Below are 57,671 nucleotides of genomic sequence, written 5' to 3'. Positions count from 1 at the left end.
TAGCCATGAGCTGGTGGTTAATGCAGTTGATACTGGCCCATATTCCCATTTTTGGGGTACGTCTGTTTCGCTTGTTGCTGGGCTTGGCGATGGCCTCCGTGCCGCTGTTCCTGCTGGGATTAGTGGCCATGGGTTACGAGTACACGGCGCTACGTTTGGTCGCTAGGTTCGCGATTACCCTTTATATATTAGGACTATGGATAGTGGTCGAAGCGACCCTGGTCAGGAGCTTGGCCGTCGCTGCCCGGCGGCTTGCTTACCGTCGTGCGCTGGCGCGCCGGCGTGCTCAGGTTCAAGAAGGGGCAGAAGGCGGGCTGGAGGTCGTGGAGGAACCCCCGCTTGATATGGAGCAGATCAACAGCCAGTCGTTGCGTCTTTCCAAGTTGATCGTATTAATCGGCTTTAGCGCGCTGCTTTACCTGGTGTGGGCGGACCTGCTGTCGGTACTCGGCTATCTGGATAACGTCTCGATTTGGGAAGTTCAAGACGGCGACCTGGTTAACAATGTCCTGTCGATCTCTGATGTCTTTACCGCTCTGTTGATCGTGGCGATCACCTTTATCATGGCGCGCAACCTGCCAGGGCTGTTGGAGGTGATGGTGCTGTCGCGGCTATCGTTAAAACAGGGTAGTGCCTATGCGATTAGCTCACTACTCTCCTACACGATTGTAGGTACAGGCGTGGTGATGGGGCTGGCCACGCTTGGCGTTTCCTGGGATAAGTTACAGTGGTTGGTGGCCGCATTGAGCGTAGGCTTGGGCTTTGGTCTACAGGAGATTTTTGCCAATTTTATATCGGGGTTAATCATTCTGTTTGAACGCCCGATTCGTATTGGTGACACCATCACCTTGGGCAATCTGCATGGTACCGTGAGCCGTATCCGTATACGGGCGACCACCGTCACTGACTTTGACCGCAAAGAGATTATTATCCCCAACAAGACCTTTGTGACCGATCAGCTGATCAACTGGTCATTGTCAGACAATATCACCCGGGTGGTCCTGACCTACGGGGTGGCGCACGGATCCGATATGGCCAAGGTTCATCAACTGTTGCGTCAGGTGGCGGATGAAAACCCTCGCGTACTGACAGATCCAGAGCCCCAGGTGTTTTGTTTGAGCTACGGACAACATAGCCTCAACTTTGAGCTGCGTATTTTCGTAAACGATCTGCTGGACCGATTGTTTGCCTCTGACGAAATAAACTGTCGGGTCGACAAGCTATTCCGCGAAGCCGGTGTGCGGGTGGCTTTCGAGCAGATGGATGTATGGCTTCACCCGGAGCAGGGCGACGCCATCAAAGTACACTCTGCCTCTCAGCTTCCCCATCCTCCACTACCGCCAGATACGCCCTAGAGGATTGAAGGTGAGCGGATGTTCGTCAAACGAGGATTCGCTTACCACTTATCAGCCCTGTCCTTACGCTCGGTCTATAAGCCCTATTTATAAGCCCTGTTCATAAGCTCTGTTCATAAGCCCAGGCGTTATGCATTTGTGTCAGTGCGATACACGCGCATGGAGTAAAAACTCCCGATTACCGTCGCCGCCGGTAATCGGGCTTTCTTGCCAGTGTTGAATAGTAAGGCCGCTGATTTCACAGGCCTGCCTAATGGCTTTTTCCACGTCGTTAAATCGCTTGGCGTCACGCACCACGCCGCGTTTATCCAATGCCTCTGGGGTCAGTTCAAACTGTGGTTTTACCAGCGAGATGAGTTCACCGCCGGGGGGTAATAGAGCCGCAATCTCGGGCAATATCAGCGTTTGAGATATAAACGAAACATCCATGATGGCGACGTCGATGGGATGCATTGTCAGTGCCTCGTTGAGCGCTTCGTTGCTGCGCATATATCGTGCATTTAGGCCTTCCAAGCAGGTGACGCGCGGGTCGCTGCGAAGTTCAGCCGCCAACTGCCCATGCCCCACTTCCACACCAACGACATGGCGGGCGCCAAAACGCAGCGCGCAATCGGTGAAACCGCCGGTCGACTGACCAATATCGAGAATAGTGCGATTTTCAAAACGCAGGTCAAGCGTCGAAAGCACCGACTCTAATTTTAATCCTGCTCGGGAGGCATAGCGTTCTTCCGGGTCGTCTTCTACCTCGAAACAAGTGTCGTCGGGCCATTTCTCGGACGCTTTTGTTAACGCTTTGCCGTTCTCGGCGAGGCGTATCCGGCCATGGCGTATCAGTCGTTGAGCGCGGGTTCGCGAGTTGGCCAGCCCTTGGCTGACCAACAGTTGGTCTAGTCGTATCATCGCGTCGTATCAAGAAGTGTTAAGGATGTCGTTAAACAGGAGGGTTATTGCTCGTCAAGCGGCGAGTTAGGCCCTTGATCAGCCTGCAATTCGGTAGCTGGTAAGCGAGAAGCTCCCCAACTGCGGTGCAGGTAATGTTTGACACTTTCGAGCTCTTCACTGGTGACTGATGCCAGTTCACCGTGCTCAAGAGGGTCGTAGTGGTAGATGTAGAGCCGCGATGCAAAGCTTTCAAAAGGTAGTGAGCCCTCGCCAAAGCGTTCACCGTTGCCCGACGTGCTGACGATTACGCCATCCCCCCAGTCCTGACCGCTGTCATTATTGGGATTATAGAAATAGATCCGCATCACTTCGGAAGGATCGAGCGATGCACGTAAAATCGTAATTGCGTGCCAACCGATAAAGCGTGCGGCGCTATCGGTGACCGCTATACCTGCTGGTTGCGGGTGTATTAACGGCTGGTTACCGTTGTAGTAAGGATGGTAGCAGGCGTAGAAGTGACGTAGAAAATCGTCAACATCGCTTAGCTGGCCGGTGGCAACATCGACATTGATGCGAAAGCCGCGGCCCGACCACCAGCCATGAAACTCAGGGTTAACCCAGCGATGGGGGTCGCCTTCACGGCTAATGCAGCGACGGCCCATTTCTGCATAAATACGGTCCAGATGAGGCACTACTATCAACGACACGGGATCGAGATCCATCGGCAATTCGGTGGCGACGCCGGACACGCTCTCCATCGATGAGATAGCCTGGCCTTCAAAGTGCATAATGATTTCATCATCACGCGCCGCCCAGGCGACCATTTGCAGCAGATAATCAGGGTCGTTATACGCCCACATAGAGAGCGCACGAGCAGATTGGCAGGTCGGATTATTGCCTTGGCCGACGCCAAGCGGCAGGCCTAGTATGCATAGCACGCCCTCGATAAGGCGGGCGCGTGTAGAGACCGCTTCTCCATACGCCATACTAAGTCTCGATTGTGCCCACTCTGAAAGAGGAAGGTTGAGCTGGCGCCACATCGCCGGGGCAACCGGCGGCTGATACAGGATGCCACGCTCCAGCATAAGCGCTAGGCCGTAGACTGCTTGAGAGGTAGCGGGATAAACACCCCCTCGGATCAGAGCCTGCACCAGTTCGCGGTAGCAGAGCAGGCAATCGCGCCCTGTCGAGGATAATCCCAGCGCCTCGGACAGAAGATGATCTCCTTCCTCCAGTAAATGCCGCAGTAGCACGGCGTGGTAGGGCGATACCAACCCCGTGTCGTGCATGGCGCGCGCGAACCCGGTGGATTCCGCCTGCAGTGCGGCCTGATCCATGTGCTCCAAACGGTGACGGTATATATCCACGCCTGGGTCTTCACGGCACGCCTGGGTGGGGCCAAAGAGCGAACTCACCAGACGATCCGCTCCCTGACCACTGGCTCCAAGGTCTATCGAAGGGTTGACTTGGCATAGTGATATTTGGGTAATCATCTGCTTGATAGCGTCGACCTGGATGGGTCGTTGCTTCAAAATACGCCAAATTTCGTCAATCAGTTTATCTACGATGTGCTCGTAGCCAATTCTATCGGCGAGGAATTGAAAGAGCTGGCGGGGAATAACCGCCAACTGCCCCTGTGTCTCGCGTTCGGCTTCGCTGGGGGGCAAAAACAAGAGCCACAGATTAATCGCCATTACTTGTGTCAAGTAATGGTGGGCGTACTCAGCTGACACCAATGGATGCTCATAATCCCCTTTAGCCACTGCCAACAGTCTAATCTCACTTAATGTTTCAATGACAATGACATTGGCATCAGCACTTTTAAGCGAAAAGGTGGTTAGCGTGGGCACCAGGTATTGCGGCGTTTCCCAGTCAGATCCTTCAAAAACACCTGCATTTTCATAAGCCTGAGCCCTCGACTCCAGCGCTTCACAACCACCGTTTTGCAATAATACCTGCCGTGCGGTATCCATCACGCCCGGTAGCTTGGCGGGCTTTGAAAAGGCAGGTGCCTGCGTAAGTAGGCGCACAGCGTCATCAAAATCGATCAACAACTCGTTGAGCTTATTCTCTTCTTGAGAAGACATACGTTGATCTGTCCCCATGATGACTCCTTACCCTGCATGTGCGGGGATTATACATAGAAGTAGGATTCGTCTTGGCGTTTTAATAGATCGCGTATGGCGTGCGTATCCTCGCCTTTGAAGGTGACCAGTCCCTTATGGGCACCAAACGCGGTGCGTTTAGTGACGGTTTTTCTAAGGGAGAGGTTAACCCACGAAACTCATAATAGAGATGGTCTTCGCTCTCTTCACGTCATTCCAGACGGCTAAGCCGCGATGACGCGGGTACAAAACAGAATATCTCAGCGTCACCTGTTTCAATCTGCTCAAAAAGGCGGTTTACCATCGTAAATCCACGCTTCAACAGCAAACTTCCAACCATCAATGTAGCAGCGATCAACACTTTCACCCGTTTCAATGGCATTGAGGCTCCCGCTTAAAGGGCAATTTAGCCTTTGCTTGGATCCTTTTGCAGATTGAAGACTCCTACCGGGTGAACGAGCCAAATGTCCGATCTGTTGGTATGACCATACACACGGTAGGGCTAAACAGCTACTTCAGGCGTTAGCGGTCGAGCGAACGCTGTGCTAGTTGAGGGCGAACGAGCGGGAATATGGTAAGCTAGCCGGTTCAACTTCATGTACAAGTGGCAAGAGGAATAGGCCAAGATGGCGGCCAAGCCGATCTACCGTGTCGTAGTTCACCAGCAGGGTGAAATTTGGGATTTATATGTCCGAGAGATATTTCAAAGCGAACTCTGGGGCTTTATTGAAGTCGAGGAGTTTGTCTTTGAAGATGCTTCACGGGTAGTGGTTGACCCTGCGACTGAAAAATTGCAGCGAACCTTCGATGGTGTCAAACGTAGCTACCTACCGTTAAACGCGATTGTGCGTATTGATGAAGTAGAGCGTGAAGGGCCACTGAAAGCGGTCAAAACCGATGCTCGTATAGCTGAGTTTCCCCGTTCATTTCCGTTGCCTCCGCGCGGTGAAGGGTAAGCGTATAAGACAAATACACCGCTAATTTAAGCGATCAGGGCTGTTGGCTTCGTCCGCCTTGCAGCGTTTTTAATCAGGACATGATGTCATGCAAGTAAATAAAATTCGTTTTCGATGTTACGCCGCCGCCGCTGGTGTATTGCTGAGTGTGGCGAGTATGAATGTTATCGCCCAGTCTGATAATCAAGCGTGGGTAACGGATGAGCTGAGCACTTACGTACGCAGTGGCCCTACCGATGGTTATCGCATCATTGGCACCTTAAATGCCGGTGAGCAGGTAGAGATATTGGAAAGTAGTGGTGATTACACCCGTGTGCGCAACAGTGATGGCAACGCGGTGTGGGTGTTGAGTGATGAGCTACAACAGACGCCGAGTGCGGTTGAACAGCTACCTGCCTTAGAAGCACAGGTAGAAGAGCTAACCGCCGAGCTTGAAGGTATCAATGATGCCTGGGAGCAGCGTGTTTCCTCAATGACCGAAACGCTGGAAGTACGTGAGCGCCGCATAGCTGAGCTTGAAGCAAGAAACCAACAGCTGGATAGCCAGACAGAGCAGTCACGTTTACAGGTGAGAGGTCTGCAGGCCCGCCTGGAGACCCAGGAAGAAGACCTGTTGATGCGTTATTTCATGTATGGGGGCGGTGTGGCTGGCGCAGGCTTGTTGGTGGGGTTGATTGTGCCGCATTTGCCGCGTCGTCGTAAGAAACGTGACCGCTGGTTTTAACCGTGCGATAAACCTTCGATAGGCATGGCACAAAGAGCATAAAGGTGGGCAAGTAATGAGTGATCAGTGGCGTAAGCGCTGGCAAGAAGGGCGTATTGGCTTTCACTTGCAGCAGACGCACCCAGCATTACAGCGGCACTGGGAAGCGCTTGGCGTTACTGATCGCACCAAGGTGCTGGTGCCTTTATGTGGTAAGAGCCTGGATATGCGCTGGTTAGTGGATGCGGGGCACCCGGTACTGGGTATTGAGTTCGCACCCGAGGCCATTGAGCAATTTTTGGCGCAGCGCAGCACCCCGGTCTCTCGCTATCGCCAAGCCGGATTCACTGTTTCCCGCCAGGGCGGTATTGAGCTCTGGTGCGGTGATTTTTTTCATCTCCACATCCAGCAAGCGGCCGAAGTAGGGGCGTTTTATGACCGTGCATCATTGATTGCGCTGCCGCCCGCCACACGCCAACGCTATGCGTTTCATCTTGCGCAATTGACGCCACCCGGTGCCAAAGGTTTGCTGGTTAGCTTAACGCACCATGACGGTGAGGCAGGGCCGCCTTACAGCGTGCCTGCCGACGAGATCGACCATCTGTTTACGGCTAACTTTTCGTTAACCTTTTTGGAGCAGGGAGAGCCGGATGAGCGTGGCTGCACAGAGAGCGTTTGGGCGCTGGAACGACTCGGGCCGCGCCAGTAAAGGCACGGCCCGCGTCAGCTAACGCTGCTTCGTGAAGAAACGTCGCGTTTAACGTGCCAATAGGCGGCCTAGCTCTGGGTCACTAAAGGCACGGTTCAATCCATCGCTTAGCAGGTCAGTCAGCATGCGTGCATTGCTGTCGGCATCCGGTTTTAATGCATAACCCTGGGTGCGACGCGAAGTATAAGTACCGGTGTAAGTGGTGCCCTTGTTCTGAGCGATTGCCCGGAAAACCCCTTCAAGACGTGCTTCATCAACTAACGGCTGGCCGCTGTCGCCACGCGCGTAGTTTAGGCTGGCAAGTTCCAGCGTTAAGCTCGGGCGTCCTTGAGCTTGCTCTGTGGTGGGCGTGAAGCCCATATCGCTAACGGCCCGTGCAGCCTCTTGCTGTAAACGTGGAATCAGCTCATGGCTGCTCACGGTAATATGCGCCGTGGACATGTCCCCGCCAGCACGGTTACCAATAATGTCGCTTTCGCGACCATCCTGAGCAATCACCGTGACCTGCTGGCCGGAGCCAACCTGCGGTACTTGAGTGTTACGTTCAGGGCTAAGCTGTAAATATTGGGGGCTGGCGCAACCGGCAAGCCAAGCGCTAGCCAGCAAAACACCTGAAACTCTTAAAAAATGACGCCGAAGCATGATCTTCCTCCGCTATGGCTAAAAGGCCAGTATAACGCGGGTAGCGCGCGGGCGGTATGGTCTGTCGATACGAGTTTGCCACCGTTTGAGCCACGTTTAGATAGGGCCAGGACAGTTTCTAATGTCGTTGCGAGGCGCGACGATCTTAGTGCAAAAGTAGAGTGGAGGCCGGGTTGTTATGGCATATACAGATCTGTTTGAAAACGACGATATGAAGTTGATTAATCTGCTTCCACAGGATGGGGCGGCTTATTACTACGGTAAAATCCTTGATACACCCACAGCTGCTATGTACTTAGATAGCTGCATAAGCAAACTAAGCTGGGAGCATGATCGCGCGTTTATTTACGGTAAGGAGATAGTTACAAAGAGGAAAATAGCCTGGTATGCAGATAAGCCGGTTTCCTATACTTACTCTGGCTACACAAAAATGGCGTTAGTGTGGCCGAATTTTTTGCGTGAGCTTAAACAGGTCGTGGAGAGCCACTGCGGAGAGGGGTTTAATTCGTGCCTGGGTAATTTTTATCATTCAGGCGAGGAAGGTATGAGCTGGCATAGTGATGCCGAAAAAGACCTTGTTGAGAATGGGGCTATCGGGGCGTTGACCATAGGCGGCGAAAGGAAATTCTCATTTAAACATAAACAAACAGGGGAGAGTGTGTCGCTAACTCTAGAGCACGGCAGTCTGTTAATTATGAAAGGTACTACTCAGCAAAACTGGCTCCATAGCCTTCCTAAAACCAAGAAAGATATCGAGCCGCGGGTGAGTCTAACCTTTAGGCAAATGCGCTTCTGAACTGCCCCGATTAAAGCCAAACGCTAGCCGCCCTGAAGCGGGCGGCTATTGGTTCGGCTTTATGCGACGCGTGTGTGCTCGGCGTTTGTTGCCGTTGCCTCGGAGAAGCGCCGCCAATGACGGGGATGGGCGTATAAACGCTGCCCACGGCTTAGTGCCAGGTGTTCAAAGTCGGTGTGGCGCACGGTGGCAAGCCACGGCTGGGCGAGCCAGTCGGCCTCCAGCTCCACACGTACTTCAGCGCCAACCGGCGATATCGCGGTAATCGTGACCGGTAGATGGCTCTCTCTGGTAGGCTGCTCGGTCAGGCGCACTTCATGAGGGCGTAGCAACAGCTCTGCATGCCCATCAGGCAGGTCCACGTGCCAGTACGCCTCGCCGCAGGTCAAGACACCATTGGTCACACTGCCTTCCAGGTGATTCACATCACCCAGAAACTCGAACACAAATCGATTGGCCGGCGTACGGTAGAGGTCATCGGGGGTATCAATTTGCTCAATACGACCATTACTCATCACCACGACACGGTCTGAAAGTTCCAGTGCTTCTTCCTGATCATGGGTGACAAACACGCTGGTGAAGTTGAGTTCGTCATGCAGATGCCGCAGCCAGCGGCGCAGCTCCTGGCGTACTTTGGCGTCCAACGCACCAAACGGTTCATCCAGCAGCAGTACTTCAGGCTCCACCGCCAACGCACGGGCCAACGACACGCGCTGCTGTTGGCCGCCGGAAAGTTGAGCAGGGTAGCGGTTAGCCAAGTGTTCCAGCTTGACCATTTCAAGCAGCCTGTAAACCCGTGAGCGTATTTCACCGCTGCTGGGTCGGCGCTTACGTGAGAGCACGGTCAATCCAAAGGCCACGTTGTCATAAACGCTCATATGGCGGAATAACGCATAGTGCTGAAACACGAAGCCGATACGCCGGTCACGCACATGGACATTGGTGACATCACGGTCGCCGAACAGAATTTTACCTGGCTGGGCGCCGCGATCGGCATTTTCCAAGCCCGCGATAATACGCAGTAGGGTGGTTTTACCCGAGCCTGAGGGGCCGAGCAAGCCAACCAACTCACCTTCATGAATATCCAGGTTGATTGGTTCCAATGCCTGCGTGGGGCCGAAGTGTTTGCCGATATTGTGTAAGTGAATGCTCATGCAAATGCCTCCCGGCGTGATGCGCGCCATTCAAGCCCCGCCTTCGCGGCAAGCGTCAGTAGGGCGATCAATGCGAGTAACGCCGCACAGGCAAAAGCGCCGACGGCATTATAGTCCTGGTAAAGCTGCTCAAGGTGCAGCGGAAGTGTATTCGTTTTACCCCGTATGGCCCCTGAGACCACAGATACAGCACCAAACTCGCCTACCGCACGGGCATTGGTGAGGATGATCCCATAAAGCAGTGCCCAGCGGATATTGGGTAGGGTAACTCTGCGAAACGTGGTCCAACCGGAGGCGCCCAGGGTAACGGCGGCTTCTTCCTCGCGAGAACCCTGTGCCTGCATCAAAGGGATTAGTTCACGAGCGACAAAAGGGCAGGTCACAAAAATGGTCACCATCAAAATGCCCGGCCAGGCAAACATCAGCTGGATGTCATGGCCATCAAGCCAGGTGCCAATCCAGCCGTTACGACCATATAGCAGCAGATATATAAGACCTGCCACCACGGGGGATACTGCAAAGGGAATATCAATCAGCGTTTGGAGTATGCGTCGCCCTGGAAAGCTAAAACGAGTGACCAACCAGGCCAATGCCACCCCGAACACCAGACAAATAGGAATGGTCATCAGCGCGATGACCAGCGTAAGACCGATAGCATGCAAGGTGAACGTATTGCTGACGTTAGCCCAGAAGACCATCATCCCTTGGGAAAATGCCTGAGCAAAAATAGCCACCAGCGGCAGAAGCAAAAAGAGTGCTGACAACAGCAGCGACGCCGTTATCAGCAGGCGCCGGATGAGCGGCGCATCACCAATTCGACGCATTACCCTTTACCTCCGTGCAAGCGGCGTACAAAACGGCCCTGCCAAACGTTGATGGCCAGCAATAGCGCAAGCGAGACGAACAGCACCACTGAGGCAATCGCCGAGGCCCCCGCATAGTCATACTCTTGCAGCTTAACGAAAATCATCAATGCGGTAATTTCCGTTTCGTAAGGCATGTTGCCAGCGATAAATATAATCGCCCCGAATTCGCCTAATGAGCGAACAAACGCAAGCCCGGTTCCGGTCACCAGGGCGGGCCAGATGTGGGGCAAAATGACCCGACGAAACGCAACACCATCAGTCGCACCTAGTGACATCGCCGCCTCATCCACTTCCGCGGGCAGGTCTTCCAGTACCGGCTGTACCGTACGCACGACAAAAGGGATGCTGGTAAAGGCCATGGCTAGCGCAATGCCCACCCAGGTATAGGCGACTTGAAAACCTAATGGCTCTAACAGGCGCCCCATCCAGCCGTTGCTGGCATAAAGCGTTGCCAGGGTAATCCCTGCCACTGCCGTGGGTAGCGCAAAAGGAAGATCCATTAGTGCGTCCAGTAGACGCTTGCCAGGAAATTCATAGCGCACCAATACCCAGGCCAACAGCAAACCAAATAATGCGTTGATGAGTGCTGCCACCGCCGCTGCGCCAATGGTGACCATATAGCTTGCCACCACACGACCTTCGGTAATAATCGCCCAGTACTCGGCAAGGCTAAGCTCGGATAACTGGCCGAACAGGCCGGTCATTGGCAGTAGTAACACCAGCGAGATAAATAGCACGCTGATGCCCATAGAAAGGCCAAAACCCGGCAGCACGCGTGTGCTGCCGGATCGCCAGGTAGTGAGTTGGCTCATAGTTCAGGCTGGCTCATAGATAGTAGCGGCTAGAGTATTAGCGGCGCTGTAGCTGGTCGAGAAGGCCGCCACTGCCAAAGTGCGTTTCCATGGCTTCATCCCAGCTACCAAACACGTCGTTTACTTCAAGCAATTCGGTCTTCGGGAACTGGTCGGCAAACTCTTCAACCACAGCTTCGTTATGAACCCGATAATTGAAGCCTGCTAGCAGGCGCTGCATTTCTTCGGTGTAGAGAAACTCTAAGTAGCTCTGGGCTAAATCGCTGTTACCGTTGCGTTCAGCATTTTCTTCAACCACCGCTACCGGGAACTCTGCCAAGATGCTAACGGGCGGTACGATCACTTCATAATCGTCGCTGCCGTACTCGCTGCGAATATTATTGACCTCTGACTCAAAGCTAATCAGTACATCACCAATATTGCGTTCGATGAAGCTGGTCGTCGCGCCACGGCCACCGGTATCAAATACAGCGACATTGGCTAGGAAAGTACGCATGAATTCTTCGATTTTTTCTTCATCGCCATCGAATTCATTCTCGGCAAAGCCCCAGGCGGCTAAATACGTATAGCGTCCGTTACCTGAGGTCTTCGGATTGGGGAAGACAATTTCCACGTCTTCGTTTGCGAGGTCGTCCCAGCTTTCAATCCCCTTGGGATTACCTTTACGAACGAGAAACGCAGTGGTGGAGTAGTAGGGCGAGGCGTTGTTCTCAAACGCGTCCTGCCAATCCTCTGCCACCAGCCCCGCATCGGCGAGTACCTGCACGTCGGTCACTTGGTTAAAGGTGACGACGTCGGCACGCAGGCCTTGGAGGATGGCGCGCGCCTGGGCAGAAGAGCCGCCGTGTGACTGGCTGATCTCAACGTCTTCACCGTGTTCTTCCTGCCAGTAAGCTTGAAATTCCGGGTTGATCGCGGAAAACAGCTCGCGGGCAATATCATAAGATGAGTTGAGCAGTTCACGCTCCTGGGCAGCGGCGGTTCCGCTTACCGTGACACCTAGCGCAAGGGCAATCAGACTGCGGCGGAAAATAGTCGGCAGTGCCATAAAATAACTCCTTCGATCGATTAGCGCGTTTTGTCGCAATGCTAACAAGGTTAAATCTATAAATGTGGAATTACAAATATGTTTTATATTCTTTTTGGGAATATGACTTGGAGGGTTTGGGCCCTCATGGCTCGACTGAGGCGCAGACAGCCCACAGGCTCTGGTAAGATAGGTGGTTTTAAAGGCAGGTGCTGTGTTAAATCGCCGGTACTTGGAGGCGTTTGCTTCAGCTGCCGCCATTGATTGATGACTAAGCAGGAATGAAACGATGACCGCTGCGCAGGATTTTTTAATTGCCCCTTCCATTTTGTCGGCTAACTTTGCCCGATTGGGAGAAGAGGTCGATAACGTATTGGCCGCAGGCGCGGATATAGTGCACTTCGATGTCATGGATAACCACTATGTGCCGAACCTGACCATTGGCCCCATGGTCTGTAAAGCATTGCGTAAGCATGGCGTGACGGCGCCTATTGATGTGCATTTAATGGTGAAGCCGGTTGATCGTATGATCAGCGATTTCATTGACGCCGGAGCCAGCTATATTACCTTTCATCCGGAAGCGTCTGAACACATCGATCGTTCGCTGCAACTGATTCGTGACGGCGGTTGTAAAGCGGGGCTGGTATTTAACCCGGCGACGCCGCTCTCTTATCTTGATTACGTGATGGATAAGATCGACATGGTGCTACTGATGAGCGTAAACCCGGGGTTTGGTGGTCAATCGTTTATTCCCGCTACGCTCAACAAGCTGCGCGAAGCTAGGGCACGCATTGATGCCTCAGGGTTGGATATCCGCTTGGAAGTAGACGGGGGTGTCAACGTGGATAACATCGCCGAGATAGCCACAGCCGGTGCCGACACCTTTGTGGCCGGCTCCGCGATTTTCAGCGCTCACCAGTCAAGCGACCCGCACGGCTATGATTCAGTGATCAAGCAACTGCGGGCGGCACTGGCAAGCGCCTGAGCTGACGCCATGGTCGATAAACGTGTCTAGTGAAGCTTCATATGAGGCTTCAAGTAACGATTGAGTTTATCGACCAGCCAGGCGAGCCCTGTTTTCGGCGCGCCATGGATAGAGAGCTGGTGCATACGGTATAGCGATGCGTAGGCTTTACGTGCAAGCCAGCCCTCAAGAAACAGGCCCCGCGAGGCCGAGCTGCGCATTAAATTCCCGACAGCATCGTAACGCGCCAGCGACACCAGCGATCCATGATCGCGATAACTGAATTCCTTTAAAGGCTTATCGTCTAGCTGGTTAAGCAGGTTTTTTGCCAATCGCTTAGCCTGCTGGTGAGCTGCCTGCGCCCGGGGCGGTACACTACTATCTTCACCCATCGGGCAGCTTGCGCAGTCGCCTAGCGCGAATATCCGCTCGTCATCGACACTTTGCAGGGTACGTTTCACCTCAATCTGGTTCTTCTTGTTGGTTGTCAGGCCCAGCTCGGTCAGAAACGCTGGCGCCTTGATGCCCGCTGCCCACACATTGATATCTGTCTCGATCTCTTCGCCATCGTTAGTCACCAGGCGATATTCCTGGGCCTCCTTGATGGCGGTGCCGGTGTGAACGGTCACGCCCAGGCTTTCAAGTTCTTTCTTTACGGTCTGGCTGACCCGTTCGGAAAGCGCAGGCAATAGGCGAGGAGCGGCTTCAAGCAGATGCACCCGGATATGCTGATGGTCGATGGAGGTGACGCCATAGGCATTGAGCATACGTGATGCATCAAACAGTTCGGCGGCAAGCTCTACCCCGGTAGCCCCGCCGCCCACGATCCCAATCGTCAATTCCGTATGCTGACGTAGCGTGGGGTCTGTGTAGCGTAAGAACGTGTTGATCATGTCACGCTGAAAGGCTTTTGCCTGCTGCGGAGAATCGATAAAGTGACAGTGCTCGGCAACGCCGGGGGTACCGAAGTCGTTTGACACGCTGCCCAGCGCGATTACCAGATAGTCATACGAAAGCTCTCGAGCGGGCAGCACCTCTTGGCCATTCTCGTCATAGATGGGCGCTAACTGCAGCAGACGCTGCTCGCGATCCAAACCGGTGAGTGAGCCTCGCTGATAGCGATAGTAGTGAGCTGACGAATGGCCCCGATAGTCCACTTCATCCATGCTAGAGTTAAGTACCCCAGTGGCTAGTTCGTGGAGCAGCGGTTTCCAAACATGCGTGGTGTTACGGTCAATCAACACCACTTCTGCGCGTTTTTGCTTACCTACTGTATGTCCTAAACGCGTGGCGAGTGCTAAACCGCCTGCACCACCGCCGATAATCACGATTCTGGGTATGGCCATCACAATCTCCTTGCTAAATTAGCTCCAGCATAGAAGTTTCTTCAGCGTCTGACTAATGCGAAAGCGTGCATTAAGCAGGTAAAATGATTGGCTAACGTTGAAACGCTAGTCAATACGCTAACGGCACCGTGGTGCCCAGCATGATTCTCCGCGATCAATCAGGTTAGAGGGCCGTTAAGGTGCATTCAATACTAGAAGGTAAGCGACTGATTGCGTTTGATTTAGATGGCACGTTGATTGATTCAGTGCCGGATCTGGCCGTCGCGGTCGGGCGTACTTTACAAGCGCTTGAGCTTCTCGAGCCAAGCGAGACAGACGTGCGTGATTGGGTGGGCAATGGAGCGAAGGTATTAGTGGAAAGAGCCCTTACCTGGGCGCTTCAGGAAACCCCGCCGCCAGCACTTGTTGAGCGCGGTTTTGAGGCATTTCTGGAATACTACGCCGCGGCTCCTAATGCCCGTACAACGCTGTATCCAGGGGTTGAACAAACACTCCAGGCGCTCCATCAGCAACATTTTATCTTGGTGTTGATCACCAACAAGCCTGAACGCTTTATTGAACCGCTGTTAAGTCATTTCTCACTACTCCATTACTTTACCTTGTGGCTAGGTGGCGATTCGTTGGCTGAAAAGAAGCCCAGCTCCATGCCGTTACTGCATGCCGCCCAGACATTCAATATTTCCCCATCACAGTGTGTCATGGTGGGCGACTCACGCCATGATATAGCCGCCGGTAAAGCGGCTGGCTTTACCACGTTGGCGCTGCCTTATGGCTATAATCATGGTCAGCCCATCGAAGAGAGCCAACCAGATCTGGTGCTCGCTTCGCTAAACGAACTGATGACGACTGAACCCCAGGCGACAAGGACCGCTTAATAATGACCCCTGAACGTTTTCACGAGCTAAGCCAGGCAGGCTACAACCGGATACCCGTTTCGCGTGATGTGCTCGCTGACTTAGATACGCCACTCTCTACCTATTTGAAGCTGGCGAATACGCCCTGGACCTTTTTGTTTGAATCCGTACAGGGGGGAGAAAAATGGGGGCGCTACTCGATGATTGGGCTGCCCAGTCATGAACGCATCGAAGTGCGTGGCTTTACTGTCAGCCATATTAACGACGGTGAGACGGTCGGTGTCACTGAGGTAGATGACCCGTTGGCGTGGATCGAAAACTTTCAGCGCCGTTTCAAGGTGCCCAAACTAGACGATCAACCACGCTTTGATGGGGGGCTGGTCGGGTACTTCGGCTACGATACCATTCGCTATATTGAGCCACGCTTGCGGGGTGGGGCTGATAAACCTGACCCGCTTAACGTGCCCGATATCCTGCTGATGGTCTGTAATGATTTTGTCGTCTTCGACAACCTGTCGGGGCGGCTGACCATCTGGACGCACGTTGATCCTGCTGAAGCTGATGCCCTTGAGCGTGCTCATAAGCACTTGAAGCATCTTGAAACCCGCCTGCGGGAAGCGCACATCAATCCCAATAACGCGGGCAGCGGACGTCAGCCAGTGAAGGAAAGCGACTTCAATTCTGGCTTTACCGAGCAGGGCTTTAAGGCCGCTGTCGAGAAGATCAAGGAGTACGTGCTGGCAGGCGATATCATGCAGTGCGTTCCTTCCCAGCGAATGTCCATCCCTTATCAGGCGTCCCCGTTGGATCTCTATCGCGCCCTGCGTAGCCTCAACCCATCGCCCTATATGTTCTTCTTTAACTTGGGCGACCATCACGTGGTGGGCTCTTCGCCGGAAATATTGACCCGTATGGAAGAGGGCGAAGTGACCGTGCGCCCCATTGCCGGTACCCGTAAGCGTGGCAAAACCGAGGAAGAGGATAATGCTTTAGAGGCTGAGCTGCTGGCTGATCCCAAAGAGCTTGCCGAGCATCTCATGTTGATCGACCTAGGGCGCAATGACGTTGGACGTATTTGCCAAACAGGCAGTGTCGAGGTGACCGACCAGATGGTCGTCGAGCGCTATTCGCATGTGATGCATATCGTCTCTAACGTGACGGGGCAATTGAAACCCGGCTTAACCGCGATGGATGCGCTGCGGGCAACCTTCCCGGCGGGCACCGTTTCCGGGGCGCCCAAGATTCGTGCGCTGGAAATTATTGACGAGGTTGAGCCGGTCAAGCGCGGTATTTATTCCGGCGCTGTCGGCTATCTCTCCTGGCATGGCAATATGGATACCGCCATTGCCATTCGCACTGCCGTGATCAAAGATGGCCAACTTCATGTGCAGGCAGGCGCTGGCATTGTTGCCGATTCGGTGCCTGAGATGGAGTGGCAGGAAACACTTAATAAAGGACGCGCCATCTTCCGCGCAGTGGCAATGGCTGAGCGCGGTTTAGATAATCTTGAGTGAGCGTAGGCCGATTACTCGGCCGTTGCGCCACCCAGAGCGGTGTGCATAACTTCGGCATTATGGCGCAGCATGGCCGAGTAGTTGGCCGCTGGGCCATCTTCACCGCTTAGCGAATCGACATAAAGTGGACCCGCCAACGGGAGCGAGTGGGCGCGGGCGAGAGCATCCATATGAATGCAAGGAGCCGTGCTTTCATAAAACAGGGCGGGCGGACGCTTGCTGCCAATGCGTTCGCTCATGGCGGCCATTGCCTCAGCGCTACCTTGCGTCTCGCTATTCACGCCCCATATGCTTTCTGTTTCAAAGTCAAAGGCGCGGGCGAAATAGGCAAAGCTCGCTTCGCTGGTCAGCAGGGTGCGGTTGGTTTTAGGAATTCCTTCGAGCCGTTCTTTTACCGCTAAAGAGAGTTCCTGGAGTGCGTGACGTGCTTCTTCAGCGCGCTTATAGAACGTATCGGCCTGGTCGGGTAGATGCTCGGCCAGGGTGCTGGCAATCACGTCAATATAGGCAGCGGCCCCTTCTGGATCCATCCATAAATGCGGGTTTGGCTCGCCCTGAAACTGTCCTGTGGTAATCATTTGCGGTGTGTAATCGGCCCGTTCGGCGACGTTAACCAAGGTGAGCTGGTCGCGCTTCATTGCTTCAATATGACGTATCCACGGTTCCAACCCCAGGCCGTTATAAAATACGATATGGGTTTCTTCTAAGGCAAGCACATTAGGGGGCGTGAGTTCCCAGCGATGAACATCTTCTCCACGTGGCACAATCGCGTTAACGCTGACCGCGTCACCTGCTATCCGTTTGACCAACTCCTCCAGCACTGAAAACGACGCGATAACGCGTAGTGGTGTGTTGGCATAGGCTGGCGCAACGCTTATTAGCGCTACGAATAAGAGCGTACTAACCCAGGTAACCCGCTTTGACATTCCACGCTCCTAACTCGTTTGAAAGCTATCGAAAAAGATCGCAGATAATAAAGACTGCGGTGACCCGTTGCCAGTTCCAATGTACTGAAAGAACAAGTTAAATAATGTCCTATGAAATTTACGGCGATAAGCAAGGATCTTTTGGCTAAGGAGGACGTTAGGCTAAATAGTATCGCACTCTTGAGCGTTGCCTGCCTTAATACATGTTTGATCAATAGAGGTGCCAGCTCATTATACGCGTCACTTAACCCCTGCAAGGGAGAGCCCGGTTGCGGTATCATCGAGTCATTAGCAGTTTTAACTGTGGTCTATATGACGCAACGCAACGGAGTAACTGGGGCAATGGCGCAAGCACAGACAGTGCAGAAAGTGATCATGATCGATAATTACGATAGTTTCACGTTTAACATCGTTCAGTATTTAGGTGAACTGGGTGCTGAAGTGATTACTCACCGTAATGATGAAATCACTATTGAACAGATCGAAGCGCTGGCGCCGACCCATTTGGTGGTGTCGCCAGGGCCATGTACGCCCAATGAAGCGGGTATTTCAATGGCGGCCATCCAACACTTTGCTGGTCAACTGCCGATATTGGGTGTTTGCCTTGGCCATCAGGCTATTGGGCAGGTGTATGGCGGCAACGTCGTGCGTGCTCCTCAAGTCATGCACGGTAAAACATCAGCGGTGTTACATACCCATCAAGGTGTGTTTGAAGGACTGGAAAGCCCGCTAGAGGTAACCCGCTATCACTCTCTGGTGGTTGATAAAGAGACGTTGCCTGACTGCCTGGAAGTCACTGCCTGGACGGGCGACGACGACGTGACGCCGGGGCTGGTCATGGGCTTACGCCACCGTGAGCTCGATATCGAAGGGGTGCAGTTTCACCCTGAATCAATCCTCACCCGCCAAGGCCATGCGCTATTGGCCAACTTTTTAAAACGCGGCTAACGGCCGGTTTCACATGCTTTAGGGGCTCCTCTGCTCATGCAAATGCGAGACGCGATTAATGCGGTGATGCGCCGCGAAGACCTCTCTTTCGATGCCATGCACGCGTTGATGCGCCAGATCATGACTGGCGATGCAAGCGATGCACAAATCGGTGGCCTGTTGGTAGGCTTGGCGATTAAAGGCGAGAGCGCTGTTGAAATCAGTGCAGCTGCTCAGGTAATGCGCGAGTTGATGCGGCGTGTTGATCTGAATGTCGAGAATGTCGTGGATATTGTCGGCACCGGCGGTGATGGCGCGAATTTATTTAATGTCTCTACCGCCGCGAGTTTTGTAGCCGCGGCCGCGGGTGCGCATGTTGCAAAACATGGCAATCGCAGCGTTTCTTCGTCATCGGGCAGCGCTGACTTATTCGATGTGGCGGGTATTTATCTCGACCTTAAGCCTGATCAAGTGGCGCGTTGCATTGAGCAAGTGGGGGTAGGTTTCATGTTTGCGCCTAACCACCATCCGGCCATGCGCTATGCAATTGGCCCACGCCGTGAGATGGGTGTGCGCACGCTGTTTAATATTCTTGGCCCGTTGACCAACCCGGCTGGTGCTCCCAATCAGGTACTCGGTGTTTATGCGCCAGAGCTGGTGCCGCTAATGGCAGAAGTGCTTAAAACCTTGGGCAGCCAACATGTGATGGTCGTTCACTCCGAGGACGGCCTTGATGAAATATCTCTCGCTAGCCCTACCTTGGTGGCTGAGTTAAATGAGGGCGACATTCGTCAGTACACTATTACGCCAGAGGAACTTGGCATTGAGCGCCAGAGCCTGGCAACGCTGAAAGCCGCCAGCGCAGACGATAGCTTGCGTTTGGTTAAAGCCGCCCTGGCAGGCGAGGGGGCTGCCGCCGACATGGTCGCGCTCAATGCCGGTGCCGCGCTTTACTGTGCGGGGGTTGCGGATAGCTTAAAAGAGGGAGTGATGGTGGCTCAGGATGCACAAGCCTCTAAACTGCCGCTTGAGAAACTAAAAGAGCTTTCGCACTTTACCAGTGTTTTCAAGCAGTAGTTTATCACTATTAGTTTTTAAACAGCCGTTTTAAAGGCAGGCATTTAAACAAGCTACGCTTGAAATAAGAAGAGATCACTATGACTCACCAGGCAACGCCGACTATTTTAACGCGCATTCTGGCCCGTAAGGACCAGGAAGTGGCTGAACGCCGCCAGGCGGTTTCTGAAGCGGATTTACTCGCACTCGGCAAGCAGCAGAGCGCCCCGCGTGGCTTCATCGAAGCGCTCAATACGCGCATTGCGGCAGGTGACGCCGCGATCATTGCGGAAGTCAAAAAAGCCTCGCCTTCTAAAGGCGTTATTCGGGAAGAGTTTCACCCGTCCGACATTGCCAAAAGCTATGCCCAGGGCGGCGCTGCCTGCCTGTCGGTACTCACCGACGCTGACTTTTTTCAGGGTCACGAAGATTACCTGATCGCCGCTCGGGACGTATGCACGCTGCCGGTGATCCGTAAAGATTTTATCACCCATGGCTATCAGGTCAGTGAAGCTAGAGCGATTGGTGCAGACTGTATACTGCTCATTGTTGCTGCACTGGATGACGCTCAGCTACGCGATTTGAATCAGCAGGCGATCCAGTTGGGAATGGATGTGTTGGTTGAGGTTCACAATGCCGATGAGCTCGAACGTGCCTTGGCGCTTGGTCTCAAGCTGGTCGGTATCAATAACCGCAATCTGCACACCTTTGAGACCAGCTTAAACACCACGCTGGAGTTACTGCCGCGCATTCCTGAGAGCGTGACGGTGATCACCGAATCGGGCATTCACACCCGCGACGACGTTGAATTGATGCGTGACCATAACGTTAATGGTTTTCTGGTCGGCGAAGTCTTTATGCGCGAAAGTGATCCGGGGCTGGCGCTCAAGCGGCTATTCTTCTAACACGCCCGTTTTTAGCTTACGGCTCTTTTTGTTTTCCAACTGAGCACCGCCACCGTCAGGGCGGGTAAAAAGGTAACGGTGACGATCGCCGTGCCGAGCAGCCCAAACAGCACAATAGCACCGACGCCGCGATAAAGCTCGGTGCCTTCTCCCGGTAAAAATACCAGCGGTGAGAGACCACACAGGGTTGTAAGAGTCGTCATGGCGATAGGCCGTAAGCGACTCTCGACCGCCTGATGCACGGCGTCGCGAACACCCATGGACGCTGTGCGTAAATTCTCCCGCGCCTGATGGACAACCAGGATAGGGTTGTTGACCACGGTCCCCATTAAAATCAAAAAGCCAAGCATGGTGATCATATCGAACGGCTGACTAATCGCGTTCAAGCCTATTTTTGGCAGCTGCGCGCCCACCGTATTCATCAGCCATAGCCCAACAATGCCCCCGGCTGCACCCAGTGGAACCGTGGCGAGAATAAGCAGTGGATAACCCCAGTGGGCAAAAATTGCCACCAGCAGTAGATACACAATAGCCAGGGCAATCAATGCGTTGCTGGTAAGCGCCTGGCGAGTGGCATCTAGCTGGTCTCCCGCACCGGTGACGGACACCGTGATGTTAGCAGGCAGCGTGCCTGCGTCACTCAAATGGTCGATGACTTCGCGCTGCATCCGTTCAATACCCGCTTCCAGTGCTACGCTGCGCGGTGGAATAACATCGAGCGTGACGCTACGACGGCCGTCCACGCGTCTTAGGGTAGCGGTTCCCACGGTTTCCCGAATCTCGGCAAGCGTATTGAGAGGCACATTAATGCCTGAGGGAGTGTGGATCGGTAGCGTGGCAAGGGCGTCCAAGTCAATATCGCCCGCTTGTGGGCCGTAACCGTAGAGGTCGATTTTTTCGTCTTCAAGGTAAAAGTCATCTAGGTAAGCACCATTCGTCAGTACCGCTACGGTGGTGCCTAGCGCATTGGTGTCCAGGCCTACTTCGGCAGCGCGCTCCCAATCGGGATAAACCTCAATCAGTGGTTGGGCCAGATCCAGCGCGGAAGGCCGCGACTGTATGTGCGGGTCGTCGAACACTTCCTGGGCACGCTGATAAATGGCGTTCGCAGTGGTATAGAGCTGGTTTAAATCATTGCCTGCGATATCCAGCGTAATGCTGCGTGTGCCACCATCGTTGCTGGAAATAATCGAGCCGCGGGCGGCAAAGGCACGCATGTCGGGGTAGGCTTCAAAGCGCCTCGTTAGCGCAACCATCAAGGCGTCGATGTGATTGGGATCAATGGTTTCAGCTATGATTCTTAGGCTTTGAGCTTCGGCCTGAATGCCCATCGTGCGAATCGGCGGAATATCGGTATCGCCTTGCTCAAATCGCTCAGGCTCAGCGCCTACATGAGGTTCCAGTTCTTGCTGTAGGGTTTGCGCAATGGCATCCATGGTGGCCAGATTGTAGCTTGCCGGGGCGTTCATGCTGGCGAACGTCTTGGGCTCTTCACCTTCAGGCAAGTACTCCGCCGGCGGTGTCAGCCAGAAAAAAATACTTATGCCCCCGGCAATCCCCAGGACAATGGCAATAAAGCGACGTGATGCAGTGCGGATCATGCTATCCACTACCCATAAGCAGCCTCTTATCCAGCGCGGCGAAGCCGTTGAGGTGCTCTCTTTACCACGAAAATCAATATGCGCACCTAGGGTGGGAATCACCATAATGGCGACGACCATAGAGACAACAATCGAGGTTGAAATAGCCACCGCAATATCAGAGTAAAGCTGTCCCGCTTCCTGTTTGATAAAGAAAATTGGTACAAACACTAATACTGTCGTGAGCGTTGACGCGAGCACCGCGGGCCATACCTGCTTGACGCCCTCTAGTGCGGCGTCAAAGCGGGCCAAGCCGCGGCGACGCTGGGTTTCAATGCTTTCCAGCACCACGATGGCGTTGTCGATGGTCATGCCAATGGCGAAAGCGACCCCCGCCAATGAGATAACATTAAGGGTACGGCCCGCCAACAGCAGCCCCAGAAAGGCGGCAATTGTGCAGATGGGGATGCCAATAACACCGGCCAGGGTCGCCCGTGCAGAACGCAGGAAAGCGTACATCACGAGGGTGGCAAACAGCGCGCCCAGGCCCAGATTAACCCAGACATTGGCAATCGATGACTCCACGTAGCGAACGTCGTCACTGGAGAGCGTCATGCGCATACCCTGCTCAGACAGCATTCCTTCGTTAAGTGTGGCGACCTCGTCGAGCATGGCGCGTTTGATATCGATGACATTGGCGCCCGGTTCCCGGCGCACCTGAACGCTTAACACTGGCTGGCCGTCCGAGCTGTAAGCGCGGGAGGTAAGCTCAGCATAGGATTGGCGCACGTCGGCGACATCGCTGAGCCTGATGACCGTGTCGCCTTCGCGCCTTAAAATGAGCGCTTCGAGGCTGTCGATATCCTCAAAACGACCGACGGTACGCAGCAGGTAGCGGCGTTTACCGCTTTCCAGATGCCCCCCAGAGACGTCCTGGTTGCGTGCCCGAAGCGCTGACTGGATATCGCTAATACTCAACTCGCGAGCGACCAGCGCCGCAGGGTCAATCAACAACTGCATTTGCCGTTCGGCGCCACCGGATACCGTTACTTCCGACACGCCGGCAACGCTTTCCAGGCGCGGGCGTACGTTATCTTCCAAGTAGTCGCGCATGGCGGGCATATCCAGCTGGCGCGGATTGCCTTCGCGGGGGCCAACGTTAAAGTACATAAAGGCGTTGGCGGAGAAAGAGTTGGCGACGATGCGTGGCTGGTCGACGTTATTGGGGTAGGAGGGGACTTGGCTGAGGGCGTTGTTGACCCGAATCAAGGTTTCGGTGAGATCCACGCCGAAGGGAAACTCCAGCTCAATTTCGGCGCTACCGCTGCTGGCGGTGGACTCCATGCGCTGAAGGTTGGGTATATTGCGCAGGAACTCTTCTTGCTCAATCAATATATCTTTTTCGATATCCTGCGGCGTGGCGCCTGGCCACTGGGTCTCGATGCCCACTACGCGGGTTTCCAGGTCGGGGATCATCTGCACGGGTATCCGCCAGATGGCGGCAATACCTAGAATCAGCAGGATCAAGGTACTCACGCTCACCAAGATGCCGTGACGGATAATAGCGGCAAACATAGTTGAGAAGGCTCCTTTAGTCGTCGCTCAGGGACACGCGTTGCCCCTCTTCAAGACGCTCATTACCGGCGACAATAACGCGGTCTCCCGCGGCCAGGCCTTCGTTCACGGCGACCTCTCCCTGGTGGCTGCTGCCAATCTCAACCCGCTGCTCAAACGCTTGCCAACTATCATCGCTCTGGCGCGCGAGCCAAACGCTAACACTGCCATCCGGGCGGCGAATGAGCGCATCACGCGGCACGCTCGGCCCGCGTTCACCGGTAAGCTGCAAGCGGCCCTCCACTGCCATGCCTGGCAGCATGTCCAGCGTTGCTTCCGGCACCGCCCTCAGCAAGAACTGCCTTGAGCCTTCATCAAGGGGGATGCGCGCTAGGATGCGCGTCGAATGCCATTGATCACTGCCTTCTAAACGTACCTCTAACTGTGCGCCCTCAAAGCGCTGGTAGGCTGAAAGCGGTACGGGGAAATCCACCCTAAGCGACGCTAAATCGACCAAGGTAAGTAAGGTGTCGCCGGGGTTGACCCATTCGCCTATATTGCTTTCCCGCTGGGTGACCATGCCGTCGAAGGGCGCACGTACTTGATGACGCGCTAGCTGCAGTTGGGTCAGCGCGTAATCGGCCTGGCGCGCTTCAAAGATGGCCTGTGCTGCCGCCAGAGCGCTTTCGCGCTGACGACGCTCGCTGGCGGCAATACTTTGTGCCGAGAGCTGATTGGCTTCGCTCAATCGGCGCTGGGCTTCGTCGCGCTCTGCTTCGGCTTGAGCGAGTTCGGCGCGGGCACGCTGGCGTTGAAGGGTAATGTAGCGGGTATCAAGAGTGAGCAGTGGTTGGTCTTGAGTGACTCTGTCGCCTATCTCTACCGTCAACTCGCTGATTTGCCCCGCTTCTGTGCTCGACAGCTGCGAGGTCTGGGGTGCATTGACGCTGCCAGTGAGCGGTAATACCTCCAGGCGAAGTGAATCTTCGACCACCAGCGTCTCAACGCGGTTTTCCTGGGCCACCGCCACGGATATCAAGCCAATCGTTAGGGTAACGCTAGGACCTAGCCGGGCTAGCGTACGGAGTAGAGACAACAAGGCAGCTCCTGAAAATCGAGGTACTGCATAGCATGGCAGCTTTTATCAGCGCATGCCGTTAGCTCTCTCAACGTTATACAAAATAGGCTTCTTGTATAAATATTAGTTATGCTTTGGCGTTGCTCGCTTTACCTCGGTTAGCAGTGCCTGTAGGGGATGCGGTAGGGTTTGGCCGGAGTAGCGCTTCACCTGGCTACGGCAGGAGTAGCCGGTGGCTAATAGCGTGCCAGCGTTCTCTTTGGACTCCACCAGGGGCTGCCAGGATTGGGCATAAATAGTGTGAGACGTGCCGGTATTACGGGTTTCGTGGCCGTAGGTGCCGGACATGCCACAGCAGCCGGAAGCCATCAGCTCAAGCTCTAAGCCGAATGCGGCGAACACCTGTTGCCAAGCTTTGGGGCTGCCCGGGGCGTTGGTTTTCTCGGTGCAGTGAGAAAGCAACTTGAAGCTAGGGGCGCTTAGCATTAGCTGGCTGGGCACCAGGGTATTGATGCGAGTCGCCAGCCACTCCTGCAGCATCAATACATCCGGCACCGACTCATCGCCCAGCGCTTTGACGTACTCTTGGCGATAGGTCAGGGTCATCGCAGGATCAATGCCCACCAGGGGAATATCAAAACGCGCCAGAGTGCGCAAACGCTCGGACTGTTTGGCGGCGGTTCGCTCGAAAGCGCCTAAAAAGCCCTGTACCTGAAGTGGCTTACCGTTCGCTGAGTAGGGCATTACGAACACGCGTAAGTTGAGGCGCGAAAGCAGCTCTACCACGTCCATGACGAGGTTGGCTTCAAAGTGGGTAGTAAACGCATCCTGAACAAGAATCACGCTGTTTGCACGCTGCTGTTCGGTCAATAGAGATAGTGATACCGGCGTTGCCTCTGCCACTCCCCATGACGTCAGCTGCTTTTTAACACTGCTTCGCGACAGCGCAGGGGAGTCACTCATGCCGACTCCGGCGCGCATCAGTTTTTCTACCCAGCGCTGCCCCATCATCGCATTATACAGCGGTGCCGCCTTGGCAAGGCTGGGCAGCATAAACTCGGTACTACCGATCACGTAGTCACGCAGTGGGCGCAGGTAGCGACCGTGATAGACCTCCAGGAACTGCGAACGGAACTGCGGCACGTTAACCTTGATAGGGCACTGGCCAGCGCAGGACTTACACGCCAAGCAACCCGCCATGGCGTCATATACTTCATGCGAGTAGTCGTGATGCTGCTTGCGGCTCAGCGTATTGGCCAATCGGAGCGGAAAGCTTTTAATAAAGCCCCAGCCGCCCTCAGCTTTCTTCTTGCGCGACTCTTCCACCACGTCTATGCCCGCCAGCGACTGCAGACGAAGCCATTCTCGTATCAAACTAGCGCGCCCTTTAGGCGAGTGACGGCGATCTCGCGTCGCCTTCCATGACGGGCACATAGGGTCGTCAACATCGTAGTTATAGCAGGCACCGTTGCCGTTGCAGTACACCGCGGCGTCATATGCCTGCCAGGCACGCTCGTCGATGGTACGGTCAAGCTGGCCACGCATGGGAACGCCATCAATGGTCAGCAGCTCGGGGTCGCTGGACTTGGCTATCAGCTCACCGCCTTCGGCGGGTGAGGCGATTTTACCGGGATTGAGCTGGTTATAAGGATCAAACGCCGCTTTGACCCGTTGTAGGCTGGGATAGAGTTCACCAAAGAACGTGGGCGTATACTCCGAGCGCACTCCTTTGCCGTGTTCGCCCCATAGCAATCCGCCATATTTCTGGGTAAGGGCGGCGACTTCATCCGAAATCTCACGAATCAGCGTTTGCTGAGCGGGATCTTTCATATCCAGTGCTGGCCGCACATGCAGCACGCCAGCATCGACGTGGCCAAACATGCCGTAAGAGAGGCCTCGGGCATCTAGCGCCGCGCGAAATTCGGCAATAAATTCCGCCAGATGCTCAGGCGGCACCGCGGTATCTTCGACAAAGGCGATAGGGCGCTTTTCGCCCTGTACATTACCAAGCAGCCCCACCGAGCGTTTGCGCATGGCGTACACTTTCTGAATCTGCGTGCGCCCCTCGGCCAGGGTATATCCCAGGCGCTCTACGGTGGTGTCGTGGCTTAGATGCTCGGTGAATGTTCGTACCCGTTCGGCGAGAGCGCTTTCATCGTTGTCATTAAATTCAACTAGGTTAATGCCGCGAATCGGTGTGCTGCCCGTGGCGGGGAAAAATTCCGCCACGCTGTCCCAGACAAAGTCCTCCATGGCTAATTGAAGCACCGTGTCATCAACGGTTTCGATAGAGGTGGGGGTGCTTGATGCCATCATCGCCTTGGCGTCCCGCAGGGCGTCCATAAAGCTTACGTAGCGCACGTTAACCAGTGTGGAGTGCTTGGCAATCGGCAGTACATTCAGCACTGCTTCATTGAGAAAGCCTAATGATCCCTCTGAGCCGCACAGCAAACTGTTGAGATTAAGCTGACCCTGGTCATCGCGGAGGTGGGCCAGGTCGTAACCGGTTAAGCAGCGATTAAGCGGCGGAAACTTGGCGGCAATCAAGTCGCCTTGCTGATCGATAATCTCGGCGGCCGTCGCATGCACGCGCCCCAGAGGGCCTGTTTGCTGGCGCTGGGCCTGCTCTTCATGGGCGCTTAACGCGCGGCTGTGAAGGTGTTGACCACCCAGCAAAATGGTATCGAGCTCCAGTACATGATCACGGGTTTTACCGTATTCGCAGCTGCCTTGGCCGCTGGCATCGGTTGATATCATGCCGCCGATGGTGGCGCGATTGGAAGTCGATAGCTCGGGGGCGAAAAACAAGCCGTAAGGTTTGAGTGCGGCGTTGAGCTGATCTTTCACCACCCCGGCTTGCACGCGCACCCGGCGGTTCTCAACGTCGATCTCGACAATCTTGTTCATATGGCGGGAAACATCCACCACGATGCCGTCGGTCAACGACTGGCCGTTGGTGCCGGTACCGCCGCCCCTTGGCGTTAATACAATCCCACGGTGGGTGGTTTGTGCTGCGAGTTTGGCCAAGCGTTCTACATCTTCGGCATGCTTGGGGTAGACGGCCGCCTGGGGCAAGCGCTGATAAATCGAGTTGTCCGTGGCCAGTACGGTGCGGTGAGCGTAGTCCGGGGCAATCTCGCCTTCAAAACCGCGCGTCTTGAGCGCATTTAGAAAACGTACATACTCGTTGCTCAGGCGTTCAAACGGGGCAGTACGCGTATCCAGGGGTGCAATCATAGTTGATCAAGCCGTCAGTGCCGGGGGCGCAATAAAAGAAGACGGTTACTTTACCGCAGAGGCTCTCTGGCTGCATCTCACGGTAGCGCTTTACTGCGTACCTTACTCCACACCCAGGGCTTCTTTTACTAGCGCGGTTGAGGTCTCGGACATTGGCAGCGTTAAGGCCAGTTCATGAGCGCGCGGCGACATTTTGCGCCAGGTCATCTGCACAATACGCACCATGTGATCGTGGTCGATCTTGCGCGAGAAATCGGCAAAGTAGTTCTCTAGAAATACTAGGCACGCAGAATCTTCCAGCGCCTGCACGGCAGGGTCGCGCCCGAGCCCCTTTTTGTTAATCATCGCCTTGGCTTGCTCCGCGTCTGCATCGCTGTAGCCGGCCTCGCGCATTAGTTGGGCGGTGGTGTCACCTGCACGTTTGCCTTGATCGCGTCGCCAGGTTAAATACCCCACGCGCCCTTCAGGATACTCTGCCCGGGGCACAAGCCAGCGCTGTAAGTGCTGGGCACGCACTGCCAGGCGCAGCACTTCATCTGGGGCATCATGCACGCGGTTTAGCCAGTCGCTCATGCGCTGAGCGTAGGCGAGTTCCTGGGGCATGGACGTGCCATCAGCAAGCGTCGTGGAGCGTGGGTCCTCGGCATGCAGGGCATCAATGGCGTCGAGCGTTTGGTCAAAAGCGGTAGGCATGGCAGCGGTGCTCAGCTAATAAAGAGTGTCGTTAAGGCGCGAATGACCAATAGGTTGCCGAGAAAAAGGGTAAATCACAACTGCTGTTGTGAAGCCTATAAAAAGTGGAGAAGCACAGCGCCCGCTGCTAATCAAAGCTGGCACCTGCGAACCTCTCTTCATTCACCCAGCCTTGCAGGCATCCGACGTACTTGGCGTTTTTTGTGTGTGGTGAGGTCATGAGGCTGTGCTGGTAGAAATAAAGTAGTGGCCAGGCGCTTTCTCATAGCGATAGTGACGTCGCTGCCCAGGCAAGAGCATAAGAATTACTTTGCCTCTGAGGGAGGGCTTGACATAGAGGAGCGTCGCTTCCCTTCGAACAGGCGGTCACGCGAGCCTGTTAAGTGCTCACGCATAAGGTCACGCGCAACACTGGGGTGGCGTTGCTCGATCGCCTCAACGATAGCTTTATGCTCCTCAAACACATGCTGAAGGCCACCGGGTGTTGCCTTTAGTGAGAGCCCGTGAAATTGCATGCCGACGGCAATGTGGTCTTCCAGTGCTTCCATTGCGGTTGCGTAATAATGATTTCCTGACGCGTGTGATATGGCTAAATGAAACTGAAAGTCAGCGTCCTCATGGTGTCTGCGACGGTTGGTTGCATCGCGAAGTATTTTCAAGGCGGACTTAATGCGTTTAATGTCTTCCTCGTTGTGCCTCTCTGCTGCTCTGGCGGCAGCTTCCGGCTCGACACTCAGGCGAAAATCATAGCAATCTTCTAAATCAGCGATGTTTTCAATCTGACCAAATCCCAGCGGCTGACGCAGGCCGACGCTGCGAACGAAGCTGCCAGCGCCTCGTCGTGAATAGATTAACCCTTGCTCTCGCAGCTTCTGCAGCGCGTCACGCACAATAGGGCGAGATACCTGAAATTCAGCAGCGAGTTCATGCTCGGTAGGTAAGCGTTCGTCAGCTTGATAGGACCCTGACTTGATCGCCCGTTGCAACTGGTCATAAATCATCTCGCCTAAGCTTCGGCGTCCCGGTGTGGAGTCTCGTTGTTCACTCATGCGGTTTTCCGTTAAGTTTTACAAATCATTTCGGCGACTCTTATAAGAGTATCATCCGCGCCAAAGCCACCCGACTTAGTGATAAATACAGTGTTTTCGGTGCGGCAAACGGGAAGGCCGGGAAGAATTTCACCGAGTATTTGCATTTCCAATATATCGTTACTTAGCAGCACAGCCTCAGCCGTCGCTCCGCCAGTGAGAAACCACGTAACGTCATTCTCGGGGGTAAGCCTTTTGAGCGACGCAGCGAGATTTGTTGCAACCGTTGCAGACGGCAATGATGTGGCGCCGGGGGTGGCCTGCAAGACGGTTATGCGAGCATTTTGCTGTGGCTCTGCATCTAAGCAGCCGTTGGGTGCTGGTATATGTACGGTATCGCGTTTAGTTGAGAGTAACGAATTAATTTGAGCCAAGGTAATTGGATCCCTTGACCCTGCGGTTATACACAGCGCTGGCGGGAACGACAATGGCAGGTCTTGCGGACTCGCGTGGTCGGCCATGTGCATTGCCAAGCGTTCTGCGAGCGCGCGCGCACCCAAAAATAGGGTGTCTGTGGCATAGGCGCCGATCCACTGGTCCATCTCTTCGTCATGCAGTGTATCGGGTATACAGGCGTTATTGACATGGTGGCCTAGCGCGTCGCCGACCGAAATCGGCGCGTCCACCCCAAAGCCGCTGACGCAGCCGTTAATAACGATCCGGTTGAATTGCGGGATCGCCGGCATAGCGACGATTTTACGGTAAGGGATTTCGTCAAGCTCAGCGGCGATTGGCCCCTTGAGCCGGGAGTCAACCTTCTTGAAAATGAGTGTGCCGCTAGGCAGTGCCCGCATCATTTGAGCAACTCGTTCTTTAGCATTCTCTGAGGAGGCGTCACGTGTTTGTGTCGAGACGGCCAACACCTCTGGGCATCGTTCGGCCAATACGCGCGCGATGGCCTCTGGTGAGGTCACGGCATAGGTGCTAAACCCATACCGTGCAAATGCTGCGCTAGAGTCGAGTGCGCCGGTGAGATCGTCAGCAATAATGATGAGTTTCAAAGCTTCTGTCTTGGGCGCCATAGGGGATCTCTTTTTTAGTTCGCTGAACCGTTATTTCCATTCACCTGAAGGCCTAGCGATAGCTTTGGCTATTCAAAGCGATGTAGCTGAGGCTTAGTGGTTTATTAAGTGTCGTGATTTAGAGCGCGGCCCGGTATATCGCAAGCACATCGTCAACGGTCATGTTGCGTGGATTATTGTCCATCAAACGACGGATACCGTGCGCCTCCTGGGCCCATGTAGACAGGTCTTCCTCTTGAGCCCCATGCTTGGCAAGCTGCATCTCGACACCGAGATCACGACAAAAGGCATAAGCGGAGTCGAATAGCGATCCAGTGGAGCCGTCAAAGTGTAGCCCCAGCGCATCTGCGATTTCGCGCGTCTTTTCTGAGTGCACTGACTCATTAAAAGCAAGCACGTGTGGGAAAATGATCGCATTGGACAGGCCATGTGGAAGACTGAGGCGTGTTCCCAATGGATAGGCGAGGGCATGGCCCGCGGCGGTATTTACCGGCCCTAGACAGATTCCGCCGTAATACGAGGCGAGCATCATGCCGGCGCGTGCTTCGGTATCCTGACCATCGGCGACCGCACGGGGCAGGTATTTGCCGATCAAGGACATTCCCATGCGCGCATAGCCGTCAATCAGGTCGTGCGCGTTAATGTTAGTAAATGCTTCGACACAATGTGCCATGGCGTCAATGCCGTTTGCCGCGGTGACAGCAGGCGGTACAGAGTAAGTAAGCACGGGGTCGAGTACGGCGAAATCGGCCAGCAAATAGGGGCTTTCAACGGCTATTTTCGACTTCGAATCTGGATCAGTGACCAAGGCGCGAATACCCGCCTCGGACCCGGTACCGGCGGTTGTGGCCACTTGGGCGAGGAGAGTGCGGCGCCCCTGCACGCGATTCGGACCCGCTACCTCTTTGAGTGCTTGTTCACTGTCCCATAGTGCGGCAACCAATTTGGCGATATCCATCACCGAGCCGCCGCCGAGGCCCACGACCAGATCAGGCTGGCACTCGCGCGCGAATGCCATCGCTCGTTCAAGTACACTGGTGTCGGGCTCTGGCGTAACGTCAGCGAATACGGTTACGTTACCCGGTAGCTTCAGGGCGTCGGCATAGCTTGCCGTGTGCTGGTCGGCAATGACGAGCGATTGCTCGACCCCAGCCGCCCATGAGCCTAAACGAGCAGAGGCTCCGGCTCCCACTTCTAGCTGCTTAGGCTGATGAATAGTGATCGGTTTGTCGATTGCGCTCATGCTTTGTCCTCATGCTCAAGTTGTTCCATTCGGGTCAAGACCGACGCACGCTCTTCATCAGAAAGCTCTACGAACGGCGGGCGGACGCGTGTCCAGCTATCCAAGCCCCGGCGACGGGCTAGCATCGTCTTGACGGTGGATAGCTGAACGTAGGCGTTGGTCAGTTCGCGCCATGCATTAATGCGCGCTTGTGCTGATTCGACCTCAGCCTGCTGAGCGGGATCATTCCATCCATCGAAGACGATCCGTAAATCCGCCGCGACCAAATTAGAGCTAGCCGTAATGCAACCAGCGCCTCCCGATTGCAGCAGCGGCAGCATCAGAGGGTCTGCCCCGGCCATCACAGCGCAGTCCGGACACTCCGCGATGGTGCGGCGCATGTTTTCAAGATCACCGGAGCTGTCTTTGATCCCGATCACAATGCCTGGGTAGGCGGCTTGCAAGCGAGTAATGAGCGCCTGCGAAATTGCGACCCCGGATATCTGCGGAATGTGATAAAGGATCACTCGCAACCGGTCGTCGGCGACCCGGTCGATAATGTCGGCATAGGCGCGGAAGAGCCCTTCGTCACTGACGCCCTTGTAGTAAAAGGGGGGCAGCAGCACGACCGCCTTTACGCCAGCGTCGACTGCGTGACGCGTCAGCGCTACGGTGTCCGCTATACTGGTTTGTGCCGTTCCTGGCATTAGCTTCGATGGAGCGATACCCGCTTCAATCACCCGGTCCAGAAGCTCTTGGCGTTCTTGCAAGCCCAATGAGTTTGCTTCGCCGGTTGTACCGAGGAGGGCGATACCGTCGCAGCCTTCTTCGATCAGCGCATGACAATGCTGTGCAAACGCGGCGTGATCAGGGCTTCCATCTTGGGTAAAGGGGGTGGCGGCGGCACAATACACGCCGCCGAAATCGTTGGTTGTCATGATGGGTACCTGCCTGCTACCAATTTGCGCGCATAGGCAATGGCAGCTTTCATGTTGGTGTGGTTGGCCTTACCAGTGCCGGCGATATCGAAAGCCGTGCCGTGATCGACTGACGTGCGATCGATCGGCAGCCCCACTGAGACATTCACCGTCGAGTCGAAGGCGATTAGCTTGATCGGAATATGGCCCTGATCGTGGTATTGGGCGATCACTAAGTCGAATTCACCCTGGTAGGCGCGATAATAGACAGTGTCAGCTGAAATGGGCCCTTCAACGTTCATGCCTTCATCTCGGGCCATGGCGACGGCTGGCTTGATCTTTTCAATATCTTCATTGCCGAATAAGCCGTTTTCGCCACAGTGAGGATTCAGCCCTGCGACGGCTATGCGGGGAGACTCGACGCCCATACGGCGCATATGCTCGTAGCCGGCGCGAATCGTTACGAGCACTTGCTCGGGAGTGACGCGCTCAATGGCATCTTTTAGTGAGACATGAGTCGATACGTGGATCACTTCCAGCCGCTCAGATGCCAGCAGCATGTAGGCCGCATCCGATCCCGTTAGAGTGCGTAGCATGCCTGTATGGCCATCATAATGATGACCGGCTGCGTTTAACGACTCCTTATTGATGGGCGCTGTGACAATGCAGCCTATCGAGCCGTCTTGAGCCGCCCGAACCGCCGTCTCAATAAAGCGAAAAGCGGCATCCCCAGCCGCGTGACTAAGTTGGCCCCAAGGCAATGGAGCCCCCGGAATGTCTACATCCTCGACTAAGCCTGAAAGATCAAGGGACGTACCCACTGCCTTTTGGGCTGCCTCTAACGTCGCCAGGTTGCCAAAAACGCGCGTTTTCGATCGCTCCTCGGGCGTCATCTCGGCCAGCGCCTTGATGGTTATTTCGGGGCCGACTCCAGCGGGGTCGCCCATCGTAATACCGAGAGTATCGCTCATACGGCTGCTCCGTTGATCCAATCAAGGTTTAGCCGAACATGCTTGATAGCTCGGCGATATAAGGTGTAGGCGATTTCCACCTGCCCGTTGTCTCGCTGCAGAATGACAGGGTAAGACAGCTCTTTGTTTTGGCCGTCCACCGAGTTGTTGGAGAGGCATGTGCCTGCGGCCTCCTCGATCACGACTTGGTGAGGGAAGGTGCGTCCGTCGTCTTCGGAAAGGCATAGCGCCAAGGGTGCGCGTGGAACACCCCATATGGGCTGACAGCCACCCGACGCATTTGGGCGATCGTCCTCCTCACCTAGCTCGTCATACAGAGACTCGCGGCGGTCCTGAGACATTTCAGCTGAGACTGGATTACAGACCATAGCGATTCGTCCATCGGCGAGCCGTGTCACGCCAATTGAAGAGTTGTTGTTAGGTACGTCGGTGGGCGTGGGTGGTGTCCAGGTTTGACCGCCATCGAGACTTTCTGAACGGTGCACGAAATCTGCTTGGCGGCGGCGATAGAAGGCTACCAACTTATCGTTATCGAGCGTCACTGTTGACATGTGAACAGCCCCTGGCGAATCAGGCACGTCTGTAATTGCCCACGTTTCGCCTTGGTCTTTCGAGACCGCTACTGCAGCCGTATCGTAGCTGCCATTCCAGCGCTGACCTGGGCGAGGGTTGCAGCGAAATAGGGGCAGCAACCAGTCGCCATTCGGCCTAACACTCAAGGGGGCGCGGATAAAGGTTCCATCCGGCAAGCCCAGGTCACGGCTGGGGCCGCTAGTTACATCCGCGCTCTTCACCTCAAGCCTGCGCATCATCACCCGGGCTTCATCCTGATTGCCCGAAGGTTGAGCCGTATTGAAAAGAATTATGTCGCCTTCGGGCGAAATGAAGATGATTGGATTTTGTTCAGACCGGGCCGCATCGTCGGTAAGGCGTTGCGAGTGTCCCCAAGTATCTGCATTAGGTGACAGCACTGACGCGTGAATTGATATATCCGACTTGCCTTCGAGTGTTCCCCCGAACCACGTGCAAAGCAGGGCGCCATCGGGAAGTGCGGAAAGGAAGGCGGCATGATTTTGTACGGCTGTTGACGGCAAGATAGCTTCGGTCCCGCCAGGGCGCGATACGCAGGCCCCGCTCATTTTCGAGGCGATTTCGTCAGGTGTCATTTTTGTACTCACTCCTTTGCGGCATAGGTGTTTTGTCGCTGCCTTTATGACGATGAGCATCATCATTGGAAAAGATGTTGTCAAGTTATCTGGTTTATATATGCATATAGACTAAAGGGTTAATTGTTTTTAAATGGTATAAATATCAACAGCTTATTTTTTTATATTTTCTAAACATGGGTTTTGTGAATTTACTTAATTGACAACATTGTTGGCTGAAGCCATTGTGTTGCGATGCAGGGTGTTGAGAGAGGCCATTGATGACAGCAGGAGTGAATAGGAGCAACAGTAGTGAGAAATTGCAGGTCACTAATTCAGTGCTCTCGGTTTTTACGGCTGTTGTATGCGACTGCCTACATTGGTTGGATTTTTGCACCGCCAATATTGTTTGCGGCGCTTTTACGAAGTCGCCCTGAAACTCACCGTTATGGACCGCTGATAAAATCCTACAAGAGCGGGTTCAATGCTTAGTTTGTGTCAAAGGAGAAAAAACAATGATCTTAGAAAAGACCAAATTGCACAAAACAACAGTTCTGTTGTTGTCAGGCGCTTTGTTTACCGTCATTAGTGGTTGCTCGGATGAGGATTCTGAGCAAGCTTCCGCAAGCGATGAAACAGTGAAGTTGGTAGCCGCGACAATTACATCCAAGAACTCATTGCTAGCGAAAGCGCTTACAGCATTTGGTGAAGAGATTGAAAGTCAGAGTAATGGTGAGATCGAAGTCACCGTTCACACCGACGGCACTCTTGGTAACGCCTCTAGTTTATATCAGTCAGTCATCTCTGGTGATATTGATATGATCTATTCAGATTCAGGCTGGTTCGCTGAACAAAATCCCGTGTTTGAAGTGCTGGGTGCCTACTATCTATTTAAAGATAGAGAGCATTTTGAATCTATCGTCAATACAGAGGGTGAGCTCTCGTACTTCGAAGATTTGCTGATAGAAAACCCTGGTTTAAAAACCGTTATGTATGAGGGAGGCTTGGAAAGAAATATCATTAGCACCTTCCCCATTAATTCTGTTGAAGACCTTGAAGGTCAAACAATGCGCAGTGGCACAGGGTCTACTGAGCTTGAGTGGTGGCGCAACTTAGGTGCTGACCCCACGAGCATTGCCTTTAACGAAGTATATTCTGCGCTACAGACAGGCGTCGCAGACGGGTCGCAAAATAGCCTGGATGCCATGATTGATCAGCGGTTTGGTGAGGTAGCGAAGTATATTGCTAGAACACAGCACCGTTTGGATCTTGGTTTTGTTGTTATGAATAACGAACGATATGACGCACTGTCTGATGAACATAAAGAGGCCATCGAAAGAGCGCGCGAAGTCGTCCAGCCTGAGTATATTGATAAAGCATTTGAGAAAACTGAAGAAGATATTGCAATATTGGAAAATGATTTCGGCGTAACTTTTACCGATCCGGATCGAGAGGAGTTTTTTGAAAGATCTCGTATTCAGCTAAATGAATTGGCTGAGAAATATGATGTGGAAGATGTCGTTAACGAAATCTTTAACTGATGACGGGTTTTTACTGCCCTAAGGTTTTAGGGCAGTAACTCTTTGAGGTTGTAATATGTGGCCTGAAAAATTTAATTCTGTCCTTCTGAAGTCGGTATCCTTGATTGGTATGTTCATGCTGGTGCTGATTTCAGTAACATTGTTTACTGGGGTAGTCACAAGGTATGTTTTCTCTTATTCAATCCCGGAACTAGAGGTGTTAAGGAAATTTTCTTTACTGTGGCTTGTTTTTTTGGGGTCTGCAATAGCAGTAAAGGAAAAGGCACATTTAGAGATTGATATACTTTCGGATTATTTGAGTGAAAGAGGGGCGAAGATAAGAGATATCATCGTCTACCTTCTGACGCTTGTGGGGATTGTAATACTGGTTTTTATTGGCGTTGCCGCTTTTAAGTCAGGATTGAATAGGTCGGAATTAGTATCGATCCGATTTCTTACTACGCAGCCTTCTTTGATTTATTATTATTCGGCATTTTTGGTAGGCTCGATATTCATGGTTTACTTTCATCTGCTCAACGCAAAGGGCTTATTTTTTAAGAAACACAAGAAAGAGGTTAAAAGTAAATGATTTTACTGACCATTATTTCTGTTTTCCTTATTTGCTTATTGATTGGTGTTCCCGTTGCGTTCAGCATAGTTATCGCCGCAGCCATCCCCATTATCTTCGAACCGCTCGTAAGCTTGACTCAAGCTAGCTCCGTTATGATTGAGTCTTTTTCAAGCTTTACATTGCTAGCGATTCCGCTCTTTATTTTTTGCGGTGCCTTGCTTAATCTTACAAAAGTAACAGATGACTTAATCTATATATCCAAGGCTCTGGTGGGTAACTTGAAGGGAAGCCTGGCTCATATAAACATTGTAACGAGTGTGTTTTTTGGCGCTATATCGGGGTCTTCAGTAGCAGACGTAGCATCGTTGGGTCGAATTTTAATACCTGCCATGGTGAAAGCAGGTTACAGCAAAGAGTTTGCAGCAACAATAACCGCTGCTTCTTCTACTATTGGATCGATAATACCTCCTAGTATTCTATTAATAGTGTACGGTGCTTTGTCTCAGACATCTGTCGCTTCCTTGTTTATAGCAGGGATTATTCCAGGGGTGCTGATTGGTGCAACCCAAATGTTTTACGCATACTACTATGCTCATAAGAATAATGTTGGGCCTGTTAGTAATGAACTCCTTGGTTTAAGTGAGGATGACAAGCTTTCTAAACGATTGGCGCTAAAGAAAAGCATTTTTCCTGTTAGTTTGTTTTTAATTGTCATAGTGGGCATAATGGCAGGTGTATTTACGGCAACGGAAGCCGCCGCTATTGCCGTGGTCTATGTATTTGTTGTGGCCTTCTTCATTAAAAAAGAAAGAAGTTTTAAAAACTATAGAGAAGTTATGCATAGAGCTGTTACAGATTCAGCGTCTATTTATATACTAATCGCCGCTGCTTCTTTTTTATCTTGGGTGCTGTCGTATTACCAAGCGCTCGATCCGGTCATTAATTTCATTATTGAAAATGATTTTAATTCTTTTACTTTTTTGTTAGTGCTTGTGTTGCTGTATTTTATCCTGGGCACTTTTATGGAGCCAAATTCTGCCATGCTGATTTTTGTGCCTATGTCTGTTCCTGTGATACGCGAGTTAGGCGTTGACCCGGTCGTTGCAGGTATTGTGACGGTGATGGCTATTCGTTTGGGTACGGTAACGCCACCTTATGGATTGTCTACTTTATTGTCAGCAAAAATAGCTAATACAAACGTATTGAAAATGATGAAGCATATCGTCATTTTTGTTGTTATTTACCTTGTTTCTATACTTAGTATTATTGTCTTCCCTGAAATTGTAACATTCCTACCGGACTTGTTGATGTAATAAACTATCAATTAATAATTGAATTCATTTTTGAGGTTAATGGCGATGATGTTAGCTGATAAGGTAGCGATCGTAACGGGTGCTAGTAGAGGAATAGGCAGGAGTATTGCTCTTACGCTGGCTGAGAATGGAGCCTCTTTAGCTATTGTTGGTACAAATTTAAAGCTGTTAAATGAAGTTTGCAGCGAAGTTGAAAAAAAGGGAAGGAAATGCCTGGTTTTTGCTGGAGATGTTACAAAGCCAGAAACCGCAGAAGAGGTTTCAAAGGAAACAGTAGAATACTATGGTAAGATTGATATATTAGTAAATAATGCTGGCATTAATATGCGCAGCGCTACCCTAGATGTTGCGTTAGAAGATTGGCACCACGTGGTCGATGTTAATTTAAATGGAAATTTTTATTTCAGCAAGGCAGTGTTGTCTCATATGGTTAAAAGAAATTGTGGTAAAGTTGTTAACGTCAGCTCTACCACTGCTAAGTCGGGCCATAAGAATGCCGCTCCTTCTTACGGCGCATCTAAAGCAGGTATTGATTACTTGACAAAACATCTCGCGCTGGAGATGGCAAGATATAACATCAACGTTAATGGCGTTAGTCCTGGCCCGATTGAAACTGATATGATTCATCAATGGACCGATGAGTACTTTGAAAAAGTGCTATCGAATATTCCTTTGAATAGATTAGGTGTGCCTCAAGATGTTGCGGATGCGGTGCTTTTTCTTGCATCTAATATGTCCTCCTTTATCACGGGAGAAACGATTAATATTAATGGAGGTACTTATATAAACTGATAGTGGCGAGATTTTTTATAGCTCTTCTTCATTCCGTATGAAATTGTTTCTGACAGTCTGACAGTCTGACAGTCTGACAGTCTGACAGTCTGACAGTCTGATTGCTGACCTGTGGGAGGTGGCTTTAGGGTGGCTTTAGCTCATGACGTTTTAGGTTGCCAGCCTACAGCCTTGAGAGTAAGCCTGCGATACCTTTCGCCGGAGTGCGAACTATCACTTAGGCGACCTCCCACAATAGGTAGATGGCTTAGTGATTTTGAACTGAATCATGGGGCACACATTAGCCGTTCAACTTTAGATCCAGATTAGATGACAAATAGAAGTTTTTATGATTATTTTGAACTTTTATTTATTACTAGGCTTGGATGTGTAGATAGGATTGCCAATAGCGATACTAGGCATATTGCCAACTTAGCCCCAATTAAACATGGGGCGTTGCCATCGTTGTGCGAATGAAGTTTTGTGGAGGAATGGTTACTGATCGCAAAAATGAACTGCGCTCCTTCACATGCTATAAATGCTAGTATTAAAATTAGTGACGATTATAAACTCCCTCGTTGAGTTCACCCTCGCTTTTTCCTACCAACGTGGTGACCATTAAGTCGCCCGCAACGTTGACGCTGGTGCGTGCCATATCAAGAATCCTATCAATCCCCGCAACCACGGCGATGGCTTCCAACGGGAGACCAACTTGTGCCATTACAATCGAGAGCATAATCAAGCCTGCACCCGGCACCCCTGCGGTACCAATGGAGGCTAACGTGCCGGTGACGACGATCATGCCGTAATCCATCATGCTCAAATCAGTGCCGGTCATTTGGGCAATGAATAGCACTACCACGCCCTGATAAAGTGCGGTGCCGTCCATATTGATGGTGGCGCCTACCGGCAGCACAAACCCCGATACCCCCTCGGAAACGCCCAGGTTCTTCTGTGCACAGCGAATAGAGATCGGCAGAGTACCTGCAGAAGACGCCGACGAGAACGCCACTACAATAGCGTCCAGGCTGCCCTGCAAATAGCGCATGGGGTTTAGCCGTCCCAATAGTGAGATAAAACCTGAGTAGATCACCAGCACGTGGAGAATGCTGGCCAGGTACGCAACGCCAATCAGCTTAGCCAGCGGAAGCAATATTTCTAAACCGTACTGTCCAGACACGTGGGCGATTAAGCCAAATACGCCGAAGGGCGCAAAGGCCATCACAATGCCGGTGAGTTTGTACATAGCCTCTGCAAAGCTGTCGAATATCTTCATTACCGGTTCGCCTTTATCGCCAATCAGCGTCAGCGAAATACCCAAACCAATGGCAAACACAATGATCTGCATAATGTTGCCGTTGGCCAGGGCGTCCAGCGGGTTGCGTGGTACTAAGTTAACCAGAATAGAGACCAGTGATGGCGCTTCGTTAGCGGCCACTTCAGCGTCGAAACTTAAATCAACGCCAATACCCGGTTGTAGCAGGGTGGAAAGTACCAGGCCGATGGAAATAGCGAAGGCGGTAGTCACCAAATAAAGTGTAATCGTACGTGCGCCAATACGGCCCATTTTCTGTGGGTCGCGCATAGAGGTAATACCCACCACCAGGGTAGAAAACACCAGTGGCACAATCAGCATCATAATGGCGTTAATAAAAATATCGCCCAGGGGTTTAAACACGCTGGCAGTCTCACCTAATAGCGCACCTGCTAAAATACCCAACGCCAAGCCAGCGAGAATCTTCTTCCATAGTTCAATTTGTCGCCACCAGGCAAACTTTCCTTGCTTTGCTGTTTCCTGCACTGCCTTTCTCCTGTCCAAAAGTGTGAAAACCTATTATTTGGTGATTCGCCAGTCGAATCGTCGGGCACTTTATCACTTTTGGTGAATGGGCTGGGATGGATATGCAGAGTGGTAATAGCGCATGCTTTAGATCTTAGAAATGGAACTGATGGCCATATGCGATTTGAAAGTGATGCTAACGAGAGTATTAGGGCAAGCCCATCCGCGGTAGAGGCCGCCCAGCATCGCTACTCGAGAGGGGACACTGTAAAATAATTTGCTGATTCAACCTTTTAGCAAGACTAAACGAGGGCTTCCTAACACCGCCCATGGCTCCTCGCCGCGCTTTTGCCTACAATAGCGTTTTTGTGCACGCGCGATGGCGCGTTGTTCTTATTGTTTTCAAGCCAAAGGACAGGATTCATGCTCGATCCGAAACTGCTGCGCGGTGATCTTGACACGGTTGCTCAACAACTGGCCCGCCGGGGCTTTGTGCTTGATAAGGCGGAGCTACAGTCGCTTGAGTCGCGCCGCCGTGAGCTGCAAACGCAAACCGAGCAGCTGCAAAACGAGCGCAATATGCGCTCTAAGGCGATTGGTAAAGCTAAGGCTAACGGCGAAGATATTCAGCCGCTGCTGGATGAAGTGAGTGATTTAGGCGATCGCCTGGATAAAGCGAAGAGTGAGCTGGCCGAGGTGCAGGAAGAGTGGGACGATGCCATTAGTGGTATTCCCAACTTGCCCCATGACAGTGTCCCGGAAGGCAAAAGCGAAGCCGACAATGTCGAGCTGCACCGCTGGGGTACGCCGCGGGAATTTGATTTTGAGGTGCTGGACCACGTCGACTTGGGTAAGAAGTCGGGTTACCTCGATTTTGAGCTGGCGGCGAAAATCACCGGTGCTCGTTTTGCCGTGATGCGTGGGCCAATCGCACGTCTGCACCGGGCACTGGCGCAGTTTATGCTCGATACCCAAACCGAGCAGCATGGCTACGAAGAGTGCTATGTGCCGTATATGGTCAACCGTGAATCGCTCATGGGTACCGGCCAGCTTCCAAAGTTTGGCGAAGACTTGTTCAAGCTGGACGATGAGCGTGAGTATCACCTGATCCCCACCTCAGAAGTGCCGCTAACCAACTTTGTCCGTGATGAAATCGTCGAACAGGCAGCACTACCGATGAAGCTTACCGCGCATACGCCCTGTTTCCGCTCGGAGGCGGGCGCGTATGGCCGTGATACTCGCGGTATGATCCGTCAGCATCAGTTTGATAAGGTCGAAATGGTGCAGATTGTGGAGCCGCAGGCGAGCTATGAAGCGCTGGAGGAAATGCGTGGTCATGCCGAGGCGATTCTACAGGCCTTGGAACTGCCTTATCGAGTCGTCACGCTGTGCACGGGTGATATGGGCTTTGGAGCGGCGAAAACCTACGATTTAGAGGTGTGGCTGCCCAGCCAGGAGACGTATCGAGAGATTTCGTCTGTCTCAAATTGCGAGGATTTCCAGGCGCGACGCATGCAGGCACGTTATCGCCATCCTGAGTCCAAAAAGCCGCAGTTACTGCATACTTTGAACGGTTCAGGCCTGGCAGTGGGGCGTTGCCTGCTGGCGGTGCTTGAAAACCACCAGCAGGCGGATGGCTCGGTAATTATTCCTGAGCCGCTACGTCGCTATCTGGGTGGTGTGGAGCGTCTGGCTCTTTAAGCGACCACTCAACGCTAACCCCGGCATCGATACGGATGGTGCCGGGGTTGTAATCACTGGCGGCACCGGATTGGCTAGCGCCTGCAGTGTCGCTTTCTGCGCGCATCGACATCATACGGGGTTGGAATACCGCTGGCTGGGTCTCTTCTATGCGCTGCACAGATCCCAGTTCGGTACTCAGGGTGCTGGCCATCAGGTTGGCTTTGTGCTGAGCTTTTTCTAATGCTTTAGCCAATGCTTCATCGCTCGCCGCGTCGCGGTCTTGTAGGTCGAATTGCACGCCGTCCAGCGCATTAACTCCGGCCGCAATCAAGGCGTCTAATACTTCACTCAATTGGCTAAGATCGGTTAGCTCGACGGTAATGGGGCGCTCTAAACGGGTGCGTTGAAGCGTTTCATGCTCACCGTCTTCGTTGCGGGGGCCTTGAATATGTTCGGGATAGACATTTAACGAGCCTGCATCAATGGCGCTGCGCTCAAGCCCGGTCGTTTCCATCTGTTCAATTAGCTGGCTGGCACGGGTTTCCAAACGCTCGCGAGCATCGCTAAGTGCGCTACTATCGCTCTCTTCCAGTGTGGAAAGGGCGGGGGTGTTTTCCCACAGACGGGCGTTAAGCGTGGCTTTGTCGGGTTCTACTTCCACCCATGACTGCGCTTGAACGAACAGGCTGGGCGATTTAGGAGGGTGAGGCGAGGCGTATGATAGCGGTACGCAGAGCAAGGTCAATAACGCGCCGCCTAATAGGCCATAGCCGAGGCGTTGAAAGCTCAGTCGTTGAGTTCTTAGTGATTTAGTTTGCATAAATTGTTTCCTGAATGAGATGGCTGATACGCCACTGAGTTAACATTAGTGGCTTGGCAGTGATGCCCAAGCCATTGCTTGACGACACTACCTTAGGGCATTGCTGTTGAGTATCACGATAAATTCTTGCTTTAAAAATATTGCTTTAAGCTATTGCTTTAAAAGCTGTTTTAAACGCTTAGCTCGATGTATTGGAAGCGTGCTAGAAAAGAAAGTTCAGCAAGGAAGGACAAACGTAAAAGAGTTGCTGATTGTTTGCACGGTTTGTGCAATATGATGTACGCAGCCACCATGATTTGATAACAGGCTAGGGACGGAGTTATGAAGAAATTGTCGGATGAGGATTACCGCAGTATCCCCCTCAACGCTACGCTAGCGCTTGCCGCGTTGGTGGTGATTATTGCAGGAATGAAGGTGGGGTCTGATTTACTGGTGCCGCTGCTGATTGCGATTTTTATTGCGGTGGTATGTACCTCCCCGGTGCAATGGTTGCATCGCTGCGGCTTAAGCATGCGTATGTCGGCACTGTTAACATTAATGGTGATGCTGGCCTTCATTTCGCTGATTGGCCTACTGGTGGTCAATAGCTTTAGTACCTTTGTGACGGCGTTGCCGGAAATTGAGTCACGTCTTTATGAGCAATACTGGAATTTGCTTAATGCGCTTTCGTCACGGGGCTTGGCGATCAATCCTGATCAGATCAATTCACTGTTCGAAATGGAGGATGAAGGTTCCTGGATGCCAGCGTTATTGGGGCAGTTAGGTAACCTTTTCATGCAGAGCGTTATTGTGGGTTTGTTGGTAATTTTCATGCTGTTTGAGACGCTTAACGTGCGTGAAAAAATCTCACGTGCGTTAGAAAACCCGGCGCCTAGTTTAAAACGGTTTAGTGAGTTTAGCCTGACGCTGAAGCGCTATCTTGCAGTGAAGACAGTGATCAGTCTTGCGACAGGGGTGCTGGTTTGGCTCTCGTGTTTGCTCATTGGGGTCGAGTTTCCGTTGCTGTGGGGCGTGTTGGCGTTTGCGCTAAACTTTATTCCCAATATTGGCTCTGCGTTGGCCGCAATACCCCCTGTGCTGTTGCTGCTGATTGCGAATGATGGCGGTCCGTTTGACGCGTTGCTGCTGGCTTCTGCCTATCTGGTGATCAACTTTGTGCTCGGTAATTTGATTGAGCCGAGAGTAATGGGGCAGGCATTAGGGCTTTCCACTTTTGTGGCATTTTTATCGTTGGTAGTATGGGGATGGATATTTGGTGCGGCAGGAATGCTACTGTCGGTCGTGCTGACCATGACACTTAAAATCGCTCTGGACAGTCACCCGCAAACTCGCTGGATCGCTCGTTTGTTAGGGCCAGGTCGGCGGCGCCTGCAAAATAGCCGGACGAGTGATGCACGCTTGCCACCTTGGAAGCGTATCCGTTAGCCAAAAACGATAGAAATGGAAGTAAACAAGCATGTTACCGCCGACAATGTCGGCGGCTGTTGCCTATGTCAGGCTCATTCATCAAGCGTTTTGTTCGATGAACTGTGTTAGTTGAGATTTAGATTGGGCGCCCACCAGCGAGGCGACTTTGGTGCCTGATTTAAACAGCATGACGGTAGGTACCCCGCGCACGCCTTGCTCGGCAGCAATTTCAGGGGCGTCGTCTACGTTAACACTGACCACTTTCAAGCTTTCCTGACGTTCCGCAGCTACTTCATCAACAACCGGGGCCATGACTTTGCATGGGCCACACCAGGGCGCCCAAAATTTCATAAGCACAGGCTGTTCAGCGTTGAGGACTTCTTGCTCAAAATTGGCGTTGGTGACATCAACATTATTAGCCATTTGCTTCTCCCGTTTGCGTTGCTCTTACTGTGTCGTTGCCTCAAATGTAGCAACGGTCATTACGCGGTTCACAAGCGCTCTTCCACCGCGCTGTAACGCTCACCGCGCCAAGTCGTGGGTGAGATGTTAGCGGGCGGGAAGGTTGCTGGCAAATTTCAGATGTAGAGATGTAGGTTATTTGCAGAAATTAAAGGGTGCTGGTAGGAAGAATTTTTTATAATATAAAAGTATTATTGGTTTGTTTTTTATTCTATCTGGTGCTGCATGGATTGATACAAGCCACTCTGCCTATTAGACGAACGGCGATAGCAACCCCATGATGTGCTTCAAGGCGCGACCTGCATAGACAATAAAGAAGGTGAGGATATGAAGCTACAACAGCTACGCTATATTTGGGAAGTCAATCGACATAATCTGAATGTCTCAGCCACCGCGCAAAGCCTATTTACCTCACAGCCGGGGATTTCCAAACAGATTCGCTTATTGGAAGACGAGCTTGGCGTAGAAATTTTTGCTCGCAGTGGTAAGCATCTGACCCGTGTTACACCTGCCGGGCAAGCGATTATAGAACTGGCGGGGCAAGTGTTGCGCCTTACCGATAACATCAAGCAGGTGTCCCAGGAGCACAGCGATGAGCGGCGCGGCAGTTTGGCCATTGCCACCACACACACTCAAGCGCGTTACGCGCTGCCGCCTATTATCAGTGAATTTACGCTAAAGTATCCGGATGTGGCCCTGCATATGCAGCAGGGAACCCCCAAGCAAATTGCCCAGATGGTCAGCGAAGGTCAGGCGGATTTCGCGATCGCCACTGAATCGCTGGAGCTATTTACTGATTTAGTATTGTTGCCGTGTTATCGCTGGAACCGCTGCGTGATGGTGCCCAAAGGTCATCCTTTGGCTACTCACAAAGGCCCGCTGACGCTTGAAGCTCTCGGCAAACACCCACTAGTCACCTACGTATTTGGATTTACCGGTCGATCTCAGTTAGATGATGCGTTTAAAGCAAAAGGGTTAACGCCTAATGTCGTGCTTACCGCTGCCGATGCCGATGTCATTAAAACCTATGTGCGGCTGGGTATGGGAGTGGGAATAGTGGCGCACATGGCGGTCGATGAAGCGCTAGACGATGATTTGGTAGCACTGGATGCAAGTCATCTGTTTGCCAGCTCGACGACCAAAATAGGCATTCGTCGTGGCACTTTTATGCGTGGCTACATGTACGATTTCTTAGAGCGTTTTGCGCCGCATTTAACCCGTGACCGCGTCGATGAGGCGTTAATGGCAGGCCCGCGTCATGAACATCCGTTGTTCGATGATTTAGACCTGCCTGAATATTAATCAAAAACGACGTGTTCTTAATGTTGCAAGTGCAGCCCGCACTCGCGTTTCTCTTCCACCTTGGTTGGGTCAAAGTAGTCAAAGTTGTTGGGTAGGTTATGTGCCTGTAGGTATTGGTACATATCCTTGGCGCTCCACTGCAGCAGCGGAGCTACTTTCAGTAAGCCATCGCTGTTGCGGCTCACCGGCTGCATTTTGGCGCGCTCGGGGGTATCTTCTGCGCGTAGCGCGGTAAACCATACATCGGGCTGCATGTCGTTCAGCGCGCGCTCAAAAGGCTCTATTTTCACTTCCTGAGTAAACGCTGCGTGGCGAGGGTCGTCGATCCCGGGCATGGCGCCTTCCAGTGCTTCGCGGTGAGCGCGAGTGCGACGGGGCACAAAGCTTATAATGTTCAGGTCGAGCTGTTTAATCACCTCGTCGGCGAATTGATACGTCGCTTCGGTGTTATAGCCGCTATCCATCCACACGATTGGGATATCCGGCCGGACCTGACTCACCATATGCAAAATCACCGCCTCAAAGGGGCGAAAGTTAGTCGTGCAAATAGGCCGTGACCCCTGGTCCAGTGCCCACTTAATCAAGCCCTGGGGGTCGTTGGCAAAGTCGCGATTAATGGCTTCAAGCGCTGAGGACATGCTGCCTCCTGTTCAGGTGTAGAATCATACCTATAGGCTATCAAACCCAAGCCCTGACTCCCCAATACCGTTTAGTTAGGCTTTTATATTCCTTTTTGATTTATAACTGCCTCTGCTTATTCCAAAGCGCCAATTAGATGGCGAATCTTATCGATTGTTTCGGTGTACTCCTCCTCGCCAAGCGAGTCTGCCACCAAGCCTCCGCCCCCCCATACATGCAGTCTGCCCGCTTCAGCCACCATGGTGCGAATAGCGATGGAGGTATCCATGCTGCCGCGCCAGTCGATATAGCCCAAGCTGCCGCAGTAAACGCTACGCTGGCAGGGTTCCAGCTCATCAATGATTTGCATGGCGCGTATTTTAGGCGCGCCAGTGATCGAACCACCGGGAAAAGCGGCCTTGAAGAGGCCTAACGGGGTCTCGCTCTCGGCCAACGTGCCCTGAACCACACTCACCAAATGGTGCACGTTGGGATAACTTTCTAAGCGGCAAAGTTGAGGAACACGGATAGAGCCGGTTTTGCATACCCGGCCCAGATCGTTGCGTAGTAGATCGACAATCATGACATTCTCAGCACGATCTTTTCGGCTAGTCATTAGTTGCTCAGCCAGCGCCTGATCCTCTTCATATGTTTTTCCGCGCGGACGGGTGCCTTTAATGGGGCGTGCCTCGACCTCGCCATTACGACATTGAATAAAGCGCTCGGGCGAAAGCGATAGCACAGCTTTGTCGTCCCACTGCATAAATCCCGAAAATGGGGTGGGGGTGGCTTGGCGCAACTGCAGATAGGCCTGCCACTCATCGCCTTGGTAATCAGCATAGAAACGCTGAGCCAAATTGATTTGATAGCAATCGCCTGCGCGAATATAGCGTTGAACGGCATTAAAGCGCGCAGTGTATTGAGCTTGGCTAAGCTCGGCTTGAAAAGTACTCGCCAACGAAAAGTCGCGAGGTTGGGCGGGCCCCTTGGCAAGCCACGCTTCGACTTGCACACGACGTTGAGGCGTGGCGATCAGCCAGGCCTGTTGGGCAATGTGATCCAGGGTTATACACCAGTCGTAAAGCCCTAAGCGTGCCTGTGGTAACGCAAGGGCATGGGTGCTGTTCCTGGGGATAGGTAGTTCATCACGGCCTAAGTCGTAACTCCAGTACCCCATCAGTCCGCCCAAGAAAGGTAAGTCGCTGGTGATGGTGGTGGAGCCGAGCTGATCCAGTAGCCATTGTTGCAGAGCATACGCATCATTAGCTAGGTGACTAGGAGTGGTCAGAGACTCGGCGCTCAGCTGTACCTTGCCATCGCACGTAACGTTTAGCGTCGCTAGCGGATCACTGCTGAGAATGTCAAAGCGACCGGTGGCAATGGGGCGTCCACTATCCAATAGTACGGCACCGGGCCTGTCACGAAGGCAGGCGAATATTCCCAGCGGATCGGGGGAATAGGGCAGGGCAGTTATCGTCAACGCCTTGATCATTAAGCAAACGCCTAGCCGGGAATAAAAGCGGGTTATTTTAAAGCGGTGTAGACAGCGACACCAGCATCAGGCTTGGACGGCTTTTTCACGCAGCGTAAAAAGAGCGTGTGAACAGAGAGATTGTTGACAGGCTACGTCTAGATATAGTGATTAATACAACGAAAGGCGTATAAAAGAGACTAACTTGTCCGGTTGACGGTTCAATTGGCACGCGCTAGAGTTTGATGAATTTTCAATTGTCGACAATTAATTATGGCAACCCCCGTTTCTAGCTCGACCACTACGTCTGACCCTTTATCTGAAGGTGCCAATGTTGAAGCGGCCGCGCCTCAAGCGGATACGTTTCCTCGCGTAACTTCCGTTAACAGCGCTTCAGAGAGCACTACTCCTGAAGTGCGTACCCTCGCCGAAAAAGTATTTCACCAGTTGCAGGACGCCATTGTGCGTGGCGAGCTCGCGCCAGGCAGTAAAATTACCGAGCCTGGGCTGTCTAAAACCTACGGTATTTCGCGGGGGCCGCTACGCGAGGCGATGCGTCGATTGGAGGCGCACCGTTTGATTCAACGTGTGCCTCATGTGGGGGCGCGGGTGGTGCAACTGTCGATGAAAGAGCTGTTGGAACTCTTCGACCTGCGTGAAGCATTGGAGAGTATGGCCGCCCGGCTGGCGGCGGAGCATATGTCAGCTGAAGAGGTGCAGGGGTTACGAGACGTGCTGGCACTGCATGAAGGCCAGGCAGACTTACAGCGCGGAGAAGCCTACTACCAGCGCGAAGGTGATCTCGATTTTCACTACTGCATCGTTCAGGGCAGCCACAACAAAATGTTGATGAATCTGCTGTGCGATGACCTTTACTACCTTGTGCGGCTGTATCGTACCCAGTTTAGTGCCAGCGGCGCCCGGCCTCAGCGCGCCTTTGTTGAACACCATCGTATTGTGGACGCCATTGAAGCGGGGGATGCGGAATTGGCGGAGCTGCTGATGCGCCGCCATGTTAGCGCTTCGCGTACCAATGTAGCCGATCGTTATGCAGCCATCCTTGAACAATCAGTATCATCATCGCCCCGCTAAACATACGATATGTTCCCACCGATGTCGGTGGGGATGACTCACTAGGAGAACCACCCATGCCGCAGATGACTCCTGGCGCCCGTTTTCGGGCCGCGCTTGAGGCGCATCGCCCACTACCTATTTTAGGCACTATCAACGCCTATACGGCACTGATGGCCGAGAAGGTTGGCCATCAGGCCATCTATCTCTCTGGCGGTGGCGTTGCCAACGCTTCGTTCGGCTTGCCGGATCTGGGCATGACGACCATGAACGACGTGGTAGAGGATGCCCACCGCATCTGCGGTGCTACCGAGCTACCGTTACTGGTTGATATCGACACCGGTTGGGGGGGCGCCTTCAATATCGCCCGCACCGTTAAAGAGCTGCAGCGTGCTGGCGTCGCCGCCGTTCATATTGAAGACCAGGTCGCCCAAAAGCGCTGCGGCCACCGGCCCAACAAGTCGATTGTCTCCCAACAGGAGATGGTTGATCGCATCAAGGCCGCGACGGATGCCCGAATAGACCCTGAATTCTTCCTGATTGCCCGCACCGATGCGTTCCAGAAAGAGGGGCTGGATGCCGCCATTGAACGGGCCAACGCTTGCGTAGAGGCGGGGGCGGATGCGATTTTCGCCGAAGCCGTGCATACCCTGGATGATTACAAGGCTTTCTGTGAACGTGTCAGCGCGCCTATTTTAGCCAACATTACCGAGTTTGGGGCAACGCCACTGTTTACCCAGGCTGAATTGGGCGACGTTGGCTGTCGCATGGTGCTTTACCCACTCTCCGCGTTCCGTGCCATGAATGCTGCCGCGCTGCAGGTGTATCAAAGCATTCTCGATAACGGCCATCAGAAAGAGGTGGTGTCGTTAATGCAGACACGCGATGAGCTTTACGATTTTTTGAACTACCACGACTTTGAGCAGAAGCTGGATGCACTGTTTGCAGAACAAGGCGACGATCAGTAAACCGAGTGGCTGCATAACAAGCGATATTCTAGCTACCCAATATTAGACACCTACAATAAAACAGTAATAGGAGACACACCATGGCTGATAAACCCGTGACAGGTGCTGGATTGCGTGGTCAAAGTGCTGGTTCCACCGCGCTATGCACGGTAGGTCAAACAGGCTCAGGATTGACCTACCGTGGGTTTGATATTGAAGAGTTAGCTGAAAAAGCCAAATTTGAAGAGGTCGCCTACCTGCTGCTTAAGGGCAAGCTCCCCAATCAAGGCGAACTCGATCATTACATCAACAAGCTTAAAAGCTTGCGCGGGCTGCCCGAGGCGCTGAAGACAGTGCTTGAGCAAATTCCCAAGGATGCGCACCCGATGGATGTCATGCGCACCGGTACCTCTATGCTGGGCAATCTTGAAACGGAAGAGAGCTTTGATCAACAGCAGGATGTCGCCGACCGTCTGCTTGCGGTGCTGCCTTCGATTATTTGTTACTGGTACCGCTTTTCCCATGATGGCGTGCGTATTGATACGCAAACGGATGATTTGTCCGTCGGCGGTCATTTCTTGAATATGCTGCGCAGCGAACCTGCCTCTGAACTACATGCGCGCGTCATGAACGTATCGCTGATTCTCTACGCCGAGCATGAGTTTAACGCCTCCACCTTTACCGCCCGGGTATGCGCGTCAACGCTTTCGGACATGCACTCCTGTGTGACTGGTGCGATTGGCTCGCTGCGTGGCCCACTGCACGGTGGCGCCAATGAAGCGGCCATGGCGATGATTGAAGACTGGCAGTCGCCTGAAGAGGCGGAAAGCAAGATCATGGGCATGCTGGAGCGTAAAGATAAGATAATGGGCTTTGGTCACGCGATTTATCGCGAATCCGATCCCCGTAATGCGATTATCAAGCAGTGGTCCAAAAAGCTGTCTGAAGACGTAGGAGATAAAGTGCTCTACCCGGTGTCGGAGCGAGTAGAGGAAGTCATGTGGCGAGAGAAGAAGCTGTTCTGTAATGCAGACTTCTTCCATGCCAGCGCTTACCATTTCATGGATATTCCGACCAAACTGTTCACGCCCATTTTTGTCATGTCGCGGCTGACCGGCTGGGCGGCCCATGTGTTTGAGCAACGCGCCAACAACCGCATTATTCGACCCAGCGCTGATTATATTGGTCCTGATAAAAGCGAGTGGGTGCCCCTTGAAGAGCGCAATTAAGCGACCGAGCTAACACGCTGATCTGCTATTTCCCCCCGACAGCTGCGGCTGTCGGGGCCGCTTCCTTGTTCTGCTTGCCGAGAGTGCGCCTGCTATGAATACCGATTACCGAAAACCCCTACCTGGCACTACGCTTGAGTTTTTTGATGCTCGCGAGGCGGTAGAGGATATAAAGCCCGGCGCCTATGCCAAACTCCCCTATACGTCCCGCGTGTTGGCGGAACAGCTGGTGCGCCGCTGCGACCCCGGGCTACTCACCGATGCATTGACGCAGTTGATCGAGCGCAGGCGTGACCTGGATTTCCCCTGGTATCCTGCACGCGTGGTGTGTCATGACATCCTGGGGCAGACCGCTTTGGTCGACTTGGCCGGGCTACGTGATGCCATTGCCGAGAAGGGGGGTAACCCGGCGAAAGTGAACCCCGTGGTGCCCACCCAACTGATTGTCGATCACTCGTTAGCGGTGGAGCACCCAGGCTTTGAAGAGGGCGCGTTTGAGAAAAACCGTGCCATCGAAGATCGCCGCAATGATGACCGCTTTCACTTTATCAACTGGACCAAGACCGCCTTTGAAAATGTCGATGTGATCCCGCCCGGTAATGGCATTATGCACCAGATCAATCTGGAGAAGATGTCACCCGTGGTCCAGAATCGCGACGGCATTGCCTATCCCGATACCTGTGTGGGAACCGATAGCCACACGCCCATGGTGGATGCCCTTGGGGTCATCTCCGTAGGGGTGGGGGGCTTAGAGGCCGAGAGCGTGATGCTGGGCCGCGCCTCCATGATGCGTCTGCCGGATATCGTTGGCGTGGAACTGACCGGCAAGCTGCAACCTGGTATTACCGGGACCGATATGGTGTTGGCGATTACCGAGTTTCTTCGCAAGGAGCGCGTGGTAGGCGCTTACCTTGAATTTTATGGTGAAGGCGCCGATGCATTGACGGTGGGGGATCGCGCCACTATTTCAAACATGACGCCTGAATATGGCGCGACGGCGGCGATGTTCTACATCGATGGTCAGACCATCGACTATCTGAAGCTTACCGGCCGTGAGGATGAACAGGTAGCGCTGGTTGAAACCTACGCCAGGCACACCGGGCTCTGGGCGAATAGCCTGACCGAGGTCGAGTATGAGCGGATACTCAGTTTTGATCTCTCGTCGGTAAACCGCACGCTGGCCGGGCCTTCCAACCCCCATGCACATCTACCTACCTCCGAGCTGGTCACGCGGGGTATCGCGGTTGGGCTTGACGCGGCGCGCGAGGAGGAGAAAGCCGGCAGAATGCCCGATGGCGCGGTGATTATTGCCGCTATCACCAGCTGTACCAACACTTCAAACCCTCGCAATATGGTGGCAGCAGGGCTAATTGCACGGAATGCCAACCGGCTTGGCCTGATCCGTAAGCCTTGGGTGAAGTCATCGCTGGCGCCGGGCTCGAAAACCGTCAAGATGTATCTTGAAGAAGCCGGTTTGATGAGCGAGCTGGAAAATCTTGGCTTCGGTGTGGTGGCGTATGCGTGCACCACCTGCAACGGCATGTCCGGAGCGCTGGATCCGAAAATCGAGCAGGAGATTGTTGAGCGCGATCTTTACGCGACCGCCGTGCTGTCAGGCAACCGCAACTTCGATGGGCGAATTCACCCCAATGCCCAGCAGGCTTTTTTGGCATCGCCGCCATTGGTGGTCGCCTACGCCATTGCCGGTACCATTCGCTTTGATATCGAAAAGGATGTGTTAGGTGTCGATCAGGCGGGCAATCCGGTCACGCTGAAGGATATCTGGCCTGAGGATGAAGAGATCGATGCGATTGTTAAAGCGTCGGTAAAGCCGGAGCAGTTCCGTCAAACGTATATTCCCATGTTTGACCTGGACAAAAGCGCTCGCGCCCAGGTTAGCCCGCTGTACGACTGGCGACCCCAGAGCACCTATATTCGTCGCCCACCTTATTGGGAGGGCAATATGGCCAAAGAGCGCACTCTTAAAGGCATGCGCCCGCTGGCGATTTTGCCGGACAATATCACTACTGATCATCTTTCGCCGTCTAACGCGATTCAGCTTAACAGCGCATCAGGTGAGTATCTGGCCAAAATGGGGGTGCCGGAGGAGGACTTTAATTCCTACGCGACTCACCGCGGCGATCACCTCACCGCGCAGCGTGCCACCTTTGCTAACCCCAAGCTCTATAACGAAATGGTGCGCGATGCCGATGGCGTCGTGCAACAGGGCTCGCTTGCACGCGTTGAGCCAGAAGGGGAAGTGACCCGCATGTGGGAGGCCATTGAAACGTATATGGCACGTAAGCAGCCGCTGATTATTATTGCCGGTGCTGACTACGGCCAGGGCTCATCGCGGGACTGGGCGGCCAAAGGCGTGGCCCTGGCGGGTGTCGAGGCGATCGTCGCTGAAGGCTTCGAGCGTATTCACCGCACTAACCTAATTGGAATGGGCGTGATGCCCTTAGAGTTTGCGCCAGGCACCACGCGCCTGACCCTCGCATTGGACGGCACCGAAAGCTTTGATGTAGAAGGTGAAGTGTCGCCGGGCGCGATGCTGACGCTGGTGATTCACCGTCGCAATGGTGACAGCGAACGCGTGGTGGTGAAGAGCCGCTTGGATACTGCCGAGGAAGTGTCGATTTACACCGCGGGCGGCGTGCTGCAGCGTTTTGCCCAGGACTTCCTTGAATCAACGGCTGCTTAGGCCGCGTGGCTGATCGGAGTGAACGTAATGAGTGACACACAACGTGACGCAGACGCTACGAACAGCGCTGCGCCACAAATAAAAATTCTAGCGACCTATATGCGCGGCGGCACCAGCAAAGGGGTGTTTTTCAAGCTAAGTGACCTGCCCGCTGCTGCCCAGGTGCCAGGCGCCGCCCGGGACCAACTGCTGTTACGCGTGATCGGTAGTCCCGACCCTTATGAAAAGCACATTGACGGGATGGGAGGCGCTACCTCCAGCACCAGCAAAACGGTGATTCTGTCGAAAAGCACCTCTTCTGAACACGATGTGGATTACCTGTTTGGTCAGGTCGCCATTGATAAGCCTTATGTGGACTGGAGCGGCAACTGCGGCAACCTGTCGGCAGCGGTCGGCCCGTTTGCGATTGCCAATGGCTTGGTGGATGCCGCCCGCATTCCAGAAAATGGGGTCGTTGAGGTTCGTATCTGGCAGGTAAATATTCAGAAAACCATAGTCTCTCAGGTGCCTATCGTAAAGGGTGAGGTACAGGAAACCGGCGATTTCGAGCTGGATGGTGTGACGTTCCCCGCCGCTGAAATCCCCGTGGCCTTTATGGACCCAGCCGATGGCGAGGGGGCAATTTTCCCCACCGGCAATCTTGTCGATGAGCTAGAGGTTCCTGGGGTGGGGGTGCTAAAAGCCACTCTCATTAATGCGGGTATTCCAACGGTGTTTATTAATGCCGCCGACATTGGTTACACCGGCACCGAGCTTCAGGAGGCAATTAACAGCGACAGCAAAGCACTTGGGATGTTTGAAGCTATCCGGGCCCATGGTGCTTTGCGCATGGGGCTGATTAATGAGATTGGTGAAGCCGCCAATCGGCAGCACACCCCCAAAGTGGCGTTTGTTGGCCCGCCTGCGGATTACCTCTCCTCAAGCGGTGTCGCCATCGATTCAGGCAATATAGATCTGCTGGTGCGGGCGCTCTCCATGGGTAAACTGCACCATGCCATGATGGGTACTGCGGCCGTTGCGATTGCTGCCGCAGCGGCGATTGATGGCACGCTAGTGAACCTCGCCGCCGGTGGTGGTCAGCCGGGAAGTAAAAAACGTGACGCAGTGACGTTTGGTCACCCATCGGGCAGCCTGCGTGTAGGTGCGGAAGCCAGCTTCATTGATGGACGTTGGCATATCGAACAGGCGGTGATGAGCCGGAGCGCGCGGGTGCTGATGGAAGGGTTTGTACGCATCCCTGGCGACAGCTTTTAAGAATCGTTTCTTGGGCCATACTGAATGGATGGGTATTTAAGAGGAGAGAGTCATGTGTGCCAGACCGTCCGCCACATCCGAAACCAATGAGCGCCCCGATTATGATCCCGAACTACAGGCGATTGCCGACTATGTGTTGAATTATCAGGTGGAGTCGCCTGAGGCATTAAATACCGCCCGTTACTGCCTGATGGATACGCTTGGCTGCGGATTGCTAGCGCTGCGCTTTCCGGAGTGCACGAAGCATCTTGGCCCACTGGTGGAAGGGACGGTGGTGCCATGTGGTGCGCGCGTACCGGGAACCTCGCTGCGCCTTGATCCGGTCAAGGCGGCATGGGACATCGGGTGCATTATTCGTTGGTTAGATTACAACGATACGTGGCTTGCCGCCGAGTGGGGGCATCCTTCTGATAATCTCGGCGCCATACTCGCTGTAGCCGACCATCTTTCTCAACGTCAGGTTGCCCATGGAGAAGCACCATTGGTCATGCGTGATGTACTCAACGCCATGGTCATGGCTCACGAGATACAGGGCGTACTGGCGTTGGAGAATAGCTTTAATCGTGTCGGGCTCGATCATGTAGTGTTAGTGAAAGTAGCGTCTACGGCGGTGGCCGCCAAGCTGTTAGGCGCCACCAGAGAGCAATTGCTCTCGGCGCTTTCTCACGCCTGGGTGGATGGCCAAAGTCTGCGTACCTATCGGCACGCGCCAAATGCAGGCTCGCGTAAAAGCTGGGCGGCAGGCGACGCGACCTCTCGAGGGGTACGTTTGGCGGATATCGCGATGCGTGGTGAGATGGGAATCCCCGGTGCGCTGTCGGCACCCCAGTGGGGCTTTTACGATGTGATGTTTAGCCACGCTAATAAAGACATGAGCTTAAAGCCGGAAGCCGACCGAAGGTTACGTTTCCAGCGTCGCTTCGGTAGTTATGTGATGGAAAATATCTTGTTCAAGATTGCTTTCCCTGCGGAGTTTCATGCTCAAACGGCTTGTGAAGCCGCCATGCTGCTCCATACCCAAGTAAAAGATCGCTTGGCAGAGATCGATAAGATTGTGTTAACGACCCATGACTCGGCGATTAGGATTATTTCCAAGACCGGTGCGCTGGCGAATCCAGCGGATCGTGATCACTGCTTACAATATATGACGGCGGTGCCACTTATTTTTGGCTCGTTAACCGCTGAACATTATGAAGACAGTTTCCATGCCGCCCATCCACTGATTGATGAACTGCGAAATAAAATGGTGGTGGAGGAGAGTGCTGACTATTCAACGGCTTATCATGACCCGGAAAAGCGCTCGATTGCTAATGCGGTGCAGGTATTCTTCACTGATGGAAGTACGACTGAAAAAATCGCCGTGGAATATCCCTTAGGCCATCGTCGTCGGCGCGATGAAGGGATGCCGCTTTTGGTTGAGAAGTTTGAGCATCATTTAGCAACGCGATTCTCAGCCCAACAACATCGCCATATTGCCGCGCTATGCAGGGATCAAGCAGCGCTGGAAGCCCTTCCTGTGCATACATTCATGGATATGTGGATGATATAAAGCGCGATGCAACTACGTTACAAACACCCGGCGCGTTTAAACGCTGCCGGGCTGTTATCGTACTCAGTTGATCATATTATTCAGAAAAAATGACCTGATCCCGCATACGATCAACCGTAGCGGATCCAATGCCGCTAACGCGAGCCAGTTCTTCAGCGCTTTCAAAGGCGCCGTTTGTTTCGCGCTCTTCAAT

The 57,671-nt window shown here is 53.3% G+C and carries 50 protein-coding genes (2 of these 50 cut by a window edge); 24 read left to right on the top strand and 26 right to left on the bottom strand.

Annotated elements, in window-relative coordinates; all coding sequences use genetic code 11:
- Positions 1-1,355, top strand: the 3' end of a protein-coding gene (gene mscK / locus ACFFLD_RS03360) for a mechanosensitive channel MscK (protein ID WP_386035588.1). The gene continues 1,984 nt to the left of window position 1, outside the view; the window shows 1,355 of its 3,339 coding nt (coding positions 1,985-3,339); its start codon lies beyond the left edge, outside the window; it ends in the stop codon at positions 1,353-1,355.
- 141 nt (positions 1,356-1,496) lie between these two features.
- On the opposite strand, the gene ACFFLD_RS03355 is transcribed toward mscK, so the two are convergent.
- The 3 genes from ACFFLD_RS03355 to ACFFLD_RS03345 form a co-directional block, all read right to left on the bottom strand.
- Complete coding sequence (locus tag ACFFLD_RS03355; protein ID WP_386035585.1) at positions 1,497-2,255, bottom strand: TlyA family RNA methyltransferase; 759 nt, start codon at positions 2,253-2,255, stop codon at positions 1,497-1,499.
- A gap of 44 nt (positions 2,256-2,299) precedes the next feature.
- A complete protein-coding gene (locus ACFFLD_RS03350) occupies positions 2,300-4,342 on the bottom strand; it encodes a hypothetical protein (RefSeq protein WP_386035582.1) in 2,043 nt (680 codons plus the stop codon).
- A 211-nt stretch (positions 4,343-4,553) separates the two neighbouring features.
- A complete protein-coding gene (locus tag ACFFLD_RS03345) occupies positions 4,554-4,724 on the bottom strand; it encodes a hypothetical protein (protein WP_386072420.1) in 171 nt (56 codons plus the stop codon).
- Positions 4,725-4,968: 244 nt separating this feature from the next.
- Between ACFFLD_RS03345 and ACFFLD_RS03340 the strand changes: the two genes are divergently transcribed.
- The 3 genes from ACFFLD_RS03340 to ACFFLD_RS03330 all read left to right on the top strand — a co-directional run bounded on the left by ACFFLD_RS03340 (position 4,969) and on the right by ACFFLD_RS03330 (position 6,710).
- Positions 4,969-5,298, top strand: a complete 330-nt coding sequence (locus ACFFLD_RS03340; RefSeq protein ID WP_386035579.1) for a DUF1820 family protein — start codon at positions 4,969-4,971, stop codon at positions 5,296-5,298.
- Between the two features lie 88 nt (positions 5,299-5,386).
- Positions 5,387-6,022: a TIGR04211 family SH3 domain-containing protein gene (locus ACFFLD_RS03335; protein ID WP_386035576.1), complete on the top strand. Its 636-nt coding sequence runs from the start codon at positions 5,387-5,389 to the stop codon at positions 6,020-6,022.
- Between the two features lie 55 nt (positions 6,023-6,077).
- Complete coding sequence (locus tag ACFFLD_RS03330) at positions 6,078-6,710, top strand: thiopurine S-methyltransferase (RefSeq protein ID WP_386035573.1); 633 nt, start codon at positions 6,078-6,080, stop codon at positions 6,708-6,710.
- 48 nt (positions 6,711-6,758) lie between these two features.
- Here the strand turns inward: ACFFLD_RS03330 and ACFFLD_RS03325 are convergent, their stop codons facing one another.
- On the bottom strand, positions 6,759-7,352 hold the full coding sequence (locus ACFFLD_RS03325) for a YajG family lipoprotein (protein ID WP_386035570.1): 594 nt from the start codon (positions 7,350-7,352) through the stop codon (positions 6,759-6,761).
- A gap of 178 nt (positions 7,353-7,530) precedes the next feature.
- On the opposite strand from ACFFLD_RS03325, the gene ACFFLD_RS03320 reads away from it, so the two are divergent.
- Positions 7,531-8,148 (top strand): alpha-ketoglutarate-dependent dioxygenase AlkB family protein, encoded by a 618-nt coding sequence (locus ACFFLD_RS03320; RefSeq protein WP_386035567.1) that lies wholly within the window; start codon positions 7,531-7,533, stop codon positions 8,146-8,148.
- Positions 8,149-8,207: 59 nt separating this feature from the next.
- On the opposite strand, the gene ACFFLD_RS03315 is transcribed toward ACFFLD_RS03320, so the two are convergent.
- The 4 genes from ACFFLD_RS03315 to cysP are packed head-to-tail and all read right to left on the bottom strand — an operon-like array spanning position 8,208 to position 12,028.
- A complete protein-coding gene (locus ACFFLD_RS03315) occupies positions 8,208-9,302 on the bottom strand; it encodes a sulfate/molybdate ABC transporter ATP-binding protein (RefSeq protein ID WP_386035564.1) in 1,095 nt (364 codons plus the stop codon).
- Positions 9,299-10,126, bottom strand: coding sequence for a sulfate ABC transporter permease subunit CysW (cysW, locus tag ACFFLD_RS03310; protein WP_386035561.1), 828 nt, complete (start codon positions 10,124-10,126; stop codon positions 9,299-9,301). The genes ACFFLD_RS03315 and cysW overlap by 4 nt, the downstream gene beginning before the upstream one ends.
- The gene (cysT, locus tag ACFFLD_RS03305) at positions 10,126-10,980 is read right to left on the bottom strand and encodes a sulfate ABC transporter permease subunit CysT (RefSeq protein ID WP_386035558.1); all 855 of its coding nucleotides are present in this window, start codon (positions 10,978-10,980) and stop codon (positions 10,126-10,128) included. Before cysT ends, cysW begins: the two co-directional genes overlap by 1 nt.
- 37 nt (positions 10,981-11,017) lie before the next feature.
- Positions 11,018-12,028, bottom strand: a complete 1,011-nt coding sequence (cysP, locus tag ACFFLD_RS03300) for a thiosulfate ABC transporter substrate-binding protein CysP (RefSeq protein ID WP_386035555.1) — start codon at positions 12,026-12,028, stop codon at positions 11,018-11,020.
- Between the two features lie 268 nt (positions 12,029-12,296).
- Here cysP and rpe point away from each other — a divergent pair, with 268 nt between their 5' ends.
- The gene (gene rpe, locus ACFFLD_RS03295) at positions 12,297-12,992 is read left to right on the top strand and encodes a ribulose-phosphate 3-epimerase (protein ID WP_386035552.1); all 696 of its coding nucleotides are present in this window, start codon (positions 12,297-12,299) and stop codon (positions 12,990-12,992) included.
- Between the two features lie 26 nt (positions 12,993-13,018).
- Here rpe and ACFFLD_RS03290 read toward each other — a convergent pair whose 3' ends face one another.
- Positions 13,019-14,317, bottom strand: a complete 1,299-nt coding sequence (locus ACFFLD_RS03290; RefSeq protein WP_386035549.1) for an NAD(P)/FAD-dependent oxidoreductase — start codon at positions 14,315-14,317, stop codon at positions 13,019-13,021.
- 179 nt (positions 14,318-14,496) lie between these two features.
- On the opposite strand from ACFFLD_RS03290, the gene ACFFLD_RS03285 reads away from it, so the two are divergent.
- Both ACFFLD_RS03285 and trpE read left to right on the top strand, forming a co-directional pair.
- On the top strand, positions 14,497-15,192 hold the full coding sequence (locus ACFFLD_RS03285; protein ID WP_386035546.1) for a phosphoglycolate phosphatase: 696 nt from the start codon (positions 14,497-14,499) through the stop codon (positions 15,190-15,192).
- A gap of 2 nt (positions 15,193-15,194) precedes the next feature.
- The gene (trpE, locus tag ACFFLD_RS03280; RefSeq protein ID WP_386035543.1) at positions 15,195-16,685 is read left to right on the top strand and encodes an anthranilate synthase component I; all 1,491 of its coding nucleotides are present in this window, start codon (positions 15,195-15,197) and stop codon (positions 16,683-16,685) included.
- Positions 16,686-16,696: 11 nt separating this feature from the next.
- Here the strand turns inward: trpE and ACFFLD_RS03275 are convergent, their stop codons facing one another.
- The gene (locus tag ACFFLD_RS03275) at positions 16,697-17,611 is read right to left on the bottom strand and encodes a metal ABC transporter substrate-binding protein (RefSeq protein WP_386035540.1); all 915 of its coding nucleotides are present in this window, start codon (positions 17,609-17,611) and stop codon (positions 16,697-16,699) included.
- 342 nt (positions 17,612-17,953) lie between these two features.
- On the opposite strand from ACFFLD_RS03275, the gene ACFFLD_RS03270 reads away from it, so the two are divergent.
- From ACFFLD_RS03270 to trpC, 3 genes are all read left to right on the top strand, one after another.
- Positions 17,954-18,559: an anthranilate synthase component II gene (locus ACFFLD_RS03270; protein ID WP_386035689.1), complete on the top strand. Its 606-nt coding sequence runs from the start codon at positions 17,954-17,956 to the stop codon at positions 18,557-18,559.
- Positions 18,560-18,595: 36 nt separating this feature from the next.
- Positions 18,596-19,615 (top strand): anthranilate phosphoribosyltransferase, encoded by a 1,020-nt coding sequence (gene trpD / locus ACFFLD_RS03265; protein WP_386035537.1) that lies wholly within the window; start codon positions 18,596-18,598, stop codon positions 19,613-19,615.
- Positions 19,616-19,695: 80 nt separating this feature from the next.
- Positions 19,696-20,499: an indole-3-glycerol phosphate synthase TrpC gene (trpC, locus tag ACFFLD_RS03260; protein ID WP_386035534.1), complete on the top strand. Its 804-nt coding sequence runs from the start codon at positions 19,696-19,698 to the stop codon at positions 20,497-20,499.
- A gap of 11 nt (positions 20,500-20,510) precedes the next feature.
- Here the strand turns inward: trpC and ACFFLD_RS03255 are convergent, their stop codons facing one another.
- The 10 genes from ACFFLD_RS03255 to ACFFLD_RS03210 all read right to left on the bottom strand — a co-directional run bounded on the left by ACFFLD_RS03255 (position 20,511) and on the right by ACFFLD_RS03210 (position 35,027).
- Positions 20,511-23,654, bottom strand: a complete 3,144-nt coding sequence (locus ACFFLD_RS03255; RefSeq protein ID WP_386035531.1) for an efflux RND transporter permease subunit — start codon at positions 23,652-23,654, stop codon at positions 20,511-20,513.
- Between the two features lie 16 nt (positions 23,655-23,670).
- Positions 23,671-24,729, bottom strand: coding sequence for an efflux RND transporter periplasmic adaptor subunit (locus ACFFLD_RS03250; RefSeq protein WP_386035528.1), 1,059 nt, complete (start codon positions 24,727-24,729; stop codon positions 23,671-23,673).
- Positions 24,730-24,834: 105 nt separating this feature from the next.
- A complete protein-coding gene (ydiJ, locus tag ACFFLD_RS03245) occupies positions 24,835-27,948 on the bottom strand; it encodes a D-2-hydroxyglutarate dehydrogenase YdiJ (protein ID WP_386035525.1) in 3,114 nt (1,037 codons plus the stop codon).
- A 102-nt stretch (positions 27,949-28,050) separates the two neighbouring features.
- Positions 28,051-28,641 (bottom strand): DUF4202 domain-containing protein, encoded by a 591-nt coding sequence (locus ACFFLD_RS03240; RefSeq protein ID WP_386035522.1) that lies wholly within the window; start codon positions 28,639-28,641, stop codon positions 28,051-28,053.
- Positions 28,642-28,946: 305 nt separating this feature from the next.
- Positions 28,947-29,690, bottom strand: coding sequence for a FadR/GntR family transcriptional regulator (locus tag ACFFLD_RS03235; protein ID WP_386035519.1), 744 nt, complete (start codon positions 29,688-29,690; stop codon positions 28,947-28,949).
- Positions 29,691-29,701: 11 nt separating this feature from the next.
- Positions 29,702-30,751 (bottom strand): four-carbon acid sugar kinase family protein, encoded by a 1,050-nt coding sequence (locus ACFFLD_RS03230; protein WP_386035516.1) that lies wholly within the window; start codon positions 30,749-30,751, stop codon positions 29,702-29,704.
- 118 nt (positions 30,752-30,869) lie between these two features.
- A complete protein-coding gene (locus ACFFLD_RS03225) occupies positions 30,870-31,994 on the bottom strand; it encodes an iron-containing alcohol dehydrogenase (protein ID WP_386035513.1) in 1,125 nt (374 codons plus the stop codon).
- Complete coding sequence (locus ACFFLD_RS03220; RefSeq protein WP_386035510.1) at positions 31,991-32,911, bottom strand: dihydrodipicolinate synthase family protein; 921 nt, start codon at positions 32,909-32,911, stop codon at positions 31,991-31,993. The genes ACFFLD_RS03225 and ACFFLD_RS03220 overlap by 4 nt, the downstream gene beginning before the upstream one ends.
- Positions 32,908-33,861: a 4-hydroxythreonine-4-phosphate dehydrogenase PdxA gene (gene pdxA, locus ACFFLD_RS03215; RefSeq protein WP_386035507.1), complete on the bottom strand. Its 954-nt coding sequence runs from the start codon at positions 33,859-33,861 to the stop codon at positions 32,908-32,910. The genes ACFFLD_RS03220 and pdxA overlap by 4 nt, the downstream gene beginning before the upstream one ends.
- Positions 33,858-35,027, bottom strand: coding sequence for a sialidase family protein (locus ACFFLD_RS03210; RefSeq protein WP_386035504.1), 1,170 nt, complete (start codon positions 35,025-35,027; stop codon positions 33,858-33,860). Before ACFFLD_RS03210 ends, pdxA begins: the two co-directional genes overlap by 4 nt.
- A 494-nt stretch (positions 35,028-35,521) precedes the next feature.
- Between ACFFLD_RS03210 and ACFFLD_RS03205 the strand changes: the two genes are divergently transcribed.
- Genes ACFFLD_RS03205 through ACFFLD_RS03190 form a run of 4 tightly spaced genes read left to right on the top strand, consistent with a single transcriptional unit; the run spans position 35,522 to position 39,202 of the window.
- Complete coding sequence (locus ACFFLD_RS03205; RefSeq protein WP_386035501.1) at positions 35,522-36,547, top strand: TRAP transporter substrate-binding protein; 1,026 nt, start codon at positions 35,522-35,524, stop codon at positions 36,545-36,547.
- Positions 36,548-36,602: 55 nt separating this feature from the next.
- Positions 36,603-37,115, top strand: a complete 513-nt coding sequence (locus ACFFLD_RS03200; protein ID WP_386035498.1) for a TRAP transporter small permease — start codon at positions 36,603-36,605, stop codon at positions 37,113-37,115.
- Positions 37,112-38,410: a TRAP transporter large permease gene (locus ACFFLD_RS03195; protein ID WP_386035495.1), complete on the top strand. Its 1,299-nt coding sequence runs from the start codon at positions 37,112-37,114 to the stop codon at positions 38,408-38,410. The genes ACFFLD_RS03200 and ACFFLD_RS03195 overlap by 4 nt, the downstream gene beginning before the upstream one ends.
- 39 nt (positions 38,411-38,449) lie before the next feature.
- Entirely contained in the window at positions 38,450-39,202 is a 753-nt protein-coding gene (locus ACFFLD_RS03190; RefSeq protein WP_386035492.1) for an SDR family NAD(P)-dependent oxidoreductase, read from the top strand.
- A gap of 532 nt (positions 39,203-39,734) precedes the next feature.
- Here ACFFLD_RS03190 and ACFFLD_RS03185 read toward each other — a convergent pair.
- Positions 39,735-40,982, bottom strand: coding sequence for a dicarboxylate/amino acid:cation symporter (locus tag ACFFLD_RS03185; protein WP_386035489.1), 1,248 nt, complete (start codon positions 40,980-40,982; stop codon positions 39,735-39,737).
- 402 nt (positions 40,983-41,384) lie between these two features.
- Here ACFFLD_RS03185 and serS point away from each other — a divergent pair, with 402 nt between their 5' ends.
- Entirely contained in the window at positions 41,385-42,662 is a 1,278-nt protein-coding gene (gene serS, locus ACFFLD_RS03180) for a serine--tRNA ligase (RefSeq protein ID WP_386035487.1), read from the top strand.
- Here serS and ACFFLD_RS03175 read toward each other — a convergent pair.
- Positions 42,607-43,464, bottom strand: coding sequence for an SIMPL domain-containing protein (locus ACFFLD_RS03175; RefSeq protein ID WP_386035484.1), 858 nt, complete (start codon positions 43,462-43,464; stop codon positions 42,607-42,609). The genes serS and ACFFLD_RS03175 overlap by 56 nt on opposite strands.
- 321 nt (positions 43,465-43,785) lie before the next feature.
- Here ACFFLD_RS03175 and ACFFLD_RS03170 point away from each other — a divergent pair, with 321 nt between their 5' ends.
- Positions 43,786-44,889 carry an AI-2E family transporter gene (locus tag ACFFLD_RS03170; protein ID WP_386035481.1) on the top strand — a complete coding sequence of 368 codons (1,104 nt, stop codon included), beginning with the start codon at positions 43,786-43,788 and terminating at the stop codon, positions 44,887-44,889.
- An 81-nt stretch (positions 44,890-44,970) separates the two neighbouring features.
- On the opposite strand, the gene trxA is transcribed toward ACFFLD_RS03170, so the two are convergent.
- The gene (trxA, locus tag ACFFLD_RS03165) at positions 44,971-45,294 is read right to left on the bottom strand and encodes a thioredoxin (RefSeq protein ID WP_007113240.1); all 324 of its coding nucleotides are present in this window, start codon (positions 45,292-45,294) and stop codon (positions 44,971-44,973) included.
- Positions 45,295-45,660: 366 nt separating this feature from the next.
- On the opposite strand from trxA, the gene cysB reads away from it, so the two are divergent.
- Positions 45,661-46,635, top strand: coding sequence for an HTH-type transcriptional regulator CysB (gene cysB, locus ACFFLD_RS03160; RefSeq protein WP_386035476.1), 975 nt, complete (start codon positions 45,661-45,663; stop codon positions 46,633-46,635).
- Between the two features lie 17 nt (positions 46,636-46,652).
- On the opposite strand, the gene ACFFLD_RS03155 is transcribed toward cysB, so the two are convergent.
- Entirely contained in the window at positions 46,653-47,273 is a 621-nt protein-coding gene (locus ACFFLD_RS03155; protein WP_386035473.1) for a phosphoadenosine phosphosulfate reductase domain-containing protein, read from the bottom strand.
- Between the two features lie 116 nt (positions 47,274-47,389).
- Positions 47,390-48,745, bottom strand: coding sequence for an aminodeoxychorismate synthase component I (gene pabB / locus ACFFLD_RS03150; protein ID WP_386035470.1), 1,356 nt, complete (start codon positions 48,743-48,745; stop codon positions 47,390-47,392).
- Positions 48,746-48,997: 252 nt separating this feature from the next.
- On the opposite strand from pabB, the gene ACFFLD_RS03145 reads away from it, so the two are divergent.
- The 6 genes from ACFFLD_RS03145 to ACFFLD_RS03120 all read left to right on the top strand — a co-directional run bounded on the left by ACFFLD_RS03145 (position 48,998) and on the right by ACFFLD_RS03120 (position 57,478).
- Positions 48,998-49,816 (top strand): GntR family transcriptional regulator, encoded by an 819-nt coding sequence (locus tag ACFFLD_RS03145; RefSeq protein WP_386035467.1) that lies wholly within the window; start codon positions 48,998-49,000, stop codon positions 49,814-49,816.
- 56 nt (positions 49,817-49,872) lie between these two features.
- A complete protein-coding gene (gene prpB, locus ACFFLD_RS03140) occupies positions 49,873-50,763 on the top strand; it encodes a methylisocitrate lyase (protein ID WP_386035464.1) in 891 nt (296 codons plus the stop codon).
- An 80-nt stretch (positions 50,764-50,843) separates the two neighbouring features.
- On the top strand, positions 50,844-51,971 hold the full coding sequence (gene prpC, locus ACFFLD_RS03135) for a bifunctional 2-methylcitrate synthase/citrate synthase (protein ID WP_386035461.1): 1,128 nt from the start codon (positions 50,844-50,846) through the stop codon (positions 51,969-51,971).
- A 94-nt stretch (positions 51,972-52,065) separates the two neighbouring features.
- Positions 52,066-54,675: a Fe/S-dependent 2-methylisocitrate dehydratase AcnD gene (gene acnD / locus ACFFLD_RS03130; RefSeq protein WP_386035458.1), complete on the top strand. Its 2,610-nt coding sequence runs from the start codon at positions 52,066-52,068 to the stop codon at positions 54,673-54,675.
- A 27-nt stretch (positions 54,676-54,702) separates the two neighbouring features.
- Positions 54,703-55,929: a 2-methylaconitate cis-trans isomerase PrpF gene (gene prpF / locus ACFFLD_RS03125; RefSeq protein WP_386035455.1), complete on the top strand. Its 1,227-nt coding sequence runs from the start codon at positions 54,703-54,705 to the stop codon at positions 55,927-55,929.
- Between the two features lie 52 nt (positions 55,930-55,981).
- Positions 55,982-57,478 (top strand): bifunctional 2-methylcitrate dehydratase/aconitate hydratase, encoded by a 1,497-nt coding sequence (locus tag ACFFLD_RS03120; protein WP_386035452.1) that lies wholly within the window; start codon positions 55,982-55,984, stop codon positions 57,476-57,478.
- A 76-nt stretch (positions 57,479-57,554) separates the two neighbouring features.
- On the opposite strand, the gene ACFFLD_RS03115 is transcribed toward ACFFLD_RS03120, so the two are convergent.
- Positions 57,555-57,671: the end of a ComEA family DNA-binding protein gene (locus tag ACFFLD_RS03115; RefSeq protein WP_386035449.1), read on the bottom strand. Its footprint extends 168 nt past the window's final position; 117 of the gene's 285 nt are visible here — the last part of the coding sequence; the start codon falls outside the window, past its right edge — the gene reads right to left on this strand; it ends in the stop codon at positions 57,555-57,557.

The sequence above is a fragment of the Vreelandella sulfidaeris genome (genome assembly GCF_042429665.1).
Taxonomy (GTDB): Bacteria; Pseudomonadota; Gammaproteobacteria; order Pseudomonadales; family Halomonadaceae; genus Vreelandella.
The sequence above is the reverse complement of the archived record's forward strand: the minus strand, read 5'-3'. Positions and strand labels throughout refer to the sequence as shown.

What these genes read in the sequence shown, in the direction of transcription:
- ACFFLD_RS03355 (WP_386035585.1), bottom strand. Translation starts at nt 2,255, where the DNA reads ATGATACGACTAGACCAACTGTTGGTCAGCCAAGGGCTGGCCAACTCG.
- ACFFLD_RS03350 (WP_386035582.1), bottom strand. Translation starts at nt 4,342, where the DNA reads ATGGGGACAGATCAACGTATGTCTTCTCAAGAAGAGAATAAGCTCAAC.
- ACFFLD_RS03345 (WP_386072420.1), bottom strand. Translation starts at nt 4,724, where the DNA reads ATGCCATTGAAACGGGTGAAAGTGTTGATCGCTGCTACATTGATGGTT.
- ACFFLD_RS03340 (WP_386035579.1), top strand. Translation starts at nt 4,969, where the DNA reads ATGGCGGCCAAGCCGATCTACCGTGTCGTAGTTCACCAGCAGGGTGAA.
- ACFFLD_RS03335 (WP_386035576.1), top strand. Translation starts at nt 5,387, where the DNA reads ATGCAAGTAAATAAAATTCGTTTTCGATGTTACGCCGCCGCCGCTGGT.
- ACFFLD_RS03330 (WP_386035573.1), top strand. Translation starts at nt 6,078, where the DNA reads ATGAGTGATCAGTGGCGTAAGCGCTGGCAAGAAGGGCGTATTGGCTTT.
- ACFFLD_RS03325 (WP_386035570.1), bottom strand. Translation starts at nt 7,352, where the DNA reads ATGCTTCGGCGTCATTTTTTAAGAGTTTCAGGTGTTTTGCTGGCTAGC.
- ACFFLD_RS03320 (WP_386035567.1), top strand. Translation starts at nt 7,531, where the DNA reads ATGGCATATACAGATCTGTTTGAAAACGACGATATGAAGTTGATTAAT.
- ACFFLD_RS03315 (WP_386035564.1), bottom strand. Translation starts at nt 9,302, where the DNA reads ATGAGCATTCACTTACACAATATCGGCAAACACTTCGGCCCCACGCAG.
- cysW (WP_386035561.1), bottom strand. Translation starts at nt 10,126, where the DNA reads ATGCGTCGAATTGGTGATGCGCCGCTCATCCGGCGCCTGCTGATAACG.
- cysT (WP_386035558.1), bottom strand. Translation starts at nt 10,980, where the DNA reads ATGAGCCAACTCACTACCTGGCGATCCGGCAGCACACGCGTGCTGCCG.
- cysP (WP_386035555.1), bottom strand. Translation starts at nt 12,028, where the DNA reads ATGGCACTGCCGACTATTTTCCGCCGCAGTCTGATTGCCCTTGCGCTA.
- rpe (WP_386035552.1), top strand. Translation starts at nt 12,297, where the DNA reads ATGACCGCTGCGCAGGATTTTTTAATTGCCCCTTCCATTTTGTCGGCT.
- ACFFLD_RS03290 (WP_386035549.1), bottom strand. Translation starts at nt 14,317, where the DNA reads ATGGCCATACCCAGAATCGTGATTATCGGCGGTGGTGCAGGCGGTTTA.
- trpE (WP_386035543.1), top strand. Translation starts at nt 15,195, where the DNA reads ATGACCCCTGAACGTTTTCACGAGCTAAGCCAGGCAGGCTACAACCGG.
- ACFFLD_RS03275 (WP_386035540.1), bottom strand. Translation starts at nt 17,611, where the DNA reads ATGTCAAAGCGGGTTACCTGGGTTAGTACGCTCTTATTCGTAGCGCTA.
- ACFFLD_RS03270 (WP_386035689.1), top strand. Translation starts at nt 17,954, where the DNA reads ATGGCGCAAGCACAGACAGTGCAGAAAGTGATCATGATCGATAATTAC.
- trpD (WP_386035537.1), top strand. Translation starts at nt 18,596, where the DNA reads ATGCAAATGCGAGACGCGATTAATGCGGTGATGCGCCGCGAAGACCTC.
- trpC (WP_386035534.1), top strand. Translation starts at nt 19,696, where the DNA reads ATGACTCACCAGGCAACGCCGACTATTTTAACGCGCATTCTGGCCCGT.
- ACFFLD_RS03255 (WP_386035531.1), bottom strand. Translation starts at nt 23,654, where the DNA reads ATGTTTGCCGCTATTATCCGTCACGGCATCTTGGTGAGCGTGAGTACC.
- ydiJ (WP_386035525.1), bottom strand. Translation starts at nt 27,948, where the DNA reads ATGATTGCACCCCTGGATACGCGTACTGCCCCGTTTGAACGCCTGAGC.
- ACFFLD_RS03240 (WP_386035522.1), bottom strand. Translation starts at nt 28,641, where the DNA reads ATGCCTACCGCTTTTGACCAAACGCTCGACGCCATTGATGCCCTGCAT.
- ACFFLD_RS03235 (WP_386035519.1), bottom strand. Translation starts at nt 29,690, where the DNA reads ATGAGTGAACAACGAGACTCCACACCGGGACGCCGAAGCTTAGGCGAG.
- ACFFLD_RS03230 (WP_386035516.1), bottom strand. Translation starts at nt 30,751, where the DNA reads ATGGCGCCCAAGACAGAAGCTTTGAAACTCATCATTATTGCTGACGAT.
- ACFFLD_RS03225 (WP_386035513.1), bottom strand. Translation starts at nt 31,994, where the DNA reads ATGAGCGCAATCGACAAACCGATCACTATTCATCAGCCTAAGCAGCTA.
- ACFFLD_RS03220 (WP_386035510.1), bottom strand. Translation starts at nt 32,911, where the DNA reads ATGACAACCAACGATTTCGGCGGCGTGTATTGTGCCGCCGCCACCCCC.
- pdxA (WP_386035507.1), bottom strand. Translation starts at nt 33,861, where the DNA reads ATGAGCGATACTCTCGGTATTACGATGGGCGACCCCGCTGGAGTCGGC.
- ACFFLD_RS03210 (WP_386035504.1), bottom strand. Translation starts at nt 35,027, where the DNA reads ATGACACCTGACGAAATCGCCTCGAAAATGAGCGGGGCCTGCGTATCG.
- ACFFLD_RS03205 (WP_386035501.1), top strand. Translation starts at nt 35,522, where the DNA reads ATGATCTTAGAAAAGACCAAATTGCACAAAACAACAGTTCTGTTGTTG.
- ACFFLD_RS03200 (WP_386035498.1), top strand. Translation starts at nt 36,603, where the DNA reads ATGTGGCCTGAAAAATTTAATTCTGTCCTTCTGAAGTCGGTATCCTTG.
- ACFFLD_RS03195 (WP_386035495.1), top strand. Translation starts at nt 37,112, where the DNA reads ATGATTTTACTGACCATTATTTCTGTTTTCCTTATTTGCTTATTGATT.
- ACFFLD_RS03190 (WP_386035492.1), top strand. Translation starts at nt 38,450, where the DNA reads ATGGCGATGATGTTAGCTGATAAGGTAGCGATCGTAACGGGTGCTAGT.
- serS (WP_386035487.1), top strand. Translation starts at nt 41,385, where the DNA reads ATGCTCGATCCGAAACTGCTGCGCGGTGATCTTGACACGGTTGCTCAA.
- ACFFLD_RS03175 (WP_386035484.1), bottom strand. Translation starts at nt 43,464, where the DNA reads ATGCAAACTAAATCACTAAGAACTCAACGACTGAGCTTTCAACGCCTC.
- ACFFLD_RS03170 (WP_386035481.1), top strand. Translation starts at nt 43,786, where the DNA reads ATGAAGAAATTGTCGGATGAGGATTACCGCAGTATCCCCCTCAACGCT.
- trxA (WP_007113240.1), bottom strand. Translation starts at nt 45,294, where the DNA reads ATGGCTAATAATGTTGATGTCACCAACGCCAATTTTGAGCAAGAAGTC.
- cysB (WP_386035476.1), top strand. Translation starts at nt 45,661, where the DNA reads ATGAAGCTACAACAGCTACGCTATATTTGGGAAGTCAATCGACATAAT.
- ACFFLD_RS03155 (WP_386035473.1), bottom strand. Translation starts at nt 47,273, where the DNA reads ATGTCCTCAGCGCTTGAAGCCATTAATCGCGACTTTGCCAACGACCCC.
- pabB (WP_386035470.1), bottom strand. Translation starts at nt 48,745, where the DNA reads ATGATCAAGGCGTTGACGATAACTGCCCTGCCCTATTCCCCCGATCCG.
- ACFFLD_RS03145 (WP_386035467.1), top strand. Translation starts at nt 48,998, where the DNA reads ATGGCAACCCCCGTTTCTAGCTCGACCACTACGTCTGACCCTTTATCT.
- prpB (WP_386035464.1), top strand. Translation starts at nt 49,873, where the DNA reads ATGCCGCAGATGACTCCTGGCGCCCGTTTTCGGGCCGCGCTTGAGGCG.
- prpC (WP_386035461.1), top strand. Translation starts at nt 50,844, where the DNA reads ATGGCTGATAAACCCGTGACAGGTGCTGGATTGCGTGGTCAAAGTGCT.
- acnD (WP_386035458.1), top strand. Translation starts at nt 52,066, where the DNA reads ATGAATACCGATTACCGAAAACCCCTACCTGGCACTACGCTTGAGTTT.
- prpF (WP_386035455.1), top strand. Translation starts at nt 54,703, where the DNA reads ATGAGTGACACACAACGTGACGCAGACGCTACGAACAGCGCTGCGCCA.
- ACFFLD_RS03120 (WP_386035452.1), top strand. Translation starts at nt 55,982, where the DNA reads ATGTGTGCCAGACCGTCCGCCACATCCGAAACCAATGAGCGCCCCGAT.